We start from the raw sequence: 42,489 nt of genomic DNA on the forward strand, positions 1-42,489 counted from the left end.
GGTGGCGGGATCGGCCGGGACGGTCTCGCTGGCGATCAGGTCGCCCCAGGCCTCTCGGCCGGCCTTGCTGACGATCTCCGAGAAGCGGGTGCGCCGGCCGATCGGATAGGTCAGGCGCGGCGTCTCCACGAAGGTGCCGCGCCCCTGCGTCGCCCGCACCAGCCCGCGCTCGGCGAGCGCCGCCAGCGCGCGGCGCACGGTGTGGCGGTTGACCCCGAACCGCGCCGCCAGCGCCGCCCCCGTCGGCAGCTGCGCGCCCGCCGCGAGGCGCCCGGCCTCGATGTCGGCGGCCACGCCGTCCGCGATCTGGCGCCACGCCGCCAGCCCCTCGCCCCGCGCCAGGATTGTCACCGGGCCGTCGCCGCTCGCATCCATACCGTCATCCAAACTTCATTTGCTCCCGGATCGTCGGTTGTCTATACCACTAGACAACAGAGATGCCAGCGGACCCGCGATGCCCGACCTTAACCCGGCCGCCCGCCAGCCCGAAGCGCCAGACCTCACGCCGCGCCGCGCCGTGATGGCGCTCTGCGGCGAAGCCCGTCCCGAGGAATTGCGCCAGGCGCTGATGCAGCTCGGCGCCACCGACGCCGTCGAGGATTTGCGCCCGCCGGAAACCGGCCTGGTGATGACCCGCGGCCGCATCGGTGGCGACGGCCGGCCGTTCAACCTCGGCGAGGCGACGGTGACCCGGGCGGCGGTGCGCCTCCCGGGCGGCGAGACGGGCTTCGCCTACCATCTCGGCCGCGACCGGGCGAAGGCGCGGCTCGCCGCGACCCTCGACGCCCTGTGGCAGGTTCCTGAGCGGCGCGCGGCGGTCGAGGTGGCGCTCGCCCCCGTCGCCGCCCGCAGGGCGGAGGAGCGCTCGGCGGAAACGCGCCGGATCGCGGCGACGCGGGTGAACTTCTTCACCATGGCGCGAGGGGAAGACTGATGCTCGCCCACGGCTTCGCCGACCCCGTCCACGACGCCCAGGGCGTCTTCCGCGCCGTGATGGATGCGCTCGCGCGTCCCGGCACGATCCAGCCCCTCGCCCCGGGACTGGCGCCCCCGGCACCGCTGACACCCGAACTCGCCGCCATCGCGCTCGCCCTGGCGGATGCCGACGCGCCGCTCTGGCTCGATGCCGGCCTGGCGCGGAACCCGGCGGTGGCGGATTTCCTGCGCTTCCATACCGGCGCCCGCATCACCGGGGACCCGGCCGAGGCCGCCTTCGCGCTGGTCTCGGATCCCGCCGCCTGCCCCGATCTCGGCACCTTCGCGAAAGGAACGCCGGCCTATCCCGACCGCTCCGCGACCCTGGTGCTGGCGGTGTCCATCCTCTCGGATCGCGAGGGCTGGCACCTCGCCGGGCCCGGCATCCGGGGCAGCGCCCGCCTCGCGGCCGCGCCGCTGCCGGCGGATATCCTCTCCCGGCTCGCCCGCAACCATGCGGGCTTCCCGCAAGGGATCGACCTGATCCTGGCAGCCCCCGGCCGCGTCGCCGCGCTGCCGCGCTCCACCCGCGTCCAGGAGGGCTAGCCATGTACGTGGCCGTGAAGGGCGGCGAGGCCGCCATCGCCAACGCGCATCGGCTGCTGGCCGAGACCCGCCGGGGCGACACAGAGGTGCCGGAACTCTCGGTGGCGCAGATCCGCGAGCAGATGGCCTTGCTGGTCGACCGGGTGATGACCGAGGGCTCGCTGCACGATCCCGATCTCGCGGCGCTCGCCCTCAAGCAGGCGCGGGGCGACCTGATCGAGGCGGTGTTCCTGGTGCGGGCCTACCGCACCACCCTGCCCCGCTTCGGCGCCTCGGAGCCGGTCGAGACCGGCGCCATGACGTTGAGCCGCCGCATCTCCGCCACCTACAAGGATCTGCCCGGGGGCCAGGTGCTCGGCCCCACCTTCGACTACACCCATCGCCTCATCGACTTCGCGCTGGCCGCGGAGGGCGATGTCGCGCCCGCCGAACAGGCCGAGCCGCTGCCGGACGCCGCCCATGCCCCGCGGGTCACCGACCTCCTCGGCCAGGACGGGCTGATCGAGCCCTCCGCCCCCGACGACGGTACCCCGCCGGGCGACCTCACCCGCGAGCCCCTCGACTTTCCGGCCGACCGGGCGCTCCGCCTCCAGGCGCTGGCGCGGGGCGACGAGGGCTTCGTCCTGGCGCTCGGCTACTCGACGCAGCGCGGCTACGGCCGCACCCATCCCTTCGTCGGCGAGATCCGGGTCGGGACGGTGGCGGTCGAGTTCGTGCCGGAGGAGCTGGGCTTCCCGGTTCCCCTCGGCGAGATCGACCTCACCGAGTGCCAGATGGTCAACCAGTTCCACGGCAGCGCCGAGGTGCCCCCGCAATTCACCCGCGGCTACGGCCTCGCCTTCGGCCAGAGCGAGCGCAAGGCGATGGCGATGGCCCTCGTCGACCGCGCCTTGCGGGCGGAGGAACTGGGCGAGCCGGTCGGCGCGCCGGCCCAGGACCAGGAATTCGTCCTGGCGCATTGCGACGCGCTCCAGGCCACCGGCTTCGTCGAGCACCTGAAGCTGCCCCACTACGTCGATTTCCAGGCCGAGCTGGAACTGGTGCGGCGGCTTCGCGCCGAGCACGCCGCCCGGCACGCCACACCCGCCGTGAAGGAGGCCGCCGAATGAGCGCCGTCCGTTCGGAGACCGGCTACAACTTCGCCTATCTCGACGAGGGCACCAAGCGGATGATCCGCCGGGCGATCCTCAAGGCGATCGCGATCCCCGGCTACCAGGTGCCCTTCGCCTCCCGCGAGATGCCGATGCCCTATGGCTGGGGCACCGGCGGGGTGCAGGTCACCGCCGCGATCCTGGGGAAGCGCGACGTGCTCAAGGTCATCGACCAGGGCTCGGACGACACCACCAACGCGGTCTCGATCCGCGCCTTCTTCGCCCGCACGGCGGATGTCGCGGTCACCACCCGCACCCGGGAGGCGACGGTGATCCAGACCCGCCACCGCATCCCGGAGGCGCCGCTCCACGAGGGGCAGGTGCTGGTCTACCAGGTGCCGATCCCCGAACCCCTGCGCTTCCTCGAGCCGCGGGAGACCGAGACGCGCCAGCTCCATGCCTTGGCCGAGTACGGGCTGATGCACGTCAAGCTCTACGAGGACATCGCCCGCCACGGCCACATCGCCACCACCTACGCCTATCCGGTCGAGGTCGCGGGTCGCTACGTCATGGACCCGTCGCCGACGCCGAAATTCGACAACCCGAAGATGGACGATTGCCCGGCGCTCCAGCTCTTCGGCGCCGGCCGCGAGAAGCGGATCTACGCCGTGCCGCCGCACACCCGGGTGCGGAGCCTCGACTTCGAGGACCATCCGTTCCGGGTCCAGAGCTTCGACAAGCCCTGCGCCCTGTGCGGCGCCGAGGGGGTCTACCTGGACGAGGTGCTGCTCGACGATGCCGGCGGGCGGATGTTCGTCTGCTCGGACACCGACCATTGCGAGGAGCGCCGGGCGGACGGCCCTATCGGGACCGGCGGCGCCGGCGAGGGGGCGGCGCATGCCTGACCTGACCGTTCGCCGGGCGCAAAAACCCGACCTGCCGGCCGTGCTCGGCCTCTATGCCGAACTGAATGGCGGCCGGGTCGCGACCCTGCCCCAGGCCGAGGCGCTGCTCGACCGCCTCGCATCCTACCCCGATTACGGGCTCTACCTGGCCGAGATGGAGGGCCGGGTCGTCGGCACCTTCTGCCTCGTGATCCTCGACAACATCGCCCATTGGGGCACGCCCTCCGCCCTGGTCGAGAGCGTCGTCGTGAGCGCCGCCGAGCGCGGCACCGGCCTCGGCCGGCGGATGATGCGCGAGGCCGGCCGGCTCGCCACCGAGAAGGGCTGCTACAAGCTCGCCTTGTCCTCGAACGTCGACGCCAAGCCGGCCCACCGCTTCTACGAGAGCCTCGGCTTCGAGGCTTACGGCTACAGCTTCCGCCTCGATCCGCCCTTCACGGCCGATGCAGGTCGATCGGCAGACGGAGAAGCCGCGGGCTCCCCCTCTCCCCGCGGGCGGGGAGAGGCCTTCACCCCCCTTGTCGGGGGTGAAGGGAGCGCGAAGCGCGAGGATGAGGGGGGGTTTCGGGAGGAGCCTCACTCGTCGAGACCCCCTCACCCTCGCTCCGGCTGCGCCTCCGCTAGCTCCGCCGACGACAAGGTCGCCGGAGCCCTCTCGCCGCCCGCGGGGAGAGGAGAAGTTCCGCGTCTGTCCGTGTTCCCGAACAGCCCCGCGACCCACGCGGAGGAGACCGCATGAGCGACGCCCTGCTCCGGGCCCGCGGCCTGACCAAGCATTACGGCGCCCGCTTGGGGTGCGCCGACGTGTCCTTCGACCTCGATCCCGGCGAGGTGCTGGCGATCGTCGGCGAATCCGGCTCCGGCAAGTCGACGCTGCTCTCGCTCGTCGCCACCGAGCTTCAGCCCGATTCCGGCAGCGTCGCCTATCGGATGCGCGACGGGGTGATGCGCGACCTCGGCCTCTTGAGCGAGGCCGAGCGCCGGGCGCTGATGCGCACCGACTGGGGCTTCGTGCGCCAGGACGCGCGACAGGGCCTGCGCATGGCGGTCTCGGCCGGCGGCAATGTCGGCGAGCGACTGATGGGGGCCGGCGCCCGCCATTACGGCACCATCCGCGGCACGGCGCTGGACTGGCTTGCCAAGGTCGAGATCGCCGCCGACCGGATCGACGACCCGCCGACGCGGTTCTCCGGCGGCATGCGCCAGCGGCTCCAGATCGCCCGCAACCTCGTGACCGGCCCGCGGCTCGTGCTGATGGACGAGCCGACCTCCGGCCTCGACGTCTCGGTCCAGGCCCGGCTCCTCGACCTGATCCGCGGCCTCGTCGCGGAACTGGGACTCGCCGTGATCATCGTTACCCACGACCTCGCGGTGGCGCGGCTGCTGTCGCACCGGGTGATGGTGATGCGGGGCGGCCGGGTGATCGAGACCGGCCTGACCGACCAGGTGCTCGACGATCCCCGTGAGCCCTACACCCAGCTCCTCGTCTCCTCGGTGCTCGCCGCATGACGTCCGCCAAGATCTTGCCAGCACTCGAATTCCGCGATGTCGCCAAGACCTTCACCCTGCACCTGCGCGGCGGCGTGCAATTGCCGGTGATGGGCGGCGCCGACCTCGCGGTGTATCCCGGCGAATGCGTGGTGCTCGGCGGGCCATCGGGGGCGGGCAAGTCCTCGCTCCTCAAGATGGCCTACGGCAACTACCGCTGCGACCATGGAAGAATCCTGGTGCGCGACGGCGAGACCGTGACCGACGTCGCCTCGGCCTCGCCCCGCGAGGTCCTGGCCCTGCGCCGCCGCACCATTTCCTACGTGTCGCAATTCCTGCGGGTGATCCCGCGGGTCGGCGCCCGCGAGGTGGTGGCCTCGGCCGGCCGCGAGGGCGGCTTGGCCGCCGATCTCGCGCTGGGCCGGGCCGAGGAGCTCCTGTCGCGCCTCAATCTCCCGGAGCGCCTGTGGGACCTGCCGCCCGCGACCTTCTCCGGCGGGGAGCAGCAGCGGGTCAACATCGCCCGCGGGCTGATCGCCGAGCGGCCGATCCTGCTCCTCGACGAGCCCACCGCCTCCCTCGACGCGCAGAACCGCGCCGTGGTGGTGGAGCTGATCCGCGCCCGCCAGGCGGCCGGCGCGGCTTTGCTGGGCATCTTCCACGACACCGACATGCGCGAGGCGGTGGCAACCCGGGTGGTCGACGTCACCGCCTTCGCCCACAAGCGCGCGGCCTAACGAAGGGGACCTCCATGCAAGACCGGATCCTGGAGAACGCCACCCTGGTGCTGCCCGACCGGGTGCAGAAAGGCTGGCTCGCCCTGGTCGACGGCCGCATCGCCGAGATCGGCGAGGGCCGGGCGCCGGAACGCGGCCTCGACCTCGACGGCGACCACCTGATCCCGGGCCTCGTCGAGCTGCACACCGACCACCTCGAGAGCCATTACGCGCCCCGCCCCAAGGTGCGCTGGCATCCCCTGGGCGCCGTGCTCGCCTACGATGCGCAGATCGCGGCGTCGGGCATCACCACCGTGTTCGATTCGCTGCGCGCCGGCAGCGACCCGGACGGCAGCGGCTTAGGCCCCGAGCTGATGCAGCTTGCCGGCGCGATCGAGACCGCCAAGGGTGCCGACCTCTTCCGCGCCGAGCACCTCACGCACCTGCGCTGCGAGATCCCCTCCGCCGACCTCCTCGACACGGTGCGGGACTTCACGGCGCTCTACCCCGTCGGCCTGATCTCGCTGATGGACCATACCCCGGGCCAGCGCCAGTTCCGCGACATCGAGAAGTACTACACCTACGCCACCCGCGGCGGCCGCTCGATCGTCGAGATCCAGACCAACACCGCGCTGAAGATCCGCGACGGCCAAGCCTTCAACGCGGTCAACCGTCCGGCCCTGGTGGCGTTGGCTCAGGCCCACGGCATCGCGCTGGCGAGCCACGACGACACCACGCTCGCCGACGTGGAGATGGCCAAGGAGGAAGGCGTGCGCCTCGCCGAGTTCCCCACCACCCTGGAAGCGGCGCAGGCGGCGCATGAGGCCGGCATCACCGTGATGATGGGGGCGCCGAACCTGATCCGCGGCGGCTCGCATTCCGGCAACGTCGCGGCCGAGGCCCTCGCCCGCGAAGGCCTGCTCGACGTGCTCTCCTCCGATTACGTGCCGGCGAGCCTCTTGATGGCGGCCTTCAGCCTGCCCGAGCGCGTCGAGGCCATCACCCTGCCGGAGGCGATCGCCACCGTCACCGCCAACCCGGCCAGGGCCACCGGCCTCGACGACCGCGGCGCCATCGCGCCGGACCGCCGCGCCGACCTCGTGCGGGTGCGCCTCGCCGAGGGCGTGCCGGTGGTGCGCCAGGTCTGGCGCCAAGGCCGGCGGGTGGCGTGATGGCGGGCGGCTTCGTCCTCGTCGTCGGCCCGAGCGGGGCCGGCAAGGACACCCTCCTGCGGCTCGCCCGCGAGGCCCTGGCGGGGGATCCCCGCTACGTCTTCCCGCGCCGTCTCGTCACCCGCCCGCCATCCGTTCACGAGGACAGCGTTCCGATCGGCGAGGAGGAGTTTCGCGCCGGCGAGGCGGAGGGCCGCTTCGCCCTGTCCTGGCGCGCCCACAATCTCGGCTACGCGCTGCCGGAGGAGAGCGCGCTGCTCGCCCGCGACGGGCACGTCGTGGTCTGCAACGTCTCGCGCCGGGTGGTGGATGAGGCGCGTCGGCGCCTGCCCGGCGTCACCGTGGTCGAGGTCACGGCCCCGCCCGAGGTGCTGGCCGCCCGCCTCGCCGCCCGCGGCCGGCGCGAGGACGGCGACCTCGGGGCCCGGCTCGCTCGTTCGGCCCCGGTCACCGCCGACCTCGTGGTGGTGAATGACGGCCCACCGGAGGCCGGGGCGGCCCGGCTCATCGCCCATCTGCGGGCCCGCTGACGCGCCCCCGGATGCGCGGGCGCGCTGATGCGCTCCCGCACGGGCGCAGGCCCGCCGACAGGCGTCCCTGTCGGAGGGGCATGCGTCTTATATCTCCGCGCCTTCGCATCGACACGTCGATGCGAAGGCGTCCGGCGCATCGGCGCCGGCGCCCGTTCGGGCTTGCCTTGCGCCTTCGAACGGATCTGTTCGAAGGCGCGGCGGTATTACCTATGGACAGCGGCCGCTCCTGCCGCGCTTTGCGAAACTTTTCGGGCTCGTCCATGATTTCCGTTCGGCCCCCCGCTATGTGGCGGACCGAACGGGAGACCAGGACCACCGTGATGAGTGAACCGCGCGAGACCGAGCTGAAGCTGGATGTCGAGGCCTCCGACCTCGCACGCCTGCGGGAACACCCGCTGCTCGCCGGAGACTGGACCGAGTCCGAGCTGACCTCGGTCTACTACGATACGCCGGATGGCCGCCTGCGCGAGGCCGGCTACACCCTGCGGGTGCGCCAGGACGGCGACCGCCACATCCAGACCGTGAAGGCCCGGGGCAGCGGCGGGGTCGGCCTGTTCGACCGGCCGGAATGGGAGAGCGACGTCGCCGGGCCGGCTCCCGAGCCCGCGGCCTTCGCCGGCACCCCCGTCGCCAAGCTCCTGGACGGCGCGACGGATCTGAGCCCCCTCTATACCTCCACGGTGACCCGCAGCGTGCGCCGCCTCGCCGATACCGGCCCGGCCGGCAGCCGCATCGAGGTCGCCCTCGACCGCGGCCGCGTCTGGGCGCCGGATGACCGGGTCTCCCCGATCAGCGAGATCGAGTTCGAGCTGACCGGCGGCGCACCCTCGGCCCTGTTCGACCTCGCCCGCACGCTCGGCGCCGACGTGCCCCTGCGCCTCGGCGTCCTGAGCAAGTCCGAGCGCGGCGAAGCCCTCATCAGGGACCGCCTCGGCCGCGCCGTAAAGGCCGAGCCGGTGGCGCTCCACCCGGAGATGAATGCCGCCCAGGCGTTCCAGGCCGTGGCCCTCGCCTGCCTGCGCCAGATGCGCCTCAACGAGACCGTGCTGCTCGCCCGCCGCGACGTCGAGGCGCTGCACCAGCTGCGCGTCTCCTTGCGCCGGCTGCGCTCGGCCTTCTCGCTGTTCGGCGGCGTGATCGAGGACCGGCGCATGCCGGCGATCAAGGCGGAGCTGAAGCGCCTGAGCGAGCCCTTCGGGCATGCCCGCAACCTCGACGTCTATCTCGGCAAGACCCTGCCGCTGGAGCGCGAGCGGCGCCCGGACGAGCCGGGCCTCCTGATCCTGGAGCGCCACCTCGAGACCGAGCGCGCGGCGGCGCACGAGGCGGTGCGGGCGGTCCTGGAGAGCCGGGAATGGCGCGACTTCCTCCTCGACCTCGTCGCCTGGATCGAGGCCGGCCCGTGGCTCGGCCCCGACAACCCGCACGCGGCCCGGCGCGACGGCCCGGCCCGGGCCTTCGCCACGCAGGAGCTGGAGCGCCGCCGTCGCCAGGTGAAGAAGCGGGGGCGCCACCTCGCCGCCCTCGACCCGGAGGCCCGCCACCAGGTGCGGATCGCCGCCAAGAAGCTGCGCTACGGCGCCGAGTTCTTCGCCGCCCTCTATACCGGCAAGGACGCGGGCAAGGACGCGGGCAAGAAGGCGGGCAAGCGCCACAGGGTCTTCGTGGAGGCCCTGGCCGACCTGCAGGACCACCTCGGGGACCTCAACGACATCGCCACCGCCCACACCCTGGCGGCCGAACTCGCCAAGGGTGCGCCGGAGGGGGCGGTGTTCGCGGCGGGCCTGGCCACCGCCGACACCGAGGCGCGCAGCGGCCACCTGCTCGCCGAGGCCGCCAAGGCGCACGAGGCGCTGATCGACGTGCGCCCGTTCTGGCGCTGACGCGCGTCCCCGCGTCCGTTGATCCTCAGGCGCGGGGCATCAGGGCGTAGAGGGTGATCGCGGCGGCGTTCGAGACGTTGAGGCTCTGGATCGCGCCGCGGAACGGGATGCGGGCCATCACGTCGCAGCATTCGCGGGTGCGCTGGCGCAGGCCCTTGCCCTCGGCCCCGAGCACCACGACGAGCGGCGCCCGCGGCCCGACCGCGTCGAGGGTCTCGGGCGCCTCCGAATCGAGCCCGACCCGGGTGAAGCCGCGCTCGCCGAGCTCGATCAGGGCCTCGGCGAGGTTGCGCACCACCACGAACGGCACATGCTCGAGGCCGCCCGAGGCCGATTTGGCGAGCACGCCGGTGACCGTCGGCGAGTGCCGCGCCGTCGTGACGATGGCAGTGACGCCGAAGGCCGCCGCCGTGCGCACGATGGCGCCGACATTGTGCGGATCGGTGATCTGGTCGAGGGCGAGCAGCACCGCGTCGTCGGGCAGCGCGTCGAAGGCCGGGCCCGCCAGGGGCTCCGCCTCGAGATAGAGCCCCTGATGCACCGCGTCCGGTCCGAGAAGCCCGGTGATGGCGCCGGGCTTGACGATCTCGGGGGTGATGCGCAGCTCGCCCACCTCCTCGGCGAGGCGCAGGGCCGCGTTCTCGGTGGCGAGCAGCTTGAGGAGCGTCCGGTTCGGATTGCGCAGGGCCTCGGAGACCGGGTGCCAGCCATACAGCACCGTCAGCCCGTCGCGGTCGTCCCGCGCCTCGGCCCCGGGCCGCCATCCTGCCCCGCCCTTGCCCTGCCCGAACTGGCTCCTTGCGGGCTTCCCCTGCCCGAACCTGTTCTGCCCGCCCGCGCGCGGTCCCTGCCTGATCGTCATCCCGTCGTCCCGCCCGCGTTCGAGGCCCAACCAGGCGCCGACAAGACCGAGCCGTCGTCCCCCGTCAAGCCCATCAATCCGGTTGCCCTCCCGGCAGAACCCCACTATAGCTCCCCTCGCCCCGCTTGAGCGCCCTTCGTCTAGCGGTCTAGGACGTCGCCCTTTCACGGCGAAAACACGGGTTCGAGTCCCGTAGGGCGCGCCATGCGGGCTTGAGCCCTCGATGGGGCGAAAACTCTCCCACAATCAGTGCCTTGCGATCCGTCGACCCCCAAGGCCGGCGCTGTAGACCCATGGCGCGGATGACCGAATCCGTTCAGGGCCGCCACCGCACCTTCTACTTCCGGCGTATCGCCCCGGAGGCGCTGTGGCCTTTCACGCCGGCCTCGTGGACGGACGTCTGCCTCGACGAGAAGTCTCGGCCGAAGGAGAAACGGACGGCCAGCCACCACCCCGGTCGGCCTCGTGATCCTCAAGGCATCCCGCGCCGTGCGGCGCCCGACGGAGTGGCAATCTGAGGGGGCGGCATCGATCGCCTTCGCGGACCGGATGCGGGCTCGGCTTGCTGCGACGATGAGGGACCGCTTCCGATCCCCCTGCGGACGGGTCGCTTGCTCATGCCAAAGTCCAGATCGTGCATGAGGTCGGTCATGCGTCGAAGACGGACCCCTGAGCCCGACGACGGAGGTGCCGCCATCGGGACGGTTTCGCCGGCATCTCGGCAGCGGCCGCTCGGCGAGGCCGAACGGCGATGGACTACATGGCGCGTTTCGGGGCGCTTTGCAGGAATTCCTGAAGCTGTTGCTTGTAGAACTTGGCGAAGCCCGTCGTGCCGTGGCCGGTGGTCTCGGTGCTGGGCGGTATCAGGTACAGGCGCCCGCTCTTGAGGCGCCTCATCTCGCGCTCCATGATCCCGGTCTCGGGTGGGTTGCGCTCGTCATCGGCAGAGTTGATGGCCAGCACCGCCGCCTCGATCGCTTCGAGGCCTGCCGAGGGATTGTAGCCGCGCGACGATTCCCACTGATAGATGTAATCGTTGGCGTCCGCATTGAACGGCGCCGCCAGGCGAGCATCCACGAGCTTGTCGGCCTGCGCCCCCGTCGGTCCCTGCTTCTGCAGGGCCAGCGTACCGCCGCTGGTGGCAAGAGCGAAGAACACGTTGGCGACCCGCAACGAGGACGGCTGGGTCGTGTACTCGCCGTCGGCATAGGTCGGGTCGCGCCGGATGGTCTCGATCAGGAGCCTGCGCATCATCCAGTTGCGGCTCCCCATCTCGCTCGGCTGCGACGCCATGGGGACGAGGGCGTCCATGAACTCGGGATGCTTCACGCCCAAGATCCAGGCGTGCATCCCGCCCATGGAATTGCCGATGATCAGCCGGACGCGCTTGAGACCGAGATGCTCCTTGAGCAGCCGATATTGCGCTTCAGCCATGTCGTCGTAGTTGTAGCGCGGGAATTTCGTCTTCAATCCATCGGAGGGCTTGGACGATTTTCCGTGGCCGATCGCGTCCGGGATGATGATGTAGTGCTTTGCCGCGTCGAGCGGCTGGCCAGGACCGAACAGCTCGCCGGCGAATCCGGGCGTCAGCATGCTGGCGGCCGAGCCCGTGGTGCCATGCAGGACGACCACCGGTTCGCCCTTCGGATCTCCGACCGTGGTGTAGTGCAGACGCAGCTCCGGCAGGACCTCGCCGGTGTGAAACGTGAAGTCCTTGACCGTCCAGTCACCCTCCCGGGGTGCCGGGTAGTCGGCGGCGAGCGCCGCGAAAGCGATCAGCGACAAGGCCGCGCCCGCTGTCGCGGCCCGCAACAGACCCAAGACTCGCATGTGGCTTCCTCCGCAGCATCGGTTTTTTTGGTTTGAACGGCTCGGAGAGTATCGCGGTGCCGGCCTCCCTGGGCAACACTCAAGGTCACCCTGACCCGGTCCGCTTCCGGCACCGCGCTCCACCTGCGGGACGAGACGGCCGACCGGCTCGGCGTTCCCGCCTCGCGAGGACCCGCCCGGAGGCGATGGGCGTGACGTCGCATCGGAGGCCTGGCGATGGCGGGCCATATTATTCCGGTCTGCGGAATGATGAACTGCCCAGAACGCCCGTTATAGTTGCCGGCGTTTCGCGCCACTCTCCGGGAACAGGACGGGACGTCCCCGGTCCGGAGTGAGGATCGCGACCATGAAGCTCTACCACCATCCCCTGTCGGGCCACGCGCACCGGGCGCGCCTGATCCTCGCGCTGCTCGGCGTGCCGCACGAGCTGATCGAGGTCGACCTGAAGGCCGGCGCCCACAAGACGCAAGACTTCCTGGCTCTCAACCCGTTCGGCCAGGTGCCGGTGCTCGACGACGACGGCACGATCGTCTCCGATTCCAACGCCATCCTGGTCTACGTCGCCAAGACGCTCGGGCGCAGCGACTGGCTGCCGGAGGATCCGCGTGGGGCGGCGGCGGTCCAGCGCTGGCTGTCGGTCGCCTCCGGCGAGGTCGCCTACGGCCCGGCGGCGGCGCGCCTCGTCACGGTGTTCGGGGCGACGTTCAACCCGGACGAGGTGATCGGGCGGGCGCACATCCTGCTCGGCCGGCTCGAAGCCCATCTGGCCGGGCGCGACTGGCTCGTCGGCGAGCGCCCGACCATCGCGGATGTGGCGCTCTACAGCTACGTCGCCCGTGCTCCCGAGGGCCATGTCGACCTGTCGGGCTACGCCAACGTCAACGCCTTCCTGCGCCGGATCGAGGCATTGCCGGGCTTCGTCCCCTTCGCGCAGACGCCCGCCGGCCTGACGGCCGCCGCGTGACCGCGGCTCCGGGCGCGCCACCCCGGCGCGCCCGGGAACGAACCGGATCGGAGGGAAGGCGATGAGCGAATCTCTGACCATGCCGAAGCTGCCGACGCTGCCGACTTGGCATCCCGGCGAGACGGCCATCCAGGAGAAGGTCGGCGTCGCCGACAAGATGGAGCAGCTCGGCCGGCGGGTGGTGCGGGACTTCATGCCCGACCAGCACCGGGCGTTCTACGCCCAGATCCCGTTCGTCGTGCTCGGCAGCGTCGATCACCGCGGAGACGCCTGGGCCACGCTGCTCGCCGGGGGAGCCGGCTTCATCGCCTCCCCGTCCGACCGCCTCCTCGACATCGCGGCCCGGCCCGATCCGGGCGATCCGGCCCGCGAGGGCACGCGGGCGGGCGACGCCGTCGGCCTGCTCGGGATCGAGTTGCACACCCGTCGCCGCAACCGCGTGAACGGGATCCTCCGGGCCTCGGCCGGCGAGGGGATGCGCGTGGAGGTCGACCAGAGCTTCGGCAATTGCCCGCAATACATCCAGCTGCGGGACGCCACGATGGTGCGCGATCCGCGCGCGCCGTCCGGCGGCGCCGTCGAGGAGGGCGCCGGGCTCGACGCGGAGGCGCGCCGGATGATCGCGGCGGCCGACACCTTCTTCGTGGCCTCCTACGCGGAGCGCGAGGACAGGCGCCAGGTCGACGTCTCGCATCGCGGCGGCAGGGCCGGCTTCGTCCGCGTCGATGCGGACGGCACGCTGACCATCCCGGATTTCGCCGGCAACCTCTTCTTCGCCACCCTGGGCAACATCCTGCTCAACGGCCGGGCGGGGCTGGTCTTCGCCGATTTCGCGACCGGGGACCTGCTGCAGATGACCGGCGAGGCCGCCCTGGTCCTCGATTCGCCCGAGATCGCGGCTTTCGCGGGTGCCGAGCGGCTGTGGACCTTCCGGCCGCGGCGGGTGGTGCGCCGGCGCGGCGCCCTCCCCCTGCGCTGGGCGTTCCGGGCGGAGGGCTGGGCGCCCACCACGCTCATGACCGGCGACTGGCGGGAGGCCGCCGACCGGATCCGTGCCGCCGGGCTCGCCGCGGGCTGGCGGCCGTTCCGGGTCACGCGGATCGTCGAGGAGAGCCGCGCGGTGCGCTCGTTCCATCTCGCGCCCGACGACGGGGCCGGGATCGTCCCGCACCGGGCCGGGCAGTACCTGCCGATCCGCGTGACGCTGCCCGATGGCACGGCCCATCTCCGGACCTACACGCTGTCGGTGGCCCCGTCGGATGCGGGCTACCGGATCAGCGTGAAGCGCGACGGCGCGGTCTCGCGCCACCTGCACGACGCGGTCCGGGCCGGCGACGTGATCGAGGCGCGCGCGCCGGCCGGCACCTTCACCATCGACGCCCAGGCGCCGCGCCCGGCGCTCATGCTGGCGGCCGGCATCGGCATCACGCCGCTCCTCGCGATGCTGCGCCACGTCGTGGCCGAGGGCCTGCGCACCGGCAGGTTCCGCCCGACCACCCTCGTCTACGCCGCACGCACCAAGGCGGACCGTCCGTTCGACCGGGAGCTGGCGGCCCTCGCCGAGGCGGCGAACGGCGCGGTGCGGATCCTGCGCGTGCTGGGCGACGACGCGGGCGCGCAGGCCGGCCGCGACTACGAGGCCAGGGGCCGGATCGACACCGCCCTCCTCGGCCGGTTCCTGGCCCTCGCCGACCAGGACGTCTATCTGTGCGGACCGCCCGCCTTCACCCAGGCGCTCTATGACGGCCTGCGCGGCGCCGGCATCGCCGACGCGCGGATCCACGCGGAGGCCTTCGGCCCCGCCTCCCTGGCGCGGACGGGGCAGACAACCGCTGCGCTGCCTCTCGGGCCGCCCTCGGACGGGCCCGTCCCGGTGGCCTTCGTCACCACCGGCAAGGAGGCGCGCTGGGTCCCGGATTCCGGCAGCCTGCTCGACCTCGCCGAGGCGCGTGGCCTCAGCCCGGCCTTCAGCTGCCGGGAGGGGCGCTGCGGCACCTGCCGGACCCGGCTGCTGCGCGGGGCGGTGACCTATCCCGAGCCGCCCGCCGCGACGGTGGCGGAGAACGAGGTCTTGATCTGCACGGCACGGCCGGCCCAGGGCACGGAGGCCCTCCAGCTCGCGCTCTGACGATCGTACGATCGCGGGCCAAGCGCGCCCGGCCCTATTCTCACCCGCCTCGAGAGGAGAACGCCATGTCCCGCCCGCCGCTGCCGCCCTTCGACGAGCAGAGCGCCGTCCTGAAGGTCCGTCTCGCCGAGGACGGCTGGAACGGCCGCGACCCGGCCAAGGTCGCCCTGGCCTACACGACCGACACCCGCTGGCGGAATCGCGCCGAGTTCCTGAACGGCCGCCAGGAGGTCGAGGCCTTCCTGACCCGCAAGTGGAACCGCGAGCTCGACTACCGCCTCATCAAGGAGCTCTGGGCCTTCGCCGGCAACCGCATCGCCGTGCGCTACGCCTACGAGTATCACGACGACAGCGGCCACTGGTTCCGGGCCTACGGCAACGAGAACTGGGACTTCGCCGAGGACGGGCTGATGCGCGTGCGCCATTCCAGCATCAACGAGCAACCCATCGCGGAGGCGGAGCGCCGCTTCCACTGGCCCCTCGGCCGCCGGCCGGACGACCATCCCGGCCTCAGCCATTTCGGCTTCTGAGGGCCTTGCGCCGGAGGACGGGGCGCCGCGGCGCGCCATCCGGCCGTCACCCGCCATTGACCATCCGGCGCGAACAGGCTTCGCGCCGGCGGGAACCGCGGTAAGCCTCGGGCTTCCGTCTTCCAGATCGGGGAGCCCGGGGCCATGGATCGGTGGCAGGCGATGCGCATCGTCGCGAAGGTCGCGGAAACGGCGAGCTTCGCCGAGGCCGCGCGCCTCCTGCACATGAGCCCGCCGGCCGTGACGCGGGCGGTGGCGGCACTGGAGGAGACCATCGGTGCCCGGCTCTTCGTGCGCACCACCCGGTCCGTGAAGCTCACCGAGGCGGGCAGCCGCTACGTCGAGGATTGCCGGCGCATCCTCGCCGACATCGCCGAGGCCGAGGCCGCGGCGGCCGGCTCCTACGCGACGCCGTCGGGGACGCTCGCCGTCACCGCCTCGGTCCTGTTCGGCCGGCTGCATGTCCTGCCGATCGTGACCGACTACCTCGACGCCTATCCGACCATGGCGGCGCGGACGCTGTTCGTGGACCGCCAGGTCAACATCGTCGAGGAGGGCATCGACGTCGCGGTCCGCATCGGCCACCTGCCCGATTCCGGCTTCGCGGCCGCCAGGGTCGGCGCGGTCCGCCGGGTCGTCTGCGGCACACCGGCCTATTTCGCGCGGCACGGCGTCCCGCAGACGCCAGAGGATCTGCGCGACCACCGCATCGCCCTGTCGACCGGAGCCTGGCCGTCGCCGGAATGGCGCTTCGCCCGGGACCAGCGGGTGACGATCCATCCCGCCCTGACGAGCAACACCAACGAGGCCTGCATCGCCGCGGCCCTGGCGGGCTGGGGGGTGACCCGCGCGCTCTCCTACCAGGTCGGTCCCGCCCTGAGCGACGGCCGCCTGCAGGTCGTGCTCGCCGATTACGAGGAGCCGCCGCTTCCCATCCACGTGCTCTACCCGGAGGGACGGCACGCGCCGGCGAAGGTGCGGACCTTCGTCGACCTCGCCGTGGCGCGGCTGCGGGCCACCCGCCTGCTGAACTGAAGGCCGCCTCAGCCGCCGAGCGGCGAGGGCACCGGGGATACGCCCTGCGCCTCCGCCGCCCGCCGCTCGGCCGCCAGCGCCCGGGCGTAGGACGGCTCGGCCTTCAGGCCCTCCCAGTAGGTCCGGGCGAAGTCCGGCAGCTGCTCGCCGAGGCCCGCGAACTCGGCCAGCATCAGGGCGTAGCCGATGCTGATATCGGCGGCGGTGAAGCGGCCGGCGCAGACGAAGGGACGGTCCCCCAGCACGGTGCCGAAGCCTTTGAGCCGCGACAGGAACCAGCGCGCGTAATCCTCGACCAGGCCGGGATTGCGCCGCTCCGGCGGCTCGAACCGGCCGTAGCGCAGCACCAGGGTCTGCGGGAAGGTGAGCGTCGCCTCGCCGAAATGCAGCGCGTTGAGGTAGCGGCCGTATTCCGCCTCGTCCGGCCGCACCCCGAGCCCCCCGGCGCCGTGGCGCGCCGCCAGGTACTCGCAGATCGCCGCCGACTCGGTCATCCGCGTCTCGCCGTCCTCGAAGAGCGGGATCGTCCCGAGGGGGTTGAGGGCGAAGTAGTCCTTGGCGTGGACCCGCGGCGGGAAGGGCAGCATCGCGAGGTCGTAGGGCAGCTCCAGCGCCTCGAGGGCCCAGAGCGGCCGGAACGAGCGGGCGCCGACGCAGTGATGCAGCTTCATCGAGGGCTCCTCACGGGGTCACCAGCGGGCAGTTGCCGGCCTTCAGCGGCCGGAAGGCCTGGTCGGCGGGGATGGTCGAGACCAGCCGGTAATAGTCCCACGGGCCCTTCGACTCCGAGGGCTTCTTGACCTCGAACAGGTACATCGGGTGCGTCACCCGCCCGTCGGCCCGCACCTCGGAGCGGCCGAACAGCGGGTCCTCCGCCGGCGCCCTCCGCATCTCGGCGGTGACCTTCGCGGGATCCTTGCTGCCGGTCGCCTTCACGGCCTTGAGGTAGTGCATCGTGCCGGAATAGACGCCGGCCTGGACCATGGTCGGCATCCGGCCCTTGTGGCGCTCGGCGAAGCGGCGCGACCAGGCGCGGGTGCCGTCGTTGAGGTCCCAGTAGAAGGCTTCCGTCAGCACCAGCCCCTGCGCCACCTTCAGGCCGAGGGAATGCACGTCGCTCAGGAAGACCAGCAGGCCGGCGAGGCGCTGGCCGCCCTCCGCCACGCCGAACTCGGCGCCCTGCTTGATGGTGTTGATGGTGTCGCTGCCGGCATTCGCCAGCCCGATCACCTTGGCCTTCGAGGATTGCGCCTGGATCAGGAACGACGAGTAGTCGGTCGCCGCGACCGGGTGGCGGACCGAGCCCAGCACCTTGCCGCCGTTGCGCGCGACCACCTCCGACACGTCGCGCTCCAGCGCCTTGCCGAAGGCGTAGTCGGCGGTGACGAAGAACCAGGTGTCGCCGCCGCTCCTCACCATCGCGCCGCCGGTGCCGTTGGCGAGCGCCCAGGTGTCGTAGGTCCAGTGGATCGTGTTGGGCGAGCAGAGCGCCCCCGTGATCTCCGAGGCGCCGGCGCCGGAATTGATCATCAGCCGGTTCTTCTCGCGCACGATCTGGTGCACGGCGAGCGCCACCGAGGAGAACGGCACGTCGAGCACCACGTCGAGGTCGTCGCGGTCGATCCACTGGCGCACGATGCCGGCGCCGACATCCGGCTTGTTCTGGTGGTCGGCGGAGAGGACCCGGATGTCGAAATCCGGGTTCTGCGCCTTGAAGTCGGCCGCCGCCATCTCGGCCGCCACCACCGATCCCTCGCCGGCGAGGTCCGAATAGGGCCCGGCGCGGTCGTTGAGCACCCCGAGGGTGACGCGGGTGGGGCTCGCGGCTTGGGTCTGGGCTTGTTGGGCTTGGGCTTGTTGGGCTTGGGCTTGTTGGGCTTGGCCTTGGGCGAGGGCGAAGAGGGAGGCGGCGGCGAGCGCCAGGATGCGGAATGGCCGGCGGAGCTTCGGTGTCGGCATGGTGTCCTCCCGGTGGTGTCGTGGCATCCGGTCGTTGGTCGCCGGATGTTCAAAAAGCGGAGATTGATTGTTGCCGATGTGATCGGACAGCGTTGAAACCCACCGTGTCATTCCGGGCTCCGCTGCGCGGCCCCGGAATGGCGCAGTCTGGTGGGAGTAGGATCATCGACTGGATTGCTCTTTCGAGCCGATCGGCTCATCCCGCTCCCTGAGCGCCCGCCGGATGATCTTGCCCGTCGCGGTCATCGGCAGTTCCTCCACGAAGGCGACGTGGCGCGGGTATTCGTGGGCGGCGAGCCGGGTGCGCACGAAATCCTGGATCTCCCGCGCCAGGCCCGGCGTGCCCTCGACGCCGCTCTTGAGAACGATGAAGGCCTTCACCGCCTCGGTGCGGACCGGGTCCGGCACGCCGACGACGCCGCACAGGGCCACCGCGGGGTGGCGCAGCAGGCAATCCTCGATCTCGCCGGGCCCGATCCGGTACCCGGCCGAGGTGATGACGTCGTCGTCGCGGCCGACGAACCACAGGAAGCCGTCCGGGTCGCGCCGGCCGAGATCGCCGGTGATCAGCCAGTCGCCGATGAACTTCTTCGCCGTGGCCTCCGGGTTCTGCCAGTAGCCGAGGAACATCACCGGGTCGGGCCGGCGCACCGCGATATGGCCCGTGGTGCCGTCCGGCACCTCCTGGCCCTCGCCGTCGACGATGCGCACGTCGTGGCCGGGCACCGGCTTGCCCATGGCGCCGGGTCGGGCCGGAAACAGGTCGGCACAGGACGAGACGACGAGGTTGCACTCGGTCTGGCCGTAGAACTCGTTGATCGGCACGCCGAGCACCCGCTCGCCCCAGGCCAGCATCTCCGGCCCGAGGCTCTCGCCGCCGCTGCCGACCGAGCGGAGGTTCAGGCCCGGATAGGGCGTGGTGCGGGCCTGGCGCATCAGCTTCATGGCGGTGGGCGGCAGGAAGACGTTGCGCACCCCCTGCTCGGCCATCAGCCGGAATGCCGCCTCCGGATCGAATTTTTTCGCCCGATGCGAGACGACGGGAACGCCGTGATGCAGGGCCGGCAGCAGCACGTCGAGGAGGCCTCCGATCCAGGCCCAGTCCGCCGGGGTCCAGAACCGGTCGCCCGGCTGCGGCAGGAAGCGCTGGGGCATCTCGACCCCCGGCAGGTGGCCGAGCAGCACCCGGTGGGCGTGGAGCGCTCCCTTCGGGTCGCCGGTGGTGCCCGAGGTGTAGATGATGACGGCCGGGTCGTCGGCGGCCGTGTCGACCGGCCTGAAGGCGTCGGAGGCCCGGTCGCAGAGGGCGTGGAAGTCCTCGGCTCCCTCCCCCTCGCCGTCGATGCAGTAGACCCGCTCCAGTTCCGGCAGCGCGTCGCGGATCCCGGCGAGCAGCACGGCCCCGGCCCGGTCGGTCACCACCGCTTTGGCGCCGCTGTTGCCGAGGCGGTAGGCGAGCGCGTCGGGCCCGAACAGCACGAAGAGCGGGATGGTGATGAGCCCGGCCCGGAAGCCGGTGATGTGGGCGATGGCCGTCTCCGGCGATTGCGGCAGCAGCACGCCGATCCGGTCGCCGCGGGCGAGGCCGTGCGCCGCCAGCACGTTGGCGAAGCGATTCGAGAGGCGGCGCAGGTCGTCGAAGCCGTAACGCCGCACGGCGCCGTCATGGTCGAGGTGGATCAGCGCGGGCGGGTTGCCGGGGGCGTGCCGGTCGCAGACATCGGTGCCGATGTTGTAGCGGGCCGGGATCCGCCAGCGAAAATTCGCGATCAGGTCGGCGTAGCTGTCCGCGCGTTGCAGCATCGGCGGTCCCACCCGTGTTTTTTAGGCGGACCGTTCGGCGGTCCTTCGATTGAAACGATCGTTCATTCGTTTTTGGGTGTCAACACAGGGAGCCGACGCGCGATCGCGCGAAAAGATGTCATCTCACCCACGACCTCATCCTGAGGTGTGAGCGGAGCGAGCCTCGAAGGAGGGCTCCGGATATCGCAGAGATGTCTGGAGCCCTCCTTCGAGGTCAGTCCATCTGCGATGGACTGACACCTCAGGATGAGGTGGAGGGAGGGATCGTTGCCAACGCGCTTGGCGCGGCCCCACCCCTCAATTCGTCGCCGACAACAGCTTCCACTTCCCGTTCTCGATCGTCACCATCACGCGGGCGCGGTCGTCCTGGCCCACATGGTCGGTCGGGGTCATGGTGACGACGCCGTTGGTGTAGACGACCTCCTTCAGGCCCTCGATCGCGTCGCGGAGCGCGGCGCGGAACTCGGGGGTGCCGGGCTTGGCGGTCTTGAGCGCGACCGGAATCGCGTTCGCCAGCAGCACCTCGGCGTCGTAGGCGTGGCCGCCGAAGGTCGCGAGCGAGCCTGCGCCGAACTTCGCCTCGTAGGCCTTGGTGTAGTCGAGGGCGACCTTGCGCACCGGGTTCGACTCCGGCAACTGCTCGGCCACCAGCAGGGGGCCTGCCGGCAGCACCGTGCCTTCGAGGTCCTTGCCGCCGACGCGCAGGAAGTCGGCATTCGCGACGCCGTGGGTCTGGTAGTACTTGCCGGCGTAGCCGCGCTCCTTGAGCGTCTTCTGCGGCAGGGCGGCGGGGGTACCGGAGCCGGCGATCAGCACCGCGTCGGGGCGCGCCGCCATCACCTTGAGCACCTGGCCGGTGACGCTGGTATCGGTGCGGGCGTAGCGCTCGGTGGCGGCGAGCTTGATGCCCTTGGCCTCGAGCCGCGGCGTGATCTCGGCGAGCCAGCCGTCGCCGTAGGCGTCGTTGAAGCCGATGAAGCCGACGGACTTCACGCCGGCCTTGGCCATGTGGGTGGCGATCGCCTCGGCCATCAGCGCGTCGTTCTGCGGCGCCTTGAACACCCAGCGGCGCTTGTCGTCCATCGGGGCGACGATCTTGGACGAGGCGGCGAGGCTGATCAGCGGCACCTTGGCCTCGGCCGCGACCTCGATCAGCGCCAGCGAGACCGGCGTCACCGAGGAGCCGACGATGGCGTCGACCTTGTCGTCGCTCGCGAGCTTGCGGGCATTGGCGACGCCCTTGGTGGTGTCGGTCGCGTCGTCGAGGACGATCCACTCGACCTTCTGGCCGCCGATCTCGGTCGGCAGCAGCGTGACGGTGTTGGCCTGCGGGATGCCGAGGGACGCCGCCGGGCCGGTCTTGGCGATGGTGACGCCGATCTTGATCGGCTGCGCCAGCACGGGGCCGGCCAGAACGGTGCCGGCGAGGGCGAGCGCCCAGACGATGCGCTTCATGGTGGTGTCCTCCCCTGATGCGAGCCGCGCCGGTTGTCGGGTCCGGTCGCCGGCATCGCGGGCCTCGTTGGGCCCGTCCATTCGTGCTTTGCAATCCCGCGCGGCGTCCGTCCACCCTGGCGTTCGACTAACGGACTGCGCGTTTGACTTCGCCCGCACAGCTTTATAATTTACCGTCCGGTTGGTCAATAGATCGCGCCGGCGGCTCCCGAGAGGGCCGACATGGCGGGACGGGGAGGGCGCACCGAATGAGCGAGACGAGCGAGACCCTGGTTCTGACGGAGCGCCACGCCGGCTACCGCGTGCTGGTCCTCAACCGGCCCGACCGGCTCAACGCCTTCAACGAACCGCTGCACCTCGCCCTGCGCGGCGCCCTGAGCGATGCCGCCGCGGATCCGGAATGCCGGGCGCTGATCCTCACCGGCGCCGGCCGCGGCTTCTGCGCCGGCCAGGACCTCTCGGCCCGCAACTTCGCGCCGGATGTCGAGCCGGACCTCTCCCGCACCCTCGAAGAGTTCTACAATCCCCTGGTCAGGCAGATCCGCGAGCTGCCGATGCCGCTGATCTGCGCCGTCAACGGGGTGGCGGCCGGCGCCGGCGCCAGCCTCGCCTTCCACGGCGACCTCGTGCTCGCCGCGCGCTCCGCCAAGTTCCTCCAGGCCTTCGCCAAGCTCGGGCTGATCCCGGATGCCGGCGGCACCTGGCTGCTGCCGCGCCTCGCCGGCCGGGCCCGGGCCCGCGGCATGGCGCTGCTGGCCGAGCCGATCACCGCCGAGCAGGCGGAATCCTGGGGCATGATCTGGCGGGTGATCGACGACGCCGACCTGCTGGCCGAGGCCCATCGCCTCGCCGCCCAGCTCGCGCAGGCGCCGACCTACGGATTGGCGCTGATCCGCCGTGCCCTCGACGCCTCGGAGACGAACGACCTGGATGCGCAGCTCCAGGTCGAGAGCGCGTTGCAAGGCGAGGCCGGCCGCTCACCGGATTACCGCGAGGGCGTGGCGTCCTTCCTGGAGAAGCGCCCCGCCCGCTTCACGGGGCGCAAGCGGTGACCGCCGAGGGCGAGAGCCTGGAGGCGGTCGCCCGCGCCTGCGCCGCCGCGATGTGGGAGGAGGACCGGGCGAGCCAGGGGCTCGGCATCTCCCTCGACCATGTCGGGCCGGGCGCGGCGGTGCTGTCGATGCGGGTGCGCGACGACATGGTGAACGGCCACGGCTCCTGCCACGGCGGCTTCATCTTCGCGCTTGCCGATTCGGCCTTCGCCTTCGCGTGCAACGCCCACAATCAGCGGGCGGTGGCGCAGCATTGCGCCGTGACCTTCCTGCGGCCGGGGCGGCGCGGCGAGGTGCTGACGGCGCGAGCCGTCGAGCGGGTGCGCGAGGGGCGCTCCGGGATCACCGACGTGACGGTCACGGATGCGGAGGGCCGGGTGGTGGCGGAGTTCCGCGGCCACTCGCGGACCGTGCCCGGGACGGTGCTGGCGGGGGAGGGGGCGGCGGCGCTGCCTGACCGGTCGGAGCCCGGCTGAATGCCGCCGTCCCCTCATCCCACCCGCGACCTCATCCTGAGCTGTCAGTCGATTTTCAATCGACTGACCTCGAAGGAGGGCTTCAGGGACAGCACAGGCTTCTGGAGCCCTCCTTCGAGGCTGCGCGATCTTCGATCGCCCGGCATCTCAGGATGAGGTCGCGGGTGGGATGAGGGGGCACGCGACAGAGTCGAAGTCAAAAACATCTCAGGGAGAAGCGCCATGCTCCAGATCGCCCCCCGCAAGCTCACCCGCATGGTCCCGGAAGCCTCCGAGCTCGACCGGTTCGAGACCGCCTCGCGGACCGAACTCGCCGCCTGGCAGCGGGAGAAGCTGCGCGAGACCCTGCACCACGCCTACGCCAACGTGCCGCATTACCGCGCCGCCTTCGACGCGGCCGGCGTGCATCCGCGCGACTTCCAGGATCTGCCCGACCTCGCCCGCTTCCCCTTCACCGCCAAGGCCGATTTGCGGGCGAACTATCCGTTCGGGATGTTCGCGGTGCCGCGCGAGCAGGTGGCGCGCATCCATGCCTCGTCGGGCACCACCGGCAAGCCGACGGTGGTGGGCTACACCAAGGCCGACATCGACACCTGGGCCGACGTGGTGGCCCGCTCGATCCGGGCCGCGGGCGGGCGGCCCGGGATGCTGATCCACGTCGCCTACGGCTACGGGCTGTTCACCGGCGGATTGGGCGCCCATTACGGTGCCGAGCGCCTCGGCTGCACGGTGATCCCGATGTCGGGCGGGATGACCGAGCGCCAGGTCCAGCTGATCCAGGACTTCAAGCCCGACATCATCATGGTGACGCCGTCCTACATGCTGGCGATCCTCGACGAGTTCCGCCGCCAGGGGCTCGACCCGCGGGCCTCCTCGCTCAAGGTCGGCATCTTCGGGGCCGAGCCCTGGACCAACGCCATGCGCCAGGAGATCGAGGAGGCGTTCGACCTCCACGCCGTCGACATCTACGGCCTCTCCGAGGTGATGGGGCCGGGCGTCGCGAGCGAGTGCGTCGAGACCAAGGACGGGCTGCACATCTGGGAGGACCATTTCTATCCGGAGATCGTCGATCCGCGCACGGGTGACGTCCTGCCGGACGGGGAGGAGGGAGAGCTGGTCTTCACCTCGCTCACCAAGCAGGCGATGCCGGTGATCCGCTACCGCACCCGCGACCTGACCCGGCTGCTGCCCGGCACCGCCCGGGCGATGCGGCGGATGGAGAAGATCACCGGCCGCTCCGACGACATGATGATCGTGCGCGGGGTCAACGTCTTCCCGAGCCAGATCGAGGAGAAGATCCTGACGATCCCGGCCCTGTCAGCCCACTACCAGGTGGTGCTGGCCCGCGAGGGCCGGATGGACACCATGACGATCCGCGTCGAGGCTCGGCCCGAGGCGGATATCGCCGAGCTGCGGGAGGCTGCCGCCGACCGGCTCTGCCAGGCGGTGAAGGACACGATCGGCGTCACCGCGACGGTGGAGGTGCTGCCGCCGGGGGGCATCGAGCGCTCCCTCGGCAAGGCCCGCCGCGTCGTCGACCAGCGCCCCCGGGAATAGCAACGAGCATGGCCCGCACCCGCGCCAGCGACTACGACGACAAGCGCCGGGCGATCCTCGATCGCTCGGCCGAGCTGTTCGCCGCCCACGGCTACGACCGCGCCTCGATGAGCCGGATCGCCGAGGCCTGCGGCGTCTCGAAGGCGAACCTCTACCACTACTATCGCGACAAGGACGAGATCCTGTTCGACGTGATCCGGCTGCACCTGGAGGAGCTGCTGGAAGCGGTCGAGGCCGCCGACCGGCCGGGCCTCGCCCCCGAGCCGCGCCTGCGCAGCCTCGCCGAGGCGCTGCTGGAGGCCTACCGGGACGCCGACGCCCAGCACAAGGTGCAGATCAACCATCTGGGCCTGCTCTCGCCCGAGCGGCAGGCGGAGCTGAAGGCGAGCGAGCGCGAGCTGGTCCGCCTCTTCTCCGAGGCGATCGCCGGTGTGGCGCCGCACCTCGCCGGGACGGCGCTCCTGAAGCCCGTGACCATGTCGTTCTTCGGCATGGTCAACTGGCACTACCTCTGGTTCCGGCCCGGCGCTGGGCTGACCCGGGCGGATTACGCGGATCTGGTGACCCGGCTGATTGCCGAGGGTGCGCGGGGGATCGGCGGGGAGCGGGCGCCGGAGATGCGTGCCGTCAGGGGATGATTTCGACCGGCCCGTTGCGCGCATTCGCCTCTCCCCGCCCGCGGGGCGAGGGGGGACGAGTGCCTCACCGACTCACGCCGCGACGCGGAACTCCTCCCCCGGCAGCGTGCTCGGCACCGGCCGCCCGGTCGCCCGCACCATGCCGTTCGCGCCGTCGAGGGCGCCGGGCACGAGGTCGAGGGCCAGGAACCGCTCCGGCGCGTAGGGGCCGGGCAGGCTCAAGGTCCCGACCCGGTCGCGGGTGAAGCCGAAGCGGGCGTAGTAGGGCGCATCGCCCACCAGGATCACCGCCCGGTGGCCGAGCGACGCCGCGCGGGACAGCGCCTCCCGCATCAGCCGATTGCCGATGCCGAGCCCGTGCAGGGCCGGATCGACCGCGATCGGGCCGAGCATCAGGGCGGGAATGCCGCCGGCATCGACGTCCCACAGCCGCACGGTGGCGACCAGGCGGCCGTCCATCTCGACGACGAGGGCGAGGCCGTCCGCCGGAAGGCGCCCCTCGCGCAGGCGCTCGCAGGTCTTGGTGAAGCGGGCCTCGCCGAAGCACAGGTCGAGCAGGTGCTCGCGGGCGGCGATGTCGGCGGCGCGCTCGTCGCGGATCTGGATCACGGCCGTACCCTCCCGAAACTCACAGAAAACGGGCAAAGGACAGCCCTCGCACCCGCCGCACGCGGCGGGCCGTCCGGGACTAGGAAGATGTGGATGGAGGCGCGGGCGCGCCGGGGCCCCGATAACGGGCGACCCGGCGCGTCGTTCCGAAAGGTCGGCGCCCGACGGCGCCGATCGTCAGATCACGTAGGACTGGAGCGGCGGGAAGCCGTTGAACGCCACCGCCGCGTAGGTGGTGGTGTAGGCGCCCGCACCCTCGATCAGCACCTTGTCGCCGATCGCCAGCGAGATCGGCAGCGGGTAGGGGGTCTTCTCGTAGAGCACGTCGGCCGAGTCGCAGGTCGGGCCGGCGAGCACGCAGGGCACCGTGCGGTCCTCGTCGCGCTCGGTGACGATGCGGTAGCGGATCGACTCGTCCATCGTCTCGGCGAGGCCGCCGAACTTGCCGATGTCGAGATAGACCCACCGCACCTCGTCGGCGGCGTCGGACTTCTGCGAGACCAGGACGACCTCGGCCTCGATCATGCCGGCATTGCCGACCATGCCGCGGCCCGGCTCGATGATCGTCTCCGGCAGCTGGTTGCCGAAATGCTTGGTCAGCGCCCGGAAGATCGCGTCGCCGTAGGATTCCACGCCCGGCACCGCCTTGAGGTACCGGGTCGGGAAGCCGCCGCCGAGATTGACCATCGAGAGATGGATGCCGCGCTCGGCGCATTCACGGAAGATCATCGAGGCGGAGGCGAGCGCCCCGTCCCAGGCTTCCGTGTTGCCCTGCTGCGAGCCGACGTGGAAGGACACGCCGTAGGCATGCATCCCCGCCCGGTAGGCGTGCTCGAGCACGTCCACCGCCATCTCCGGCACGCAGCCGAACTTGCGCGACAAAGGCCACTCGGCGCCGGCGCCGTCGCACAGGATGCGGCAGAACACCTGCACGTCCTCGCGGGCGACCTTGACCGCGTCGGCGGCGCGGGCGATCTTGTCGACCTCGGCCTGGCAGTCGACGGCGAAGAGCCTCACGCCGAGCTGCAGCGCGCGGGCGATGCAGCGCTCCTTCTTGATGGTGTTGCCGAACGACACGCGGTCGGCGGTGGCGCCGGCGGAGAGGGCCATCTGGATCTCGACCACCGAGGCGGTGTCGAAGCACGAGCCCATCTCGGCGAGCGCGCGCAGCACCTCGGGAGCCGGGTTCGCCTTGACGGCGTAGAACACCCTCGTGTCCGGCAGGGCGCGGGCGAAGGCGGTGTAGTTGTCGCGCACGACATCGAGGTCGAGGACCATCACGGGACCCTCGTCCCGGCCGAGTTCACGGCGCACGCGCAGGAAATCGCGGATGCGATCGGTCATGATCAGCCCCACCAAAGGTTCGAGAGGGCTCCCGCGGGAACCCGAAGTCGAGATCAAGACGGCGCGCGTCGGCCGTCCGGCGTCAGGGGGCGATGCGACGCGGCGCGGACGTGCTGTGGAGACACGCCGTGCGACGCGGGCGCAGAGCACCCGGAAGCTGCCTTTGCTTGGAACGGGGAAACCCGATCCGCACTCGGGGCAAGGAGAAACAAGCCTCTTCGGTGTCGGCCTTTGGAGGGCCGACGAGACCAAAAAAGCCCGTTCGTCGTTGCTTTAAGCTGCGTCCCCCGTGGAGAGCGGGGTTCGCCGGTTTTGCCTCCGGCTGCCGGTTGTTGTCGGGGTCCGGTGTCGCCACCTGGATGCCGGCCGGAGGGATCCACCCTTCCCGGCCATCGATCCTTTAAGACCCCTGGCGGCTGTCCGGCCTCTTGTCCGGATGCCCACCAACCGGCACGCGGCCACAGGCACGTGCGAAATTGGGCAAGGCGGTAGATACGGACCATGGCCCCCGTCCGCAACCCCCGTCCGGCGGATTTTCGCCGGATTTCCCCGGCGTGGCGCCCGCGACACGGGCAGGGCCCGGCGCAAGGGAGACAGCGTCACGTCGCGGGGCCTTCTCAAGTGGCGCCGGACGGGCCATTCAGCGCGGCGACGCGCCCGCGCGTTCAGGACGCGCGCCTTATATTCGGACCACCATGACCATCGCACCCTCGCGCCGCGCGCTGCTTGCCGGCCTGCTCTCCTCCGCCGCCCTGACCGGGGCGGCCTCCGCCCAGGTCGGGCCGACCCAGCCCGGCCCGAGCGCCCTGCCGCCGCCGGGCCCGAGCCCGGCCCCGTCGGGCTCGGCCCGCTTCCGCTTCGACGAGGTGGTCCGCCGGGCGCGCGCGCTCGCCGGCGCGCCCTTCGAGGCGACCGTGGCGCCGCTGCCGGCGCCGCTCGCCTCCCTCGACTACGATGCCTGGCGCGACATCCGCTTCCGGCCCGACAAGGCGCTGCTCGGCGACCAGGACGGGCCGTTCCGGCTGCAGCTGTTCCATCTCGGCTTTCTGTATACGCGGCCGGTGACCGTGAACGTGGTGCGCGACGGCGTGCCGACGCCGATCCCCTACCAGCCCGGCCTGTTCGATTACGGCCGCACCACCATCGACAAGCCGTTGCCGGTCAATCTCGGCTTCGCGGGCTTCCGGCTCCATTATCCGCTCAACAAGCCGGGCGTGCTCGACGAGCTGATCGCGTTCCTCGGCGCCAGCTACTACCGCTTCCTCGGCCGCGACCAGCTCTACGGGCTCTCGGCGAGGGGGCTCGCGGTCAATGTCGAGGGCGTCGGCGGGCCGGAGGAATTCCCGGTCTTCCGCGAGTTCTGGATCGAGATGCCGCCCAAGGGCGCCGACCGGGCGGTGATCTACGCCCTCCTCGACGGGCCGTCCTGCACCGGCGCGTTCCAGTTCCTGGTCTATCCGGGCGACGAGACCGTGGTCGACGTGCGCTGCACGCTCATTCCGCGCCGCGAAGTGGCGACGGTCGGCATCGCGCCGCTGACCTCGATGTTCTTCATCGGCGAGAACGACCGCCACCACTCGGACGATTACCGCCCCGAACTGCACGATTCCGACGGGCTCCTGATGCAGTCCGGCGGCGGCGAGTGGATCTGGCGCCCCTTGCGCAACCCCAAGGAGCGCTGCATCTCGGCCTTCGAGGACCGCAACCCGAAGGGCTTCGGGCTGATGCAGCGCGACCGGGTGTTCGAGGATTACCAGGACCTCGAAGCGTTCTACCACCGCCGTCCCGGCTACTGGGTCGAGCCGCAGGGCGAGTGGGGCGAGGGCACGGTGCGCCTCGTCGAACTGCCGACCGAGAACGAGACCCACGACAACATCGTGGCCTCCTGGCAGCCGAAGCAGCCCTACAAGCCCGGCGAGGCGGTGGAACTGTCCTACAAGATCCGGGCGCTCGCCGAGACCGACGACCTGCATCCCGGCGGCCGCGTGGTGAACACCTACGTCGCCCGCACCACGGCGAGCGGCGGCACGACTGACGCCAGCGAGCCGCGCACCCGGCGCTTCCTCGTCGACTTCTCGGGCGGTGACCTCGCCTATTGGCTCTCCGACCCGAAAGCGGTCGAGATCGTGCCCTCGACGACGCAGGGCAAGATCATGGCGGTCTCGCTGGTGCCCAACCTCCACGTGAAGGGATTCCGCGCCGCGATCGACGTGCGGCTCGACCAGCCCGGCCAGTCGACCGAGCTGCGCGCCTTCCTGCGTGCCCGCGGCCAGACCCTGACCGAGACCTGGACCTATCCGTGGATGGCCGCGTGAGCGGTCACCCCGCCCGCTCGTCGGCCGTCACGATCCGGCCGGCGCTCCGCCAGGACCTCGACGCCCTGATGGCGCTCGAGGTCGCGGCCTTCGCCACCGATCGGGCGGAGCGCCGGGCGATCCGCCACGCCATCGGGTCGCCGTCGATCTCGCTGCTCGTCGCCCTCGACGACGCGGTGCTGGTCGGCGCCGCCACGATCGAGCGCCGCCGCGGCAGCCGGCGCGCCCGGCTGTCCTCGATCGCGGTGGCGCCGAGCCGGGCCGGCACGGGCCTCGGCCGGGTGCTGCTCGATGCCGCCGAGGCCGAGGTCCTGGCCCGAGGGTGCGACACCCTGCGGCTGGAGGTGCGCGAGGATAACGGGGCCGGCATCCGCCTCTACGAGCGCAGCGGCTACCACCGCTTCGAGACCGTGCCGGACTATTACGAGGACGGTACCACCGCCTGGCGCTACGAGAAGCGGCTGACCGACGGGGCGTGAGCGGAACGCGCGGGGCGTCCGGCCTGCCCCGTTCTGGAACAGTCAGGGCGCGGATGGACCGGACGGTCCCTGCGCCTCGTCCATTGCCCCAGCGATATGTGCCGTTGCGGCATGGTTTTCATATGGTTTCCATTGGCACGCTGGACGCAGAGATCCCGACGACCGAGGCATAGTCCGCCTCACTTCGGGATGAGGTTCAGCGATGGCTCTGACGACCGCCGATTTCCGCAGGATGATCGCCGAGACCCGCGGCGCTGTCGTTCCGTCATCCGCGCCGATGACCGTGCCCGACCGCGTGCCTCATCGTTTCGCGCCGGGATCCGGGATGTCGGCCCGTTGCGACGATGGCCCGGCGCGGACCATCGAGATCGTCCTCGTGCCGGCCACCCGGCCGCCGGGCCGCGGCTGGCTCGGCGGCCTCGCGACATTGGCCAAGGTGCTGGCCCTGCCGGTCCTTCTCGCCGCCGGCCTCTATGCCAAGCCGGTCTACGAGTGCCACAAGCAGAAGGGTCACGGGATGCTCTATTACGGCACCACCGTGACGATGTGCGTGAACGAGCGCATGGCCGGGCACGTCGGAAGCGTGCAGGCCTTCCTGGATAGCCGGATGCGGGGAATGTGAGAGGCGCGGCACCCGAATCCTTCCCCCGAACTCGGGCAAGCCTGAGTTCGGGGGAAGGATTCACGCGCGAGCCTTTCAGGGCATCGTCTTTGCGACGACTACACCTCCGCGGCGAAGCGGCCGTGGCAGTGCTTGTACTTCTTGCCCGAGCCGCAGGGGCAGGGTTCGTTGCGGCCGACCCGGCCCCAGGTCGTCGCGTCGTCGGGGTTGCGCTCCAGCACCGGCGCGTCGGCGGCAAGCGCTTGGCCGGCGAACTCGTAGGCACCGCCGCCGCCGCCCGCCGCGCCCTCCGCGAAGGCGAACTCGTTCTCCCCGGTGACGGGGTCGAGGTGCTGGGCGAACATCGGCGGGAGGCTCGGCTGCTCCGGCTCCTGGTATAGGATCTCGACCCGCATCAGCTGGCCGGTCACCTGCTCGCGCAGGGAGCCCACCAGGCTGTTGAAGAGGTCGAACGCCTCCGACTTGTACTCGTTGAGCGGGTCGCGCTGGGCGATGCCGCGCCAGCCGATCACCTGGCGCAGGTGGTCGAGGGTGACGAGGTGCTCGCGCCAGAGATGGTCGAGGCTCTGGAGCAGGACCTGCTTCTCGACATAGGCCATCACCTCCGGCGTGTTGCGGGTGGTGCGCTCGGCGTAAGCCTCGTCGGCCGCCTTGCGCAGGCGCTCGCGGATCTCCTCGTCGGCGATGCCCTCTTCCTTGGCCCACTCCTCGACCGGGACGTCGAGGTTGAGGTCGCGCGTCACGCTCTCGCGCAGGCCCGCGATGTCCCACTGCTCCGGATAGGCATCCTCCGGCACGTGGCGCGCCACGATGTCTTCGATCACGCCCTGGCGCATCTCGTCGACGGTCTCGCGCACGCTGTCCTGCGCCATGAAATCACGGCGCTGCTCGAACACGACCTTGCGCTGGTCGTTCATGACGTTGTCGTACTTCAGCACGTTCTTGCGCATGTCGAAGTTGCGCGCTTCGACCTTCTGCTGCGCCTTGGCGATCGCCTTGTTGATCCAGGGGTGGATGATCGCCTCGCCCTCCTCGAGCCCGAGGCGCTGGAGCATGCCGTCCATGCGGTCGGAGCCGAAGATCCGCATCAGGTCGTCCTGAAGCGAGAGGTAGAACTTCGAGCGGCCGGGATCGCCCTGGCGGCCGGAGCGGCCGCGGAGCTGGTTGTCGATGCGCCGGCTCTCGTTGCGCTCGGTGCCGACGATGTAGAGTCCGCCGGGCAGGGCGGTCTTCCGGCCCGCCGCCGGGTCGGCGGGCTCGCCCGAGGCCAGCACACGGGCGCGATTCTGCTCGATCTCGGCTTTCAGGCCGGCGATGCGGGCATCGCGCTCCGGACCCTCCGGCACGCCGGCCAGCTCCTGCTCGATGCGCATGTCGAGGTTGCCGCCGAGCTTGATGTCGGTGCCGCGGCCGGCCATGTTGGTGGCGATGGTGATCGCGCCGGGAACGCCCGCCTCGGCCACGATATAGGCTTCCTGCTCGTGGAAGCGGGCGTTCAGCACCGCGAAGCGCTTGGTCACCCGGCCCTCGCGGGCCGCCGCGTAGACGTCCTCCAGCGCCGACGGGTCGCTGTAGTCGAGCGGCTTGTAGCCGTGCTTGACCAGGAGGCCGGCGAGGTGCTCCGAGCGCTCGATCGACCCGGTGCCGACCAGCACCGGCTGCAGGCGCGAATGCGCCTTGTCGACCTCCTTGATGATCGCGGCGTATTTCTCGTCGACGGTGCGGTAGACCTCGTCGTCCTCGTCGACGCGCTCGACCTCCTTGTTGGTCGGGATCTCGACCACTTCGAGGTTGTAGATCTCCTGGAACTCGTCGGCCTCGGTCGAGGCGGTGCCGGTCATGCCGGCGAGCTTCTTGTAGAGGCGGAAGTAGTTCTGGAACGTGATCGAGGCGAGCGTCTGGTTCTCGGGCTGGATCGCCACCCGCTCCTTGGCCTCGAGCGCCTGGTGCAGCCCCTCCGAGTAGCGCCGGCCGGGCATCATGCGGCCGGTGAACTCGTCGATGATCACCACCTCGTCGTTGCGGACGATGTAGTCCTTGTCCCGCGTGAACAGGGTGTGGGCGCGAAGCGCCTGGTTGACGTGGTGGACCAGCGTCACGTTGTGCGCGTCGTAGAGGTCGCCCTCCTTGAGGATGCCGGCCTCGCGCAGCAGCTCCTCGATGTGCTCGTTGCCGTTCTCGGTCAGCGAGACCGTGCGCTGCTTCTCGTCGAGGTCGTAATCCTCGCGCACCAGGCGCGGCATCACCGCGTCGATGGCGGTGTAGAGGTCGGAGCGGTCGTCGATCGGGCCGGAGATGATGAGCGGCGTGCGCGCTTCGTCGATCAGGATCGAATCGACCTCGTCGACGATCGCGAAGTTGTGGCCGCGCTGGACCATCTGGCCCAGCTCGTACTTCATGTTGTCGCGCAGGTAGTCGAAGCCGTATTCGTTGTTGGTGCCGTAGGTGATGTCGCAGGCATAGGCCGCCTTGCGCTCGACGTCGTCGAGGCCGTGGACGATGATGCCGGTCGAGAGGCCGAGGAAGCGGTAGACCCGGCCCATCCATTCCGCGTCGCGGCGGGCGAGGTAGTCGTTGACGGTGACGACGTGGACGCCCTTGCCCGACAGGGCGTTGAGATAGGTGGCCAGCGTCGCCACCAGGGTCTTGCCCTCGCCGGTCTTCATCTCGGCGATGCCGCTCTCGTGCAGCACCATGCCGCCGATCATCTGCACGTCGAAATGGCGCTGGCCGAGCACGCGCTTGGCCGCCTCGCGCACCGTGGCGAAGGCCGGGACCAGGATGTCGTCGAGGGTCTTGCCGGCGCCGAGCTCGGCCTTGAGCGCATCGGTGCGGGCGCGCAGGGCTTCGTCGGACAGGGCGGCCAGCTCGGGCTCGAGGGCGTTGATGGCCTGGACGCGGGGTCGGTATCCCTTCACCCGGCGGTCGTTGGACGACCCGAAGATCTTCTTGGCAAGGGAACCCAGCATCGTGAACCTGCGATCGATCGTAACGGTAGTGGCGCGCGCCGCGGGCGCCTTATAGGCCCATATAGGGAGCCGTGCACCCAAAAGGCAGCACTCGCCCTGGACCAACTTGGCCGTGCTGCGAAAGACGGGGGGAGGAGGGCCGGGACGCCGCTTGATTCCCGCCCCGGCACCGCCCTACCTGCCATTTGGTACAGGTACCAGGGATGCGGCCGCAACGTCGGCCGGGGAGGAACACCATGACACGCTTGAGCCGGGCGCTCGCCCGCACCACTGCGCTCGCCGCCGGTCTCTGCTTCGCACTCGCCGCGCAGGCGCAGACCGCCCAGAAGGGCGCCTCCGACGGCGTGGTGAAGATCGGCATCCTCAACGACCAGTCCGGCGTCTACGCCGATTTCGGCGGTCGCGGCTCGGTCGAGGCGGCGAAGATGGCGGTCGAGGATTTCGGGGGCAAGGTCCTCGACGTGCCGGTGCAGATCGTCGATGCCGACCACCAGAACAAGCCGGACATCGCCTCGAACGTTGCCCGGCAATGGTACGACACCGATCGTGTCGATGCGATCATGGAGCTGACCACCTCCTCGGTGGCGCTCGCGGTGCAGGGCCTGTCGAAGGAGAAGCGCAAGATCACCATCGTCGACGGCGCCGCCACGTCGGACCTCACCGGCAAGCAGTGCACGCCATACGGTTTCCACTGGGCCTACGACACCCACGCGCTGGCGGTCGGCACCGGCGGCTCGCTGGTCGAGACCGGCGGCGACACCTGGTTCTTCCTCACCGCCGATTACGCCTTCGGCTCGGCGCTCCAGGCCGACGTGACCCAATACGTGACCCAGAAGGGCGGCAAGGTGGTGGGCGCGGTGCGCCACCCCTTGAGTGCGCAGGATTTCTCCTCGTTCCTGCTCCAGGCCCAAGGCTCGGGCGCCAAGATCATCGGGCTCGCCAATGCCGGCCTCGACACCGCGAACGCGATCAAGCAGGCGGCGGAATTCGGCATCGTCCAGGGCGGCCAGCGCCTCGCGGCCCTGCTGTTCACCCTGGCCGAGGTGCACGGCCTCGGCCTCAAGGCGGCGCAGGGCATCGTGCTGACGGAGGGCTATTACTGGGACCTCGACGACCAATCCCGGGCTTTCGCCAAGCGCTACATGGCCAAGACCGGCAAGATGCCGAACATGATCCAGGCCGGCACCTACTCGTCGGTCACGCACTACCTCAAGGCCGTGAAGGCCGCCGGCACCGACGACACCGACGCGGTCGCGGCCAAGATGCGCGAATTGCCCGTCGACGACTTCTTCGGCCGCGGCGGCAAGGTGCAGGCCAACGGCCGCATGGTCCACGACATGTACCTGTTCCAGGTCAAGTCGCCGGCCGAGTCGAAGGCGCCGTGGGACTATTACAAGCTGCTGGCGACGATTCCGGGCGACAAGGCGTTCCTGTCGGCCAAGGCGAGCGGGTGCCCGCTGACGCAGTGAGGAGAATGGGCCCTGCTCTCAGGCATTGATGGCAGGGCTAAAACGCGAGGGAGGCTGACCAGTTTTTCAGCTCCTCCCCCGCGATTCCGAATTTAGCGCACCTATGTGTGGCGGCGCATAGGGTATGGCCTTAGGATTTTCCCGCCTTGTTCAAAAGCCTTGCAATTTCTTCGACTGTCCCAAGAACTAGTAGATCCCTCGGCGAGCCATCGGAATTCTGGTAATTGAATACAATCCTGCTCACTGGTCGCTTGTTTGCGTCATGAACATTGTATTCGACTGAAGATACATATTCAGGGTTAATTGCGATATGCCGATTGGCTGGATCGTTCAAGACAACTAACATGCGGTTCCTCGCAATACCTACCAGTTATATAGCGGCAATAGCCGCTTGTGCAACCAGTAAGGTATTTCGAGGCAGGCGAATTTCGACCCCACCAAGCAAATCAGATGCACATAGTCAGTATGTCTACGAGCGGCTGAAGCTGTATGCTCCGCTGACAAGAGCTAAGCACGCTCCCGCTGCCACCCGATCGTAAGCGGACCGACTCAAACGGAGAAGGGGCGCCCCACCCGGGACGCCCCACCCCGATCACGCGAAGTACTGGCCGCCGTTGATGGTCAGCGTCGAGCCGGTGATGAAGCCCGCCTGCTCGCCGGCCAGGAACTCGACCGCGCGGGCGATCTCCTCGGCCTCGCCGAGGCGGCCGACCGGGATGTGCGGCAGGATCTTGGCCTTCAGCACGTCGGCAGGGATCGCCTTGACCATCTCGGTGGCGATGTAGCCCGGGGCGATCACGTTGACGGTGATGCCCTTGTTGGCGTTCTCCTGCGCCAGCGCCTTGGCGAAGCCGATCACGCCGGCCTTGGCGGCGGAGTAGTTGGTCTGGCCCATCTGGCCCTTCTGGCCGTTGATGGACGAGATCAGGATGATGCGGCCGAAGCCCCGCGAGCGCATGCCGTCGATCAGCGGACGGGTGCAGGTGAACATCGAGTCGAGGTTGGTGCGGATCACCGCCTGCCACTGCTCGAAGGTCATCTTGTGGAACATGCCGTCGCGGGTGATGCCGGCATTGTTGACCAGGATGTCGATCGGGCCGAGCTCGGCCTCGGCCGCGCGGATGCCGGCCTCGCAGGCCGCGGCGTCGCCGACGTCGAACTTGAAGACCGGGATGCCGGTCTCGGCCTTGAAGGCCTGGGCAGCGTCGTCGTTGCCGCCGTAATTGGCCGCCACCTTGTAGCCGGCCTCCTTGAGGCCTTTCGAGATCGCAGCGCCGATGCCGCGGGTGCCGCCGGTGACCAGTGCGACGCGTTCTGCCATGTGCCCTCTCCTTGATGAGCGCTTGATGAGCGTTCGAGCGATCCATCCCTCGGCGCACTCCGTGGATACTTTACGGAATGCGGCCGTTCCACAACGAAGGCGGGTGCTGTCCCGCTTCTTCAAAGGCTAACTTTAGTGGGGTGGCCGGGCTCCCGGCCACCCCCTGATTACAAGGTGATATTTCAGCGCGACTTCAGCGCTCGAGGCACATGGCGACGCCCATGCCGCCGCCGATGCACAGGGTGGCGAGGCCCTTCTTGGCGTCGCGGCGCTGCATCTCGTGCAGCAGGGTGACGAGGACGCGGGCGCCGGACGCGCCGATCGGGTGGCCGATGGCGATGGCGCCGCCGTTCACGTTCACCTTCGAATCGTCGAAGCCGAGGTCCTTGTTGACCGCGAGCGCCTGGGCCGCGAAGGCCTCGTTGGCCTCGATCAGGTCGAGGTCGGAGGCCTTCCAGCCCGCCTTCTCGAGGGCCTTGCGCGAGGCCGGGATCGGGCCGGTGCCCATGATCTTCGGGTCGACGCCGGCGGTGGCCCAGGAGGCGATGCGGGCGAGCGGCTTCAGGCCGCGCCTCTCGGCCTCCGCCGCCGACATCAGCACCAGGGCGGCGGCGCCGTCGTTGATGCCCGAGGCGTTGCCGGCGGTGACCGTGCCGTCCTTCGAGAAGGCCGGCTTCAGCTTGGCCATGCCCTCGGGGGTCGCACCCTCGCGGATGTACTCGTCGGCATCGACCACCACGTCGCCCTTGCGGCCGGGCACGGTGACGGGGGCGATCTCGTCCTTGAAGCGGCCGTCCTTCTTGGCGGCCTCGGCCTTGTTCTGCGAGCGGGCCGCGAAGGCGTCCTGCTCCTCGCGGGTGAGCTGCCACTGCTGGGCGATGTTCTCGGCGGTGTTGCCCATGTGGTAGCCGTTGAAGGCGTCCATCAGGCCGTCCTTCAGCATCGTGTCGACGAGCTTGAGGTCGCCCATCTTCTGGCCGCCGCGCAGGTACTGGGCGTGCGGGGCCATCGACATCGATTCCTGGCCGCCGGCCACGATGATGTCGGCGTCGCCGTTGGCGATCTGCTGCATGCCGACCGCGACGGTGCGCAGGCCCGAGCCGCAGAGCTGGTTGAGGCCCCAGGCGGTCTTCTCCTGCGGGATGCCGGCGGCCATGGCGGCCTGGCGGGCCGGGTTCTGGCCCTCGCCGGCGGCGAGCACCTGGCCGAAGATCACCTCGTCGACCTCCTCGGGGGAGACCTTGGCCCGCTCCAGCGCCGCCTTGATGGCGACCGCGCCGAGCTTGTGGGCCGGCACGGTGGCGAAGGCTCCGTTGAACGAGCCCACCGGCGTGCGCGCGGCACCCACGATGACGATATCTGCCTTCTCGGCCATGCGCCTCTCCTCTCGATCCGCTCCCAGCGTCGCGGGGTGCCGCCGGCCCGCTTCCGGCGGCTCGGCCCCGCGTGCTTTGGGGTGGATGAAAGCGTTGCCCTGCGCGAAGTCAAGACGCGCACGGCCGGTTCCCGCCCTGGCAGCGCGGCCAGTTTGCGTGGACGACGCGCAGATTGCTATTTTCGCCAGCACACGAAGGCCTTAAGGTCCACTCATGAGAACCGGTGAAAATTCGGCTCGCCCGGCGCCGTCCAGTTCCCGCCGGGTTCGCCAAGAGGTTGGCAGAGAGGGAGGCCACGCACCGATGGCGGAGAGCGGCAAGTCGACACCCACCGTCATCAAGAAGTACGCCAACCGGCGTCTCTACCACACGGGCACATCGACCTACGTCACGCTCGAGGACCTCGCCGCCATGGTGCAGGCCGGCGAGGATTTCGTGGTCTACGACGCCAAGTCGGGCGAGGACATCACCCGCTCGGTGCTGACCCAGATCATCTTCGAGCAGGAGAACAAGGCCGGCGCCGAGAACCTGCTGCCGGTGGCCTTCCTGCGCCAGCTGATCCGCTTCTACGGCGACAGCATGCGGGCGATGGTGCCGAGCTTCCTCGAATACTCGATGGATCACCTCGCCCGCGAGCAGGACGGCCTGCGCGAGAAGATGTCCCAGACCTTCGGTCCCACCGCCTTCCAGCACGCGATGGAGGAGCAGGTCCGCGCCAACATGAGCTTCTTCAACGAGGCCATGCGGATGTTCACGCCGTTCGGCCCCGGCGGCCAGCAACCCGCCGGCGACAAGCCGGCCGAGGCCCCGGCCCCTGCGGCGGCCGCTCCGAAGGGCGAGCTGGACGACCTCAAGCGCCAGATGCTCGAGATGCAGAACCGGCTCGAGGCCCTGGCGAAGAAGTAGAGCCGAAACGAGGGCCGGGCGGGGAGGGGATACGGCAAGGGGCTTGCGGCGTTAGTGCATCGTCGCCACGCGGAGCCCCCGCCATGTCCCAAACCGACACGCCCGTCCCGGACCCGGACGTTCCCGGCCGGGCCCTCGTCCCGACCGGGACGCAGGGACCCGCCCGGGTGGTGCCGGCCCGGCCACTGGCGACCTTCCTGGTTCAGCTGATCGACGGGCCGACCGGAACGCTGCGGCCGTCGCGCCTCGACCGATCCCGGTCGGCTTCGGCGCAGTATGCGGCCGTCGGGAATAGCGGCTGACGCGAGCCGGAACCGGCCTGGCCGTCCCATCCACTCGCCTCGGGACGAGATCGTTGCGTGGCGCGGCAAATCCGCGACGCTGCGGGCCTTCGAACGGCCGCCGATTCCCGCTCCCCGACCTCCGGCAGCACCATTCCTGCGCGGCGAGCCGTTCGAGCAGGCGCTGGCGGCGCCCCCTGCACGGTCGCGGCCTCGGATCCGTGCGTCGCCGGCATCGTCACGATCGCCGCCGCAGGGAGGTCCTCGGTCCGCTCCTGGTGCGCGCCCTCCCGGGCGCGGGACCGGTCGGGATGCCTGGACCGACCGATGGCTCGCGATGCCGCTCCCCGGCCTGGAGGAGGCCCACAAACGAGAACGGCGCCCGCGAGGGGCGCCGTTATCCCGTGCCGGTCATCGGCGGCGCGACGCGCGCCGCCACGCCGGATCACGCGTCGGACTTGACCTTCAGCACCTGGCGACCGCGATACATCCCGGTCTTCAGGTCGATGTGGTGCGGGCGGCGCAGCTCGCCGGAATCCTTGTCCTCGACGTAGGTCGGGGCCTTGAGGGCATCGGCGGAGCGGCGCATGCCGCGCCGCGACGGGGAGGTCTTTCGCTTCGGAACGGCCATTGGAACAAATTCCCGTGCAACAAAACAGGCGCGTGGAAGCCCCGGGCGGAGCCGCCGCGCGCGTCGCGATCCTGATCGGAGCGGGGTCTATAGAGGAGACGCGCCGCCCTGGCTAGAGGACCGGCACGAGAAAACCTCTTCCTCGGGGTCATCCATCCATTAAGCCGCCGTTCAAGGGCCGCGTCCGCATGATGGGCCTGCCGCTCCGGAATCCGGAAGGCGGCACGATCGGAGCTTCCCGATGACGCGTCTTTCCCGCCTGACCCGCGCCCTGGCCGTCGCCGCCCTTCTGGGCGCCGGCCCCGCCCTTGCCCAGACCCCCGCGCCCTCCACCACCCCGACGGCCCGGCCGGCGCCGGCCGCACCGGCTCCCACGACGCCGGCGGCCCCGAAGGCCCCCGAGGCCCCGAAGGCCGCGCCCTCGGCCAAGCCGGCCCTCATCGATCTCAACAGCGCCTCCAAGGAGGAGCTGGAGACCCTGTCGGGCATCGGTGCGGCCCGCTCCGAGGCGATCATCAAGGGGCGGCCCTATCGCGGCAAGGACGAGCTCCTGTCGAAGAAGATCGTGCCGTCGAACGTGTACGAGGGCATCAAGGACAAGGTCATCGCCCGCCAGAAGTCCTGACGGCCCGCATCCTTGCCGGCCCAGGGGAGGGGTGATAGGCGCCGGGGCAGCTCTTCCCGCTGCTCCGGACGCCCTTCCCATGCCCCATCGCCTGCACCGCGGCGACCTGCCCGACGATTACGTGCCGGGCCCGGCCATCGCGGTCGACACCGAGACGCTCGGCCTCCAGCCCCACCGCGACCGGCTCTGCGTGGTGCAGATCTCCCGCGGCGACGGCGAGGCCGACCTGGTGCAGATCCCGAGGGTCGGCCCAGAGCCGGTGGTGCTCAAGCGCGTCCTGGCCGATCCGGCGGTCACCAAGATCTTTCACTATGCCCGCTTCGACCTCGCGGTGCTGTACCACCGCCTGGGCGTGATGCCGGGCCCGGTCTACTGCACCAAGATCGCCTCGCGGCTCGCGCGCACCTATACCGACCGGCACGGCCTGAAGGACCTGGTGCGCGAGCTGATCGGCGTCGACCTGTCGAAGCAGCAGCAATCCTCCGATTGGGGCGCCGATACCTTGAGCCAGGCGCAGATCGACTACGCGGCCTCCGACGTGCTCCACCTCCACGCCCTGCGCGAGCGGCTCGACATGATGCTGGCCCGCGAGGAGCGCACGGCCATCGCCCAGGCCTGCTTCGACTTCCTGCCGACCCGCGCCCGCCTCGACCTGCTCGAATGGGACGAGACCGACATCTTCGCGCATAGCTGAGCGCGGGACGAAGCGTCGCCGTTCTGTTAACCTGCCGGCCATAACTTCGACACCGGGCCGGAGCATGCGGGGCGCCAAAGTCCCGCGCATTCCGCGCCGGACCTCGGCACGACGCGGGTGGCCACGACCTTGCTGCAAGCTTCCTCGCTCGAAGCGATCCCGTCCCCGGGCCTCGATCCCCGGCGCCTGCGCGCGCATGCCCGGGCGCGCCGGCACAGCGCCCAGGTGCGCTGGCTGCGGCGCGCGATCCCCCTCGGCGCGGGCGCGGCGGGGCTCGCCATCGTGGTCGGCACCTGGCTCAATCCCTTCGCCGATCTCGGCGTCTCGGTCAGCCTCGGCTCGATCGGCGTCTCGGGCTCGAAGGTGACGATGGAGAGCCCGCGCCTGTCGGGCTACCGCTCGAAGGACAACCGGCCCTACGTCGTCACCGCGAAGGCCGCGCTCCAGGACGTGCGCAAGCCCTTCGTGATCGAGCTGCAGAGCATGCTCGGCCGCCTCACCACCGACGAATCGGGGGGGCTCGCCCATATCGAGGCGACGGCCGGCATCTTCGACACCCAGAAGGAGGCTTTGGACCTGAGCCAGCACATCCGCCTCTGGACAGACAAAGGCCAGGAGGCGCGGCTGACCTCGGCCCATGTCGACTTCAAGGCCGGCACGATGTCCTCGCGCGAGACCGTCACCGTCACGATGCCGACCGGCTCGATCAAGGCCGACGGCCTCGACGTGACCGAGAACGGCAAGACCATCTCCTTCGTCGGCAACGTCAAGGCGGTCTTCTCCAACCATGCGCCCTCGGACCAGGATCCGCCGCTGCGGACCACCGAGGCCCAGATCAAGGACGAGTGAGCCCGTGCGTCCCCGTCTCCCGGCCCTCGCGGCGCTCGGCTGCCTGACCCTCGTCGCCCTCGCCCTCCCGTCCGCCCCGCGGGCCGAGACGCCTGTTCCTGCCGCCAAGAAGAAGGAGGCCGGCTCCGGCTTCGGCGCCTTCGGCAGCGGCGGCGGCAAGGAGCCGATCAAGATCGATGCCGACCGGCTCGACGTGTTCGACCGCGAGAGCAAGGCGGTCTTCGCCGGCAACGTCGTGGCGGTGCAGGGCGAGAGCACCATCCGCTGCTCCAGCATGACCGTGCACTACCAGCGCAAGGAGAAGGACGGGAAGGGCAAGGCCACCGAGGCCAAGGCCGAGGCGAAGGCGACCGACGGCAAGCCCGTCGAGACGGCCGTGAAGCCCGAGCCGAAGCCCGAGA

The 42,489-nt window shown here is 70.5% G+C and carries 41 protein-coding genes and 1 tRNA gene; 29 read left to right on the top strand and 13 right to left on the bottom strand.

Annotated features, from left to right (window positions below):
* Positions 1-375: GntR family transcriptional regulator (locus VQ03_RS16655; RefSeq protein WP_048452053.1), on the bottom strand; the 375-nt coding region annotated here is incomplete at its 3' end.
* Between the two features lie 145 nt (positions 376-520).
* Here VQ03_RS16655 and phnG point away from each other — a divergent pair.
* The 10 genes from phnG (at position 521) to VQ03_RS16705 (ending at position 9,309) form a co-directional block, all read left to right on the top strand.
* Positions 521-934, top strand: coding sequence for a phosphonate C-P lyase system protein PhnG (phnG, locus tag VQ03_RS16660; RefSeq protein WP_048452018.1), 414 nt, complete (start codon positions 521-523; stop codon positions 932-934).
* Positions 934-1,521: a phosphonate C-P lyase system protein PhnH gene (gene phnH / locus VQ03_RS16665; RefSeq protein ID WP_048452019.1), complete on the top strand. Its 588-nt coding sequence runs from the start codon at positions 934-936 to the stop codon at positions 1,519-1,521. The genes phnG and phnH overlap by 1 nt, the downstream gene beginning before the upstream one ends.
* Positions 1,522-1,523: 2 nt before the next feature.
* Positions 1,524-2,630, top strand: coding sequence for a carbon-phosphorus lyase complex subunit (locus VQ03_RS16670; RefSeq protein WP_048452020.1), 1,107 nt, complete (start codon positions 1,524-1,526; stop codon positions 2,628-2,630).
* Positions 2,627-3,517, top strand: a complete 891-nt coding sequence (locus VQ03_RS16675; protein WP_048452021.1) for an alpha-D-ribose 1-methylphosphonate 5-phosphate C-P-lyase PhnJ — start codon at positions 2,627-2,629, stop codon at positions 3,515-3,517. The genes VQ03_RS16670 and VQ03_RS16675 overlap by 4 nt, the downstream gene beginning before the upstream one ends.
* On the top strand, positions 3,510-4,256 hold the full coding sequence (locus tag VQ03_RS34645) for a GNAT family N-acetyltransferase (RefSeq protein WP_245292106.1): 747 nt from the start codon (positions 3,510-3,512) through the stop codon (positions 4,254-4,256). The genes VQ03_RS16675 and VQ03_RS34645 overlap by 8 nt, the downstream gene beginning before the upstream one ends.
* Positions 4,253-5,026, top strand: a complete 774-nt coding sequence (gene phnK / locus VQ03_RS16685) for a phosphonate C-P lyase system protein PhnK (RefSeq protein WP_048452022.1) — start codon at positions 4,253-4,255, stop codon at positions 5,024-5,026. The genes VQ03_RS34645 and phnK overlap by 4 nt, the downstream gene beginning before the upstream one ends.
* Positions 5,023-5,742, top strand: a complete 720-nt coding sequence (gene phnL / locus VQ03_RS16690; protein WP_048452023.1) for a phosphonate C-P lyase system protein PhnL — start codon at positions 5,023-5,025, stop codon at positions 5,740-5,742. The genes phnK and phnL overlap by 4 nt, the downstream gene beginning before the upstream one ends.
* Before the next feature lie 14 nt (positions 5,743-5,756).
* Entirely contained in the window at positions 5,757-6,893 is a 1,137-nt protein-coding gene (locus VQ03_RS16695) for an alpha-D-ribose 1-methylphosphonate 5-triphosphate diphosphatase (RefSeq protein ID WP_048452024.1), read from the top strand.
* Entirely contained in the window at positions 6,893-7,423 is a 531-nt protein-coding gene (phnN, locus tag VQ03_RS16700; RefSeq protein ID WP_048452025.1) for a phosphonate metabolism protein/1,5-bisphosphokinase (PRPP-forming) PhnN, read from the top strand. The genes VQ03_RS16695 and phnN overlap by 1 nt, the downstream gene beginning before the upstream one ends.
* Before the next feature lie 323 nt (positions 7,424-7,746).
* Positions 7,747-9,309, top strand: a complete 1,563-nt coding sequence (locus VQ03_RS16705) for a CYTH and CHAD domain-containing protein (RefSeq protein WP_048452026.1) — start codon at positions 7,747-7,749, stop codon at positions 9,307-9,309.
* A 25-nt stretch (positions 9,310-9,334) separates the two neighbouring features.
* On the opposite strand, the gene rlmB is transcribed toward VQ03_RS16705, so the two are convergent.
* Positions 9,335-10,171: a 23S rRNA (guanosine(2251)-2'-O)-methyltransferase RlmB gene (rlmB, locus tag VQ03_RS16710; protein WP_048452027.1), complete on the bottom strand. Its 837-nt coding sequence runs from the start codon at positions 10,169-10,171 to the stop codon at positions 9,335-9,337.
* A gap of 129 nt (positions 10,172-10,300) precedes the next feature.
* On the opposite strand from rlmB, the gene VQ03_RS16715 reads away from it, so the two are divergent.
* Positions 10,301-10,376: transfer RNA gene (locus VQ03_RS16715), tRNA-Glu, on the top strand.
* A gap of 551 nt (positions 10,377-10,927) precedes the next feature.
* Here VQ03_RS16715 and VQ03_RS16720 read toward each other — a convergent pair.
* Positions 10,928-12,001: an alpha/beta fold hydrolase gene (locus VQ03_RS16720; protein WP_048452028.1), complete on the bottom strand. Its 1,074-nt coding sequence runs from the start codon at positions 11,999-12,001 to the stop codon at positions 10,928-10,930.
* A gap of 346 nt (positions 12,002-12,347) precedes the next feature.
* Between VQ03_RS16720 and VQ03_RS16725 the strand changes: the two genes are divergently transcribed.
* The 4 genes from VQ03_RS16725 (at position 12,348) to VQ03_RS16740 (ending at position 16,658) form a co-directional block, all read left to right on the top strand.
* Positions 12,348-12,965, top strand: a complete 618-nt coding sequence (locus VQ03_RS16725; protein ID WP_048452029.1) for a glutathione S-transferase family protein — start codon at positions 12,348-12,350, stop codon at positions 12,963-12,965.
* 61 nt (positions 12,966-13,026) lie between these two features.
* Positions 13,027-15,093: a 2Fe-2S iron-sulfur cluster-binding protein gene (locus tag VQ03_RS16730; RefSeq protein ID WP_048452030.1), complete on the top strand. Its 2,067-nt coding sequence runs from the start codon at positions 13,027-13,029 to the stop codon at positions 15,091-15,093.
* 65 nt (positions 15,094-15,158) lie between these two features.
* Positions 15,159-15,623, top strand: a complete 465-nt coding sequence (locus tag VQ03_RS16735; protein ID WP_048452031.1) for a nuclear transport factor 2 family protein — start codon at positions 15,159-15,161, stop codon at positions 15,621-15,623.
* A 144-nt stretch (positions 15,624-15,767) separates the two neighbouring features.
* Positions 15,768-16,658 (top strand): LysR family transcriptional regulator, encoded by an 891-nt coding sequence (locus VQ03_RS16740; protein WP_048452032.1) that lies wholly within the window; start codon positions 15,768-15,770, stop codon positions 16,656-16,658.
* A gap of 8 nt (positions 16,659-16,666) precedes the next feature.
* Here the strand turns inward: VQ03_RS16740 and VQ03_RS16745 are convergent, their stop codons facing one another.
* The 4 genes from VQ03_RS16745 to VQ03_RS16760 form a co-directional block, all read right to left on the bottom strand.
* Positions 16,667-17,329 (bottom strand): glutathione S-transferase family protein, encoded by a 663-nt coding sequence (locus VQ03_RS16745; RefSeq protein WP_048452033.1) that lies wholly within the window; start codon positions 17,327-17,329, stop codon positions 16,667-16,669.
* A gap of 10 nt (positions 17,330-17,339) precedes the next feature.
* Positions 17,340-18,617, bottom strand: coding sequence for an ABC transporter substrate-binding protein (locus VQ03_RS16750; RefSeq protein WP_083468052.1), 1,278 nt, complete (start codon positions 18,615-18,617; stop codon positions 17,340-17,342).
* 162 nt (positions 18,618-18,779) lie between these two features.
* On the bottom strand, positions 18,780-20,420 hold the full coding sequence (locus VQ03_RS16755) for an acyl-CoA synthetase (RefSeq protein ID WP_048452034.1): 1,641 nt from the start codon (positions 20,418-20,420) through the stop codon (positions 18,780-18,782).
* Positions 20,421-20,717: 297 nt separating this feature from the next.
* The gene (locus VQ03_RS16760) at positions 20,718-21,875 is read right to left on the bottom strand and encodes an ABC transporter substrate-binding protein (protein WP_048452035.1); all 1,158 of its coding nucleotides are present in this window, start codon (positions 21,873-21,875) and stop codon (positions 20,718-20,720) included.
* A 248-nt stretch (positions 21,876-22,123) separates the two neighbouring features.
* Between VQ03_RS16760 and paaG the strand changes: the two genes are divergently transcribed.
* From paaG to VQ03_RS16780, 4 genes are all read left to right on the top strand, one after another.
* The gene (paaG, locus tag VQ03_RS16765; protein ID WP_048452036.1) at positions 22,124-22,927 is read left to right on the top strand and encodes a 2-(1,2-epoxy-1,2-dihydrophenyl)acetyl-CoA isomerase PaaG; all 804 of its coding nucleotides are present in this window, start codon (positions 22,124-22,126) and stop codon (positions 22,925-22,927) included.
* A gap of 50 nt (positions 22,928-22,977) precedes the next feature.
* Positions 22,978-23,403 carry a hydroxyphenylacetyl-CoA thioesterase PaaI gene (paaI, locus tag VQ03_RS16770; protein WP_083468054.1) on the top strand — a complete coding sequence of 142 codons (426 nt, stop codon included), beginning with the start codon at positions 22,978-22,980 and terminating at the stop codon, positions 23,401-23,403.
* A gap of 222 nt (positions 23,404-23,625) precedes the next feature.
* Entirely contained in the window at positions 23,626-24,960 is a 1,335-nt protein-coding gene (paaK, locus tag VQ03_RS16775; RefSeq protein ID WP_048452038.1) for a phenylacetate--CoA ligase PaaK, read from the top strand.
* 8 nt (positions 24,961-24,968) lie between these two features.
* On the top strand, positions 24,969-25,598 hold the full coding sequence (locus VQ03_RS16780) for a TetR/AcrR family transcriptional regulator (protein ID WP_048452039.1): 630 nt from the start codon (positions 24,969-24,971) through the stop codon (positions 25,596-25,598).
* Positions 25,599-25,670: 72 nt separating this feature from the next.
* On the opposite strand, the gene VQ03_RS16785 is transcribed toward VQ03_RS16780, so the two are convergent.
* Both VQ03_RS16785 and VQ03_RS16790 read right to left on the bottom strand, forming a co-directional pair.
* The gene (locus VQ03_RS16785) at positions 25,671-26,207 is read right to left on the bottom strand and encodes a GNAT family N-acetyltransferase (protein WP_048452040.1); all 537 of its coding nucleotides are present in this window, start codon (positions 26,205-26,207) and stop codon (positions 25,671-25,673) included.
* Between the two features lie 177 nt (positions 26,208-26,384).
* Positions 26,385-27,551, bottom strand: a complete 1,167-nt coding sequence (locus VQ03_RS16790) for a type III PLP-dependent enzyme (RefSeq protein WP_048452056.1) — start codon at positions 27,549-27,551, stop codon at positions 26,385-26,387.
* Between the two features lie 695 nt (positions 27,552-28,246).
* Between VQ03_RS16790 and VQ03_RS16795 the strand changes: the two genes are divergently transcribed.
* From VQ03_RS16795 to VQ03_RS16805, 3 genes are all read left to right on the top strand, one after another.
* Positions 28,247-29,866 carry an OpgD/OpgG family glucan biosynthesis protein gene (locus VQ03_RS16795; protein ID WP_048452041.1) on the top strand — a complete coding sequence of 540 codons (1,620 nt, stop codon included), beginning with the start codon at positions 28,247-28,249 and terminating at the stop codon, positions 29,864-29,866.
* Positions 29,863-30,345, top strand: coding sequence for a GNAT family N-acetyltransferase (locus VQ03_RS16800; protein WP_245292107.1), 483 nt, complete (start codon positions 29,863-29,865; stop codon positions 30,343-30,345). Before VQ03_RS16795 ends, VQ03_RS16800 begins: the two co-directional genes overlap by 4 nt.
* Positions 30,346-30,670: 325 nt before the next feature.
* Complete coding sequence (locus tag VQ03_RS16805; protein WP_157064136.1) at positions 30,671-30,967, top strand: hypothetical protein; 297 nt, start codon at positions 30,671-30,673, stop codon at positions 30,965-30,967.
* 98 nt (positions 30,968-31,065) lie between these two features.
* Here VQ03_RS16805 and secA read toward each other — a convergent pair whose 3' ends face one another.
* Positions 31,066-33,936 (bottom strand): preprotein translocase subunit SecA, encoded by a 2,871-nt coding sequence (gene secA / locus VQ03_RS16810; protein WP_048452044.1) that lies wholly within the window; start codon positions 33,934-33,936, stop codon positions 31,066-31,068.
* A 236-nt stretch (positions 33,937-34,172) separates the two neighbouring features.
* On the opposite strand from secA, the gene VQ03_RS16815 reads away from it, so the two are divergent.
* Entirely contained in the window at positions 34,173-35,405 is a 1,233-nt protein-coding gene (locus tag VQ03_RS16815; protein WP_048452045.1) for an ABC transporter substrate-binding protein, read from the top strand.
* 592 nt (positions 35,406-35,997) lie between these two features.
* Here VQ03_RS16815 and phbB read toward each other — a convergent pair.
* Positions 35,998-36,726, bottom strand: coding sequence for an acetoacetyl-CoA reductase (phbB, locus tag VQ03_RS16820; RefSeq protein WP_048452046.1), 729 nt, complete (start codon positions 36,724-36,726; stop codon positions 35,998-36,000).
* Between the two features lie 193 nt (positions 36,727-36,919).
* Positions 36,920-38,101: an acetyl-CoA C-acetyltransferase gene (locus tag VQ03_RS16825; RefSeq protein ID WP_048452047.1), complete on the bottom strand. Its 1,182-nt coding sequence runs from the start codon at positions 38,099-38,101 to the stop codon at positions 36,920-36,922.
* 304 nt (positions 38,102-38,405) lie between these two features.
* Here VQ03_RS16825 and phaR point away from each other — a divergent pair, with 304 nt between their 5' ends.
* A complete protein-coding gene (phaR, locus tag VQ03_RS16830) occupies positions 38,406-39,008 on the top strand; it encodes a polyhydroxyalkanoate synthesis repressor PhaR (RefSeq protein WP_048452048.1) in 603 nt (200 codons plus the stop codon).
* Positions 39,009-39,091: 83 nt separating this feature from the next.
* A complete protein-coding gene (locus VQ03_RS16835; protein ID WP_048452049.1) occupies positions 39,092-39,310 on the top strand; it encodes a hypothetical protein in 219 nt (72 codons plus the stop codon).
* 424 nt (positions 39,311-39,734) lie between these two features.
* Here the strand turns inward: VQ03_RS16835 and rpmF are convergent, their stop codons facing one another.
* Positions 39,735-39,920 (bottom strand): 50S ribosomal protein L32, encoded by a 186-nt coding sequence (rpmF, locus tag VQ03_RS16840; protein WP_048425702.1) that lies wholly within the window; start codon positions 39,918-39,920, stop codon positions 39,735-39,737.
* Between the two features lie 241 nt (positions 39,921-40,161).
* Between rpmF and VQ03_RS16845 the strand changes: the two genes are divergently transcribed.
* From VQ03_RS16845 to VQ03_RS16860, 4 genes are all read left to right on the top strand, one after another.
* Positions 40,162-40,545 carry a ComEA family DNA-binding protein gene (locus tag VQ03_RS16845; RefSeq protein ID WP_048452050.1) on the top strand — a complete coding sequence of 128 codons (384 nt, stop codon included), beginning with the start codon at positions 40,162-40,164 and terminating at the stop codon, positions 40,543-40,545.
* Positions 40,546-40,624: 79 nt separating this feature from the next.
* Entirely contained in the window at positions 40,625-41,239 is a 615-nt protein-coding gene (locus tag VQ03_RS16850) for a ribonuclease D (protein WP_048452051.1), read from the top strand.
* A gap of 117 nt (positions 41,240-41,356) precedes the next feature.
* Entirely contained in the window at positions 41,357-42,088 is a 732-nt protein-coding gene (gene lptC / locus VQ03_RS16855) for an LPS export ABC transporter periplasmic protein LptC (protein WP_245292108.1), read from the top strand.
* A gap of 4 nt (positions 42,089-42,092) precedes the next feature.
* A partial coding sequence (locus tag VQ03_RS16860; RefSeq protein WP_048452052.1) for an LptA/OstA family protein occupies positions 42,093-42,489 on the top strand: 397 nt, incomplete at its 3' end.

It is taken from the genome of Methylobacterium tarhaniae (genome assembly GCF_001043955.1).
GTDB classification, from domain to species: Bacteria; Pseudomonadota; Alphaproteobacteria; order Rhizobiales; family Beijerinckiaceae; genus Methylobacterium; species Methylobacterium tarhaniae.

What these genes read in the sequence shown, in the direction of transcription:
- VQ03_RS16705 (WP_048452026.1), top strand. Translation starts at nt 7,747, where the DNA reads ATGAGTGAACCGCGCGAGACCGAGCTGAAGCTGGATGTCGAGGCCTCC.
- VQ03_RS16720 (WP_048452028.1), bottom strand. Translation starts at nt 12,001, where the DNA reads ATGCGAGTCTTGGGTCTGTTGCGGGCCGCGACAGCGGGCGCGGCCTTG.
- VQ03_RS16745 (WP_048452033.1), bottom strand. Translation starts at nt 17,329, where the DNA reads ATGAAGCTGCATCACTGCGTCGGCGCCCGCTCGTTCCGGCCGCTCTGG.
- VQ03_RS34645 (WP_245292106.1), top strand. Translation starts at nt 3,510, where the DNA reads ATGCCTGACCTGACCGTTCGCCGGGCGCAAAAACCCGACCTGCCGGCC.
- VQ03_RS16750 (WP_083468052.1), bottom strand. Translation starts at nt 18,617, where the DNA reads ATGCCGACACCGAAGCTCCGCCGGCCATTCCGCATCCTGGCGCTCGCC.
- paaG (WP_048452036.1), top strand. Translation starts at nt 22,124, where the DNA reads ATGAGCGAGACGAGCGAGACCCTGGTTCTGACGGAGCGCCACGCCGGC.
- phnH (WP_048452019.1), top strand. Translation starts at nt 934, where the DNA reads ATGCTCGCCCACGGCTTCGCCGACCCCGTCCACGACGCCCAGGGCGTC.
- VQ03_RS16735 (WP_048452031.1), top strand. Translation starts at nt 15,159, where the DNA reads ATGTCCCGCCCGCCGCTGCCGCCCTTCGACGAGCAGAGCGCCGTCCTG.
- phnK (WP_048452022.1), top strand. Translation starts at nt 4,253, where the DNA reads ATGAGCGACGCCCTGCTCCGGGCCCGCGGCCTGACCAAGCATTACGGC.
- VQ03_RS16845 (WP_048452050.1), top strand. Translation starts at nt 40,162, where the DNA reads ATGACGCGTCTTTCCCGCCTGACCCGCGCCCTGGCCGTCGCCGCCCTT.
- phnN (WP_048452025.1), top strand. Translation starts at nt 6,893, where the DNA reads ATGGCGGGCGGCTTCGTCCTCGTCGTCGGCCCGAGCGGGGCCGGCAAG.
- VQ03_RS16795 (WP_048452041.1), top strand. Translation starts at nt 28,247, where the DNA reads ATGACCATCGCACCCTCGCGCCGCGCGCTGCTTGCCGGCCTGCTCTCC.
- phnG (WP_048452018.1), top strand. Translation starts at nt 521, where the DNA reads ATGGCGCTCTGCGGCGAAGCCCGTCCCGAGGAATTGCGCCAGGCGCTG.
- VQ03_RS16780 (WP_048452039.1), top strand. Translation starts at nt 24,969, where the DNA reads ATGGCCCGCACCCGCGCCAGCGACTACGACGACAAGCGCCGGGCGATC.
- VQ03_RS16760 (WP_048452035.1), bottom strand. Translation starts at nt 21,875, where the DNA reads ATGAAGCGCATCGTCTGGGCGCTCGCCCTCGCCGGCACCGTTCTGGCC.
- VQ03_RS16815 (WP_048452045.1), top strand. Translation starts at nt 34,173, where the DNA reads ATGACACGCTTGAGCCGGGCGCTCGCCCGCACCACTGCGCTCGCCGCC.
- phnL (WP_048452023.1), top strand. Translation starts at nt 5,023, where the DNA reads ATGACGTCCGCCAAGATCTTGCCAGCACTCGAATTCCGCGATGTCGCC.
- VQ03_RS16850 (WP_048452051.1), top strand. Translation starts at nt 40,625, where the DNA reads ATGCCCCATCGCCTGCACCGCGGCGACCTGCCCGACGATTACGTGCCG.
- rlmB (WP_048452027.1), bottom strand. Translation starts at nt 10,171, where the DNA reads ATGACGATCAGGCAGGGACCGCGCGCGGGCGGGCAGAACAGGTTCGGG.
- VQ03_RS16695 (WP_048452024.1), top strand. Translation starts at nt 5,757, where the DNA reads ATGCAAGACCGGATCCTGGAGAACGCCACCCTGGTGCTGCCCGACCGG.
- VQ03_RS16790 (WP_048452056.1), bottom strand. Translation starts at nt 27,551, where the DNA reads ATGACCGATCGCATCCGCGATTTCCTGCGCGTGCGCCGTGAACTCGGC.
- VQ03_RS16755 (WP_048452034.1), bottom strand. Translation starts at nt 20,420, where the DNA reads ATGCTGCAACGCGCGGACAGCTACGCCGACCTGATCGCGAATTTTCGC.
- VQ03_RS16740 (WP_048452032.1), top strand. Translation starts at nt 15,768, where the DNA reads ATGGATCGGTGGCAGGCGATGCGCATCGTCGCGAAGGTCGCGGAAACG.
- paaI (WP_083468054.1), top strand. Translation starts at nt 22,978, where the DNA reads ATGTGGGAGGAGGACCGGGCGAGCCAGGGGCTCGGCATCTCCCTCGAC.
- VQ03_RS16670 (WP_048452020.1), top strand. Translation starts at nt 1,524, where the DNA reads ATGTACGTGGCCGTGAAGGGCGGCGAGGCCGCCATCGCCAACGCGCAT.
- VQ03_RS16825 (WP_048452047.1), bottom strand. Translation starts at nt 38,101, where the DNA reads ATGGCCGAGAAGGCAGATATCGTCATCGTGGGTGCCGCGCGCACGCCG.
- VQ03_RS16725 (WP_048452029.1), top strand. Translation starts at nt 12,348, where the DNA reads ATGAAGCTCTACCACCATCCCCTGTCGGGCCACGCGCACCGGGCGCGC.
- phaR (WP_048452048.1), top strand. Translation starts at nt 38,406, where the DNA reads ATGGCGGAGAGCGGCAAGTCGACACCCACCGTCATCAAGAAGTACGCC.
- secA (WP_048452044.1), bottom strand. Translation starts at nt 33,936, where the DNA reads ATGCTGGGTTCCCTTGCCAAGAAGATCTTCGGGTCGTCCAACGACCGC.
- paaK (WP_048452038.1), top strand. Translation starts at nt 23,626, where the DNA reads ATGCTCCAGATCGCCCCCCGCAAGCTCACCCGCATGGTCCCGGAAGCC.
- phbB (WP_048452046.1), bottom strand. Translation starts at nt 36,726, where the DNA reads ATGGCAGAACGCGTCGCACTGGTCACCGGCGGCACCCGCGGCATCGGC.
- VQ03_RS16835 (WP_048452049.1), top strand. Translation starts at nt 39,092, where the DNA reads ATGTCCCAAACCGACACGCCCGTCCCGGACCCGGACGTTCCCGGCCGG.
- VQ03_RS16675 (WP_048452021.1), top strand. Translation starts at nt 2,627, where the DNA reads ATGAGCGCCGTCCGTTCGGAGACCGGCTACAACTTCGCCTATCTCGAC.
- VQ03_RS16805 (WP_157064136.1), top strand. Translation starts at nt 30,671, where the DNA reads ATGTCGGCCCGTTGCGACGATGGCCCGGCGCGGACCATCGAGATCGTC.
- rpmF (WP_048425702.1), bottom strand. Translation starts at nt 39,920, where the DNA reads ATGGCCGTTCCGAAGCGAAAGACCTCCCCGTCGCGGCGCGGCATGCGC.
- VQ03_RS16730 (WP_048452030.1), top strand. Translation starts at nt 13,027, where the DNA reads ATGAGCGAATCTCTGACCATGCCGAAGCTGCCGACGCTGCCGACTTGG.